At 41.1% G+C, this 53,449-nt stretch carries 48 protein-coding genes and 1 pseudogene; 20 read left to right on the top strand and 29 right to left on the bottom strand.

Annotated features, from left to right (window positions below):
- Nucleotides 1-493: 493 nt before the first annotated feature.
- From RMZ95_RS27085 to RMZ95_RS27060, 6 genes and pseudogenes are all read right to left on the bottom strand, one after another.
- Nucleotides 494-1,249: an FHA domain-containing protein gene (locus RMZ95_RS27085; protein WP_322685898.1), complete on the bottom strand. Its 756-nt coding sequence runs from the start codon at nucleotides 1,247-1,249 to the stop codon at nucleotides 494-496.
- A 696-nt stretch (nucleotides 1,250-1,945) separates the two neighbouring features.
- Nucleotides 1,946-3,541, bottom strand: coding sequence for a serine/threonine-protein kinase (locus tag RMZ95_RS27080; RefSeq protein ID WP_322685897.1), 1,596 nt, complete (start codon nucleotides 3,539-3,541; stop codon nucleotides 1,946-1,948).
- 691 nt (nucleotides 3,542-4,232) lie between these two features.
- Nucleotides 4,233-5,063, bottom strand: coding sequence for a phytoene/squalene synthase family protein (locus RMZ95_RS27075; protein WP_322670866.1), 831 nt, complete (start codon nucleotides 5,061-5,063; stop codon nucleotides 4,233-4,235).
- Nucleotides 5,064-5,901: 838 nt separating this feature from the next.
- Complete coding sequence (locus tag RMZ95_RS27070; protein ID WP_322685896.1) at nucleotides 5,902-6,345, bottom strand: thioesterase family protein; 444 nt, start codon at nucleotides 6,343-6,345, stop codon at nucleotides 5,902-5,904.
- Nucleotides 6,346-6,386: 41 nt separating this feature from the next.
- Nucleotides 6,387-6,974 carry a TetR/AcrR family transcriptional regulator gene (locus RMZ95_RS27065; RefSeq protein WP_322670864.1) on the bottom strand — a complete coding sequence of 196 codons (588 nt, stop codon included), beginning with the start codon at nucleotides 6,972-6,974 and terminating at the stop codon, nucleotides 6,387-6,389.
- Nucleotides 6,975-7,205: 231 nt separating this feature from the next.
- Nucleotides 7,206-7,383 (bottom strand): annotated as a pseudogene (locus RMZ95_RS27060) (NADH-dependent alcohol dehydrogenase); the annotation flags it as partial.
- Between the two features lie 423 nt (nucleotides 7,384-7,806).
- Between RMZ95_RS27060 and RMZ95_RS27055 the strand changes: the two are divergent.
- Nucleotides 7,807-8,604: a sulfite exporter TauE/SafE family protein gene (locus RMZ95_RS27055; RefSeq protein WP_322685895.1), complete on the top strand. Its 798-nt coding sequence runs from the start codon at nucleotides 7,807-7,809 to the stop codon at nucleotides 8,602-8,604.
- Nucleotides 8,605-8,654: 50 nt separating this feature from the next.
- On the opposite strand, the gene RMZ95_RS27050 is transcribed toward RMZ95_RS27055, so the two are convergent.
- Nucleotides 8,655-9,317, bottom strand: a complete 663-nt coding sequence (locus RMZ95_RS27050; protein ID WP_322685894.1) for a cadmium resistance transporter — start codon at nucleotides 9,315-9,317, stop codon at nucleotides 8,655-8,657.
- A 225-nt stretch (nucleotides 9,318-9,542) separates the two neighbouring features.
- Here RMZ95_RS27050 and RMZ95_RS27045 point away from each other — a divergent pair, with 225 nt between their 5' ends.
- Nucleotides 9,543-10,229, top strand: a complete 687-nt coding sequence (locus RMZ95_RS27045) for a cadmium resistance transporter (protein ID WP_322685893.1) — start codon at nucleotides 9,543-9,545, stop codon at nucleotides 10,227-10,229.
- A gap of 249 nt (nucleotides 10,230-10,478) precedes the next feature.
- Here RMZ95_RS27045 and RMZ95_RS27040 read toward each other — a convergent pair whose 3' ends face one another.
- The 3 genes from RMZ95_RS27040 to RMZ95_RS27030 form a co-directional block, all read right to left on the bottom strand.
- Nucleotides 10,479-10,826, bottom strand: a complete 348-nt coding sequence (locus RMZ95_RS27040) for a hypothetical protein (protein ID WP_322685892.1) — start codon at nucleotides 10,824-10,826, stop codon at nucleotides 10,479-10,481.
- A 437-nt stretch (nucleotides 10,827-11,263) separates the two neighbouring features.
- Nucleotides 11,264-12,226, bottom strand: a complete 963-nt coding sequence (cysK, locus tag RMZ95_RS27035; RefSeq protein WP_322670857.1) for a cysteine synthase A — start codon at nucleotides 12,224-12,226, stop codon at nucleotides 11,264-11,266.
- An 18-nt stretch (nucleotides 12,227-12,244) separates the two neighbouring features.
- On the bottom strand, nucleotides 12,245-12,727 hold the full coding sequence (locus RMZ95_RS27030; RefSeq protein WP_322685903.1) for an Rrf2 family transcriptional regulator: 483 nt from the start codon (nucleotides 12,725-12,727) through the stop codon (nucleotides 12,245-12,247).
- A gap of 216 nt (nucleotides 12,728-12,943) precedes the next feature.
- On the opposite strand from RMZ95_RS27030, the gene cysE reads away from it, so the two are divergent.
- Entirely contained in the window at nucleotides 12,944-13,669 is a 726-nt protein-coding gene (gene cysE, locus RMZ95_RS27025; RefSeq protein WP_409883909.1) for a serine O-acetyltransferase, read from the top strand.
- 231 nt (nucleotides 13,670-13,900) lie between these two features.
- Entirely contained in the window at nucleotides 13,901-14,491 is a 591-nt protein-coding gene (locus tag RMZ95_RS27020) for a Crp/Fnr family transcriptional regulator (RefSeq protein WP_322685891.1), read from the top strand.
- A gap of 6 nt (nucleotides 14,492-14,497) precedes the next feature.
- Here the strand turns inward: RMZ95_RS27020 and RMZ95_RS27015 are convergent, their stop codons facing one another.
- Nucleotides 14,498-14,830 carry an NIL domain-containing protein gene (locus RMZ95_RS27015; protein ID WP_322685890.1) on the bottom strand — a complete coding sequence of 111 codons (333 nt, stop codon included), beginning with the start codon at nucleotides 14,828-14,830 and terminating at the stop codon, nucleotides 14,498-14,500.
- Nucleotides 14,831-14,852: 22 nt separating this feature from the next.
- Complete coding sequence (locus tag RMZ95_RS27010; protein WP_322685889.1) at nucleotides 14,853-15,518, bottom strand: NIL domain-containing protein; 666 nt, start codon at nucleotides 15,516-15,518, stop codon at nucleotides 14,853-14,855.
- A gap of 692 nt (nucleotides 15,519-16,210) precedes the next feature.
- Here RMZ95_RS27010 and RMZ95_RS27005 point away from each other — a divergent pair.
- Nucleotides 16,211-17,722, top strand: coding sequence for a hypothetical protein (locus RMZ95_RS27005; RefSeq protein WP_322685888.1), 1,512 nt, complete (start codon nucleotides 16,211-16,213; stop codon nucleotides 17,720-17,722).
- Between the two features lie 130 nt (nucleotides 17,723-17,852).
- Here the strand turns inward: RMZ95_RS27005 and RMZ95_RS27000 are convergent, their stop codons facing one another.
- From RMZ95_RS27000 to purE, 8 genes are all read right to left on the bottom strand, one after another.
- Complete coding sequence (locus RMZ95_RS27000) at nucleotides 17,853-18,119, bottom strand: NIL domain-containing protein (RefSeq protein ID WP_289797696.1); 267 nt, start codon at nucleotides 18,117-18,119, stop codon at nucleotides 17,853-17,855.
- A gap of 149 nt (nucleotides 18,120-18,268) precedes the next feature.
- A complete protein-coding gene (gene cysW / locus RMZ95_RS26995; RefSeq protein ID WP_322685887.1) occupies nucleotides 18,269-19,144 on the bottom strand; it encodes a sulfate ABC transporter permease subunit CysW in 876 nt (291 codons plus the stop codon).
- A complete protein-coding gene (gene cysT, locus RMZ95_RS26990; RefSeq protein WP_322670850.1) occupies nucleotides 19,131-19,991 on the bottom strand; it encodes a sulfate ABC transporter permease subunit CysT in 861 nt (286 codons plus the stop codon). Before cysT ends, cysW begins: the two co-directional genes overlap by 14 nt.
- Before the next feature lie 248 nt (nucleotides 19,992-20,239).
- Nucleotides 20,240-21,409: a sulfate ABC transporter substrate-binding protein gene (locus RMZ95_RS26985; RefSeq protein WP_322670849.1), complete on the bottom strand. Its 1,170-nt coding sequence runs from the start codon at nucleotides 21,407-21,409 to the stop codon at nucleotides 20,240-20,242.
- Between the two features lie 323 nt (nucleotides 21,410-21,732).
- Entirely contained in the window at nucleotides 21,733-22,497 is a 765-nt protein-coding gene (locus tag RMZ95_RS26980; RefSeq protein ID WP_322670848.1) for a sulfite exporter TauE/SafE family protein, read from the bottom strand.
- Between the two features lie 422 nt (nucleotides 22,498-22,919).
- A complete protein-coding gene (locus tag RMZ95_RS26975) occupies nucleotides 22,920-23,699 on the bottom strand; it encodes a class II glutamine amidotransferase (RefSeq protein ID WP_322685886.1) in 780 nt (259 codons plus the stop codon).
- Nucleotides 23,700-23,852: 153 nt separating this feature from the next.
- Entirely contained in the window at nucleotides 23,853-24,152 is a 300-nt protein-coding gene (locus RMZ95_RS26970) for a putative quinol monooxygenase (protein ID WP_322670846.1), read from the bottom strand.
- A gap of 168 nt (nucleotides 24,153-24,320) precedes the next feature.
- Complete coding sequence (gene purE, locus RMZ95_RS26965) at nucleotides 24,321-24,839, bottom strand: 5-(carboxyamino)imidazole ribonucleotide mutase (RefSeq protein ID WP_322685885.1); 519 nt, start codon at nucleotides 24,837-24,839, stop codon at nucleotides 24,321-24,323.
- Nucleotides 24,840-24,930: 91 nt separating this feature from the next.
- Between purE and nagA the strand changes: the two genes are divergently transcribed.
- From nagA to RMZ95_RS26940, 5 genes are all read left to right on the top strand, one after another.
- Entirely contained in the window at nucleotides 24,931-26,094 is a 1,164-nt protein-coding gene (gene nagA / locus RMZ95_RS26960; protein WP_322685901.1) for an N-acetylglucosamine-6-phosphate deacetylase, read from the top strand.
- A gap of 81 nt (nucleotides 26,095-26,175) precedes the next feature.
- Entirely contained in the window at nucleotides 26,176-26,583 is a 408-nt protein-coding gene (locus RMZ95_RS26955) for a hypothetical protein (protein ID WP_322685884.1), read from the top strand.
- Between the two features lie 327 nt (nucleotides 26,584-26,910).
- Complete coding sequence (locus RMZ95_RS26950) at nucleotides 26,911-30,036, top strand: tetratricopeptide repeat protein (RefSeq protein ID WP_322685883.1); 3,126 nt, start codon at nucleotides 26,911-26,913, stop codon at nucleotides 30,034-30,036.
- Entirely contained in the window at nucleotides 29,975-30,424 is a 450-nt protein-coding gene (locus tag RMZ95_RS26945) for a hypothetical protein (protein ID WP_322685905.1), read from the top strand. The genes RMZ95_RS26950 and RMZ95_RS26945 overlap by 62 nt, the downstream gene beginning before the upstream one ends.
- Before the next feature lie 16 nt (nucleotides 30,425-30,440).
- Nucleotides 30,441-30,797 carry a DUF4288 domain-containing protein gene (locus tag RMZ95_RS26940; protein ID WP_322675246.1) on the top strand — a complete coding sequence of 119 codons (357 nt, stop codon included), beginning with the start codon at nucleotides 30,441-30,443 and terminating at the stop codon, nucleotides 30,795-30,797.
- 228 nt (nucleotides 30,798-31,025) lie between these two features.
- Here the strand turns inward: RMZ95_RS26940 and typA are convergent, their stop codons facing one another.
- A complete protein-coding gene (gene typA / locus RMZ95_RS26935) occupies nucleotides 31,026-32,816 on the bottom strand; it encodes a translational GTPase TypA (RefSeq protein WP_322675245.1) in 1,791 nt (596 codons plus the stop codon).
- 612 nt (nucleotides 32,817-33,428) lie between these two features.
- Here typA and RMZ95_RS26930 point away from each other — a divergent pair.
- The 3 genes from RMZ95_RS26930 to RMZ95_RS26920 all read left to right on the top strand — a co-directional run bounded on the left by RMZ95_RS26930 (nucleotide 33,429) and on the right by RMZ95_RS26920 (nucleotide 37,649).
- Nucleotides 33,429-34,799 carry a serine/threonine-protein kinase gene (locus RMZ95_RS26930; protein WP_322685882.1) on the top strand — a complete coding sequence of 457 codons (1,371 nt, stop codon included), beginning with the start codon at nucleotides 33,429-33,431 and terminating at the stop codon, nucleotides 34,797-34,799.
- Nucleotides 34,800-34,869: 70 nt separating this feature from the next.
- Nucleotides 34,870-36,333 (top strand): ABC transporter substrate-binding protein, encoded by a 1,464-nt coding sequence (locus RMZ95_RS26925; RefSeq protein WP_322685881.1) that lies wholly within the window; start codon nucleotides 34,870-34,872, stop codon nucleotides 36,331-36,333.
- Nucleotides 36,334-36,596: 263 nt separating this feature from the next.
- Entirely contained in the window at nucleotides 36,597-37,649 is a 1,053-nt protein-coding gene (locus tag RMZ95_RS26920) for a hemerythrin domain-containing protein (protein ID WP_322675242.1), read from the top strand.
- An 80-nt stretch (nucleotides 37,650-37,729) separates the two neighbouring features.
- Here RMZ95_RS26920 and RMZ95_RS26915 read toward each other — a convergent pair whose 3' ends face one another.
- The 7 genes from RMZ95_RS26915 to RMZ95_RS26885 all read right to left on the bottom strand — a co-directional run bounded on the left by RMZ95_RS26915 (nucleotide 37,730) and on the right by RMZ95_RS26885 (nucleotide 45,199).
- A complete protein-coding gene (locus tag RMZ95_RS26915; protein ID WP_322675241.1) occupies nucleotides 37,730-38,914 on the bottom strand; it encodes a M20 family metallopeptidase in 1,185 nt (394 codons plus the stop codon).
- Between the two features lie 291 nt (nucleotides 38,915-39,205).
- Nucleotides 39,206-39,769: a pentapeptide repeat-containing protein gene (locus RMZ95_RS26910; protein ID WP_322675240.1), complete on the bottom strand. Its 564-nt coding sequence runs from the start codon at nucleotides 39,767-39,769 to the stop codon at nucleotides 39,206-39,208.
- Nucleotides 39,770-40,111: 342 nt separating this feature from the next.
- Nucleotides 40,112-41,875, bottom strand: a complete 1,764-nt coding sequence (locus RMZ95_RS26905) for a serine/threonine-protein kinase (protein WP_322675239.1) — start codon at nucleotides 41,873-41,875, stop codon at nucleotides 40,112-40,114.
- Between the two features lie 229 nt (nucleotides 41,876-42,104).
- Nucleotides 42,105-42,293: a 30S ribosomal protein S21 gene (gene rpsU / locus RMZ95_RS26900; RefSeq protein ID WP_012407716.1), complete on the bottom strand. Its 189-nt coding sequence runs from the start codon at nucleotides 42,291-42,293 to the stop codon at nucleotides 42,105-42,107.
- A gap of 116 nt (nucleotides 42,294-42,409) precedes the next feature.
- Nucleotides 42,410-42,742 carry an RNA recognition motif domain-containing protein gene (locus tag RMZ95_RS26895; protein WP_094351322.1) on the bottom strand — a complete coding sequence of 111 codons (333 nt, stop codon included), beginning with the start codon at nucleotides 42,740-42,742 and terminating at the stop codon, nucleotides 42,410-42,412.
- Between the two features lie 541 nt (nucleotides 42,743-43,283).
- Nucleotides 43,284-44,963, bottom strand: a complete 1,680-nt coding sequence (locus RMZ95_RS26890; protein ID WP_322685880.1) for a hypothetical protein — start codon at nucleotides 44,961-44,963, stop codon at nucleotides 43,284-43,286.
- Nucleotides 44,964-44,965: 2 nt separating this feature from the next.
- On the bottom strand, nucleotides 44,966-45,199 hold the full coding sequence (locus RMZ95_RS26885) for a hypothetical protein (protein ID WP_322685879.1): 234 nt from the start codon (nucleotides 45,197-45,199) through the stop codon (nucleotides 44,966-44,968).
- Nucleotides 45,200-46,266: 1,067 nt separating this feature from the next.
- Here RMZ95_RS26885 and RMZ95_RS26880 point away from each other — a divergent pair.
- On the top strand, nucleotides 46,267-46,449 hold the full coding sequence (locus RMZ95_RS26880; RefSeq protein ID WP_322675236.1) for a CsbD family protein: 183 nt from the start codon (nucleotides 46,267-46,269) through the stop codon (nucleotides 46,447-46,449).
- Between the two features lie 350 nt (nucleotides 46,450-46,799).
- Here RMZ95_RS26880 and RMZ95_RS26875 read toward each other — a convergent pair whose 3' ends face one another.
- A complete protein-coding gene (locus RMZ95_RS26875; RefSeq protein ID WP_322685878.1) occupies nucleotides 46,800-47,894 on the bottom strand; it encodes a hybrid sensor histidine kinase/response regulator in 1,095 nt (364 codons plus the stop codon).
- 588 nt (nucleotides 47,895-48,482) lie between these two features.
- On the opposite strand from RMZ95_RS26875, the gene RMZ95_RS26870 reads away from it, so the two are divergent.
- The 6 genes from RMZ95_RS26870 (at nucleotide 48,483) to RMZ95_RS26845 (ending at nucleotide 53,305) form a co-directional block, all read left to right on the top strand.
- Nucleotides 48,483-49,202: a response regulator transcription factor gene (locus tag RMZ95_RS26870; RefSeq protein WP_322675234.1), complete on the top strand. Its 720-nt coding sequence runs from the start codon at nucleotides 48,483-48,485 to the stop codon at nucleotides 49,200-49,202.
- A gap of 184 nt (nucleotides 49,203-49,386) precedes the next feature.
- Nucleotides 49,387-51,075 (top strand): NAD(P)H-quinone oxidoreductase subunit 4, encoded by a 1,689-nt coding sequence (locus RMZ95_RS26865; RefSeq protein WP_322685877.1) that lies wholly within the window; start codon nucleotides 49,387-49,389, stop codon nucleotides 51,073-51,075.
- Nucleotides 51,076-51,261: 186 nt separating this feature from the next.
- Nucleotides 51,262-51,450, top strand: a complete 189-nt coding sequence (locus tag RMZ95_RS26860) for a hypothetical protein (protein WP_322685876.1) — start codon at nucleotides 51,262-51,264, stop codon at nucleotides 51,448-51,450.
- Nucleotides 51,435-51,740 (top strand): type II toxin-antitoxin system RelE/ParE family toxin, encoded by a 306-nt coding sequence (locus tag RMZ95_RS26855; RefSeq protein ID WP_322685875.1) that lies wholly within the window; start codon nucleotides 51,435-51,437, stop codon nucleotides 51,738-51,740. The genes RMZ95_RS26860 and RMZ95_RS26855 overlap by 16 nt, the downstream gene beginning before the upstream one ends.
- 108 nt (nucleotides 51,741-51,848) lie before the next feature.
- Nucleotides 51,849-52,763 (top strand): homoserine kinase, encoded by a 915-nt coding sequence (gene thrB / locus RMZ95_RS26850; RefSeq protein ID WP_322685874.1) that lies wholly within the window; start codon nucleotides 51,849-51,851, stop codon nucleotides 52,761-52,763.
- A 29-nt stretch (nucleotides 52,764-52,792) separates the two neighbouring features.
- Nucleotides 52,793-53,305, top strand: a complete 513-nt coding sequence (locus tag RMZ95_RS26845) for a hypothetical protein (protein WP_322675229.1) — start codon at nucleotides 52,793-52,795, stop codon at nucleotides 53,303-53,305.
- Nucleotides 53,306-53,449: the final 144 nt, after the last annotated feature.

The raw sequence follows: 53,449 nt of genomic DNA, 5'->3' as shown, positions 1-53,449 counted from the left end.
AACACCCACTGGGGGTTTTTTTATTTAAAAAATAACTGACCTTTGTCCAAATTTATCCGGAGTATGGTCTTCAACCTGAGAACACTTAATTGGTAGATGCACCCTGATAACTAACTCCCCTAGTAGGTTAACACCCACTGGGGGTTTTTTTGCCCTAGACGCATAGCGGTGAGCTACATAACCGGAGTAAATCACTATCACTACTCTTGTTGTTACTCCTGGTAGACCTTGAGTATCTTCCTGTTCCCAGGATAGAGCATAACTTACTCACTCAATTCCTGAATCGCTTTCTTTTTATTGTGAGCTAGAGACGCCACTCCAAAATGATTGCTATGATATTTAATCACATTCTTAATTTTTTTTATATATTTTGACGAGTTTCCTTTTAACTTTCACTATTTGTCTGCCTTAGCAAACCTTACCTTCTCAGCACAGACTAACAGACTAAATATCAGGCTACCGCTAACAGCACTCCCGAAGCAATTGAAAACAGTTAGAAGTTCCAATTTTTTAGCTGGTTGGGATTAGACGGTAATTGTGTGGTAAACAGGCGGTCTAAAATTTCTGATTTCTGTTCTGAACTGAAGTTGTCATAAAAATTTTCAAGCTTCTCAACTATTCCGAAATTTCTGAAAGCCTCTAAATTAGCATCTGGTTTTTCAATTAGAGGTTTTTGTCTATTTTGGGAATAAGTAAGTATATCTACTGTATGATTATTCCTTCGATGCACAAGCTGCATCAATAAATCGATTGCAACAGTTGGCAGAACGCGGTAGGTAGAAGTCACAAAAAAATCAAAAGTCATATTTCCTAGACGGATGCGATCGCCGTCTTTGAGCTTAATCGGCCTAACAACGCGATTACTATTCACAAACGAGCCATTGGTACTGTTGAAATCAATTAAGTAAAAGCCTTGCTCGTCAATATGCTGAATAGCAGCGTGGCGACGAGACAGATGATTGTCAGCAATGCAAATACCACTGGTGCGATTACGACCTATCGTCCAGATTTGTTGTGGCTGTCGTAAACTCTGAGTCTGATTGTCGCCCAAGTTAGTCATCAAATAAACAGCAGCACTATCCACTACGCCATGTACGTAACCCGCCTTGACTCTCCTCAACGACGGTTGAGATAGGTTTTCTAGCTGAAGAATTTCATCTAGAAGGCTGCTGTGGTGTTCATACACCTTGAGGAATACTTGATATAAAGTTAATCGCCGTTCTATTTCCGTTTGTGCAAAGTCAGTCATTATACGTAAACCTTATACTACCTGATTTCAGTTGTAATATACATCTCCAGCCGACAATCAGGGATAATTGATTTTTTGCTTTTTACTACCATCTGAAAAATTTAGTGGTTTAGGATCGTGCTATTTTATTTACAAATTTTAGGTTTGGGATTCTCTGTTATTTATAGCCAGAAAAAGCATATAAATACCTTTAGAAAATTATCATGATGCTTTATTGTTTATTGTAAATAATCATTTGTTATTTGTAACAGATAAAAATCATAAAGATTTCATAAAGAAATAACAAATATCTACGTATTTTTGCTAGATATTTGGATCTTTCTTAATATTCGTGAGAGTGATAGTCATCAATCAACCTAAACATTATACATATTTGTTCGATTTTGAATAAATCTAAGTTTTATCGAGAATAATCAGGGCTAATTTTCCCATATATAAGAAAATTTCAGCATTATGATGCTGATAAAATAAGTGTTTTAAAATTGTTAATAAAAACGGAGAGCTTAAAAGCAGGGGGTTGAGGCTATTCTGCTAATCTCAAATAATTGATTTTAAGAAAAAGGATTCATCCGTCAGGATAATCTAAAACCTAATATAGGAGAATATTCGCATAGAAATAGGGCGACAAAAGAGGCTATTCCCGATGAATTAGGAAATTCTATCCGTCTATAAATTGGGGTAGTTGACATTTTAAAATCACAACAGGCCTCGTTTTCCATTGGGACGCACAGTCATCCAATTAGTTTTTGCTAGTGCTAGCTGCTCATCAGAAATTTTGGCACTGGTGAGATTAGCACCACACAGATTTGCTCCTCGGAGGTTAGCATTGCTGAGATAAGCATTACTAAGGTCTGCGCCTCGCAGGTCTGCTCCTTCTAAATCAGCATGGTTAAAGTATGCTTTGCTTAAATTAGCATCCTTAAGATTTGCTCGAGTTAGACTGGCTCTGCCAAAGTCACTATTGTGAAGATTTGCTCCCTGAAGATTGGTTTTTTGTAATTGAGCAGAATGGAAATTTGTTTGAGATAAATCAGCACCTTGCAGATTTAGCAAATTTAAATTGTGTAAGGCAAAATCTCGTCTTCCCTTCAGATAAGCTGTTAATAAACCTTGGGTATCTAACTTCCGCCCAACTTTAGAATTTTGGCTTTGTGAACCATTGCTGTTGCTACTGAAAGTCGTTGATTTGGCCATCCCAGAACCCTGGTGTAATCCCGCAGCTTCCGCTGCCTTGGCTCGTCTAGCACGAATCGCTGCCGCTACCTGTGCCACTCCAGTGTTGGTAGCAGCAGGGTTGTTACATAAAACAGCAGAATTTTCCAGGTGGTTATATGTTCGCTCTTTAGATCGATTATCAGATTTAGTCAGCAAACCCTTTGCTAAACTATCTAAGTATGGTTCTATTTCCAATGCTCTGAGAACTTCTGCCGCTGACTGATAGCGATTACGTACAGACACCTCTAACATTCTTCGCAACACATTGCCTAAGTGATCGCTCACTTGCACAAGCTGCTCCCACATCATCTCGCCAGTGTTGGGATTGTAATCTAAATCTTTAGGAGTTTTGCTAGTCAGTAAATAAATGCATGTCACACCTAGTGCATAAATATCACTGGCGTAGACTGGACGCATAGCCATTTGCTCTGGAGGTGCAAAACCAGGAGTACCAATAGCATACGCAGTTAATGCTGTCTGTCCTGATGGGCCTGTCGCACTTTGGCTAATTTGGTTCTTGACGGCACCAAAGTCGATGAGTACCATTCTGGCATCTTGAGTGCGGCGGATTAAGTTGGCTGGCTTAATATCACGGTGAATCACCTTTTGATCGTGGATGTATTGCAACAGTGGCAAAATCTCGCTCAAAAATTGCTTGACTCCGGTTTCGCTCAAGATGCCGTTAAGTTTGACCTCCTCTTGCAAGGTGTCACCACTGATATATTCTTGAACTAAGTAAAATTGCTCGCGATCTTCAAAATAGTCTAACAATCTTGGCACTTGGGGATGATTGCCAATCTTACCTAGAGTTTTGGCTTCTCGTTCAAAGAGTTCTCTGGCCATCTGTAAAACGTGTGGGGCGCTTCCTGATGGGCGTAATTGTTTGATTACGCAACTCGGTTCTCCTGGTAAGCCTCGATCGTTGGCTAGGAAGGTCGCTCCAAAGCCACCCTGACCTAATGGTTGGATTGCCTGATAACGATCGCGCAACAGTAGTTGCGAGCCACAAGACTGACACCTTTGGCTATATACCAAATTTTCTGGATTGGAACAGGTAGGATTTAAGCAGTAGCTCATGCACTCTCAACTCGCTGCACGAATAATCACGGGGAGTGTTATACTCCCTTCCAATTATTTAGACATTAATCAACTCTTGCCAGGTAATTTTTGCTGGAAATCCTTTGAAGAGTTCCTAAAGTTTAACTGAGATTACCTAAAGCGATCGCTAAACAAGATTATTTATTATACTTACATTGGCAAATACTGTTTATGCTATTTTCTAGCAATTCGTAATTCCTAATAACGCTCTATCAAGGCTTGTGGCGTTCATCGCGCTGTTATCCCATTCAGAAAATCAGCTTTAATCTGGTTTTTGTATGGAAAATTGGTATTAAAAGGTATTGAAGGGCAGTGCCTAACACCAGTTACTAATTTGGGGAAACCCCAGACGCTCGCGGACTCGCTCTAAGCATTGGCGCAGCCTCTCTAAGAGTTGCTATGCCGTTGGCTAACGCGAGTGCGGGTCGCAGACAAGCCTCTCGTACCACTTTGTGGAAGCAAGCTACGTGTAGCGTCTCCCTTTGGGAGAAGAGAAGGCTTTACGCTGCGCTATTGCTTTTAGCGTCTCCCCTTCCTCCTAAAGGGAGAGGCTAACCTAACGCCAAGGGAGAAAACCGCACTGGCTACCCTACAGAAAGTCGCTGTAGAATTTTGGATGCCCAAATTTGGAGGCAATTTAGAATCATCTTCATTAGTCCTTAAGAGATTATTAGCTAGCTTTCATGTTCACACTAATCAGCTGTTCGATAAGTGCAAAAACATCACTGCGGCTGAGTTTCTCTTTACCATTAGCAAGGGCGTCAAGAGTGCCGTTTGCCAAAGTGAAGGGGATTTGACAAAAATCTAAGGCTGGCCCGGTAGGAAGGTCTTTGATATAAGCTTCTGCCAGGGCTAGATTGCGTCGGGCATAGTCTTGCATATTTTCTGCACTCCAACCTTCTGGGAAGAATTCTACCCCACGCCCCAAATCTTCAGTATGGTTACGCAGGATATTAACTGCTTGTAAACCGCGACCAAACCCAATCGCCTGGGTACGGTTCGTTTGTGTTCCATCATACCAAGTCCATAAGTCAGAAAGTAACAGTCCCACTGCACCTGCAACTCCAAAGGTATAACGATCTAAATCAGATTCTGTATAAATTTTCCAGTTTTTTTCTGCCCAATAAGCCATCCGGTCTGCCATTGCAGCAGTGGCATCCCAAATTCGAGGTGCAATGGTGTCTGGTGCTAGCAGTGACCATTCTCTAATCCTCAAAGTGACTTCTTCTAATGAATTCTCATACCCACTAAATCCTGCAAAGAAAGCATCTACCGCAAAGCCATCAACTCCTGCCTGTAATGTCAAGCTAATCGTTCTTAACAGCTTTGCTTTAGTAGCGTTATCTAGTTCGGGATGATCTTCAATTTCATCAATAGCACGCATACACAAATATGCTGATGCTACTGCTTCTTGCAATCCTGGCGGTAAAACACTAATTGGAATATAAAAAGTTCGGCTAGTTTCTTTGAGGATTTGCAATGCATCTCTACGTAAATTCATGTTTTCACTCCCCACTTGATTTTTGCACCACATGAAGTTTCCAGTTTTTTGATGATACTGGATATAGTTTTGACTAAACTTTAAAAACTATAGACTATAAGATACGCTAGTATTTCATCTAAAAATTGATAGTTTTTGGTGTTGCAATTAACAAAACTCTCAAATTTATCAAAGTCTAGTCTAGTATAGAGGTTTTTGGGTGCAAAAGTGTTTAAAGTGTCGTTTGATATAGCTTTCATAAACTTTTAGCATACATATAAAGAATTATGGTAATATTTGGTTGGATATGACGAAATTGTTCTATAAGCAAACATCTATTTTAGCGATTTGAAAGTGCTTTAAGTCTGCGTTAATCTGACTAAGAAAGTGGAATGATTGTATATATAAAGACAATTCAGGAAAAGCTGACAATGGATAACAGCATTGGTATATACCTTTGGATGAGTACAGTGGTTTAGCGAAGAGTTAGGGTCAGTTAAATTGGACGACATATAAGGCTGTAATGCCTGAGTTGTGACTATAGACTATACCTAATCTATTGGAGTCAGAACCGCTTTGCTGTTCAAAGTGACATAAAGTGACCAAAATTCAAAACAAGAAGTTCCCGTATATTTACGAGATTGACAATAAAAGGGAAAATTCCATACCTTTTCCCGACTTTTGCAAGAAGTGGGAATGAGAGGACACCTCCCCATCTGCTCTTAGCAAGGGGAGATGCCATAGGCATTGGGGTTATTTCGCGTATTCATCAAGAATCGGTGTTATAGTCCAGATTATGTTTACAAACAAACCGAATAGTCTGTAAAAACTCAAAAAAATATCGAAGTATTCCTAATTATTAAATTTTCTGAATCCCTTGTTGATATTGTAAATATTTTTTCTGTAATTCCTCTGGAATGGGAATAAGACGATTATTTTGCAGACTGACAAAACCACCCTTCTGACTAGCTACTGCTGCTAACTCATTGTTAGATAAAATTTCAGCTTGCACAGTCCACTTTAAGCGTCCTAAACCACTCAGCCATAAACGTCCAATCACTCGATCGATAATCTTTATTGGACGTTTATATTCAATTTCAGTCCCAGCTAGAATTGGTGTATATCCTAGCTCAATTTGTTGATTGAGTTGCCAATGTTCATCTAAAAACTTTAGACGTAAATCCTCTAGCCATCTGATATACACGATATTACTCACAATTCCCATAAAATCAATGTCGTATGTTTTGACAGGAATTGCTAATACTATTTCTAATGGTCTGTGTAAGTTGTTATTTACTAGCATTATTGATCTTGATATTTTTTAATACTGCTTGGTCTGTTCAATTAAAGAGAAGTTTTCAAGTATTGATTCAGGTGATTCATTACTCTATGGATATGAATTGAATCTCCATAAAGCTTGCTGATCATTATGCCTCCTTCCAGCGTTGCAATTATGATGGTAGCGATTTCATCAGCACTCACTTCCGGGCGAATTTCACCTTTTTCAATTCCTTTTTCAATAATTCGACAAATTAGATGTAGCCAAGAGTTCATCGCTTGTTGAGCACGTTCTCGCAACGCCGGATGAGCATCATCACTTTCCACAGCAGTATTCAGCAGTGGACACCCGCCCTTAATCGGTGGATTTTCTGCAAAGCTACTAAACACCCCAATAATTGCTTGCAGACGTTCTACTGCGTGGTGTTTGCTTCGTAATGCAAATCTAGTATGCTGTTTAATGCGAGCGATCGCAAAATCAAAAGCCTGTAGTGCGAGATCGTCTTTGCTTTGGAAATGATTGTAAATTCCTCCTTTCTGCAATCCAGTTACACGCATAATGTCTGACATCGATGAGCCTGCATATCCCTGTTGGTTAAACAGTTCGGCTGCTTGGTGGAGAATTCTACTTTTTGTTTCTTCGCCTTTGGACATTACAGCGATTTATTAGAGTAGGGAGTTGTGAGTTTATTGAACTAAAAATTACTGTAAATTCAAAATTACCGACCGAACAGTCTTTTTGTTTCTACCATAATATATGTTTGCAGGTCAAGTATTTTTCAACGCTGAGTTCTGAACAAAAATTTATTTGATGAAGTCAAGCCATACATAGATTTGCACGATGGCATTTGAAGTGAAGACAATATAGTTAAATAAGTTGGCACAACGTCCAGACAACGCAGATTTCACCCGGTCATAAATACTATTAGTTTTGATGCTACCTCCACTGTCGGTAATGATAAATTTCGGCATCAACAGAAATTTCAGCAGCAATATTGGCGATTTGAGCTTTGCTAAACAGGATTTTGACTGGGTTGTAAAAACAAAATTTTCCATGAGTTATTAGACTTGCGGTCTATTATCCAGAGAATATAGCGATATACAAAGCGAATACGCTGGACGTTTGATGGCGTTTACAAGTAAAATACGGTAAGTACATCGCTTTACGGGCTTTTGTATGTAAAACCCCAGAAAAACCAGTAAGAAGTTAATTTTAGTCAAACAACTGACCTATAAGCAGTTATCAAAGTCTGTTTCAGCTAAATGTTAGTTGTCATACTTCCAAAAACTTCCAGACAGGTTTTAAGTTGTCCAGTAATCCTCTGCCCTAACTTTTAGCTGGATAACCTTTCCTTGTGTCACTCATCTTTTGAGAAACACAATAACTTGCCATGACTAGCTCTATCTACCACTGGGCTGTGATTCGGCTGAGTTATTGCTCTCTAGTAGTGAAGTTCTAGCTGACTTTCTCAAACCCCCAAAGAGTATGCACTATTTATTACTACCATTCTTAAGCTTCTTCGTTGGCATCATAGTTGGTTTGACGGGAATTGGCGGAGCCTCTCTCATCACTCCAATGTTGATTTTTGTTTTTCAGGTTCCACCTTCCATCGCCGTGAGTTCTGATGTTGTAGCTGCCACATTGATGAAGGTTGTTGGTAGCGTCAAGCATTGGGAACAAAAAACCCTGGATACAAAAGTTGTCAAATGGTTGGCCTTTGGAAGTGTTCCAGGCTCATTATTCGGAGTGGGGATTTTGCATCTCATTAAACATACAGGTAAGTATAACCTGGATAATATCTTGCTCCGTTTGCTGGGTGGGATGATTTTGCTAGTCACAGTGTTAGCACTAGTGCAATTGTTGTTATTGACTTTTTTCCCCAAATTTAATTTACCCGAACTGCCAAAGTTAGACTTAGAAACTAACTTCGGTCGATTTATAACAATTACTTTGGGAGCAATCTTAGGCTGTTTTGTCGGTCTAACTAGCGTCTCTTCAGGTTCAATGTTTGCCCTAGTGCTGATTGGGTTTTTCCGTCTTGATGCCCGGAAGTTAGTGGGTACAGATATTTCACATGCAGCGATTTTACTGCTGTTTACAGCCCTTGGTCATCTCAGCCTGGGAACAGTTGATTGGAGTTTGGTACTTCCTATATGGTTAGGCTCTGTGCCTGGGGTGTTACTAGGTGCTAAAATCTGCCAAGTAGCTCCCCAGCGCCCACTACGGTTTATTATTTACGCCATTTTGATGATGGTAAGTTGGAAATTAGTTCATCAAGTGTAACCAAATTGAGATTTTAGCTCCCAAATCCAGCATTCAAAATCCAATCTTGATTAACTTCTTACCCAAGATAGTAGAGTGAATGTACCTCGCTCATACATAATGAACAGACCCAAGCCAATTAACACAAAAGGTACGGCAGCTTTACCGTAGCGACTTAAAATATTAGCAATGGTAGGTTGACGGCTTAAAAAATAAGCGATCGCACACCAAACCCCTACCATGATAAAAAATATACCTAAAATTACTCCCAAACTGGTAAGGTTATGACCAGCGAACAAAGGGATATATATACTAATATTGTCACCACCATTAGCGATCGTTACTGCTGCTACTTTATAGGTTTGAGGATGCAAAACACTCAGAATAAAAGACAATACCGGGTTAGTAGGTGTAGACTTTATAAAATCACTACTGACTGTCTGAACTGTTATAGTTTCTTCTTTTCTAAATACTAATTGCTGAATACCAATAGCAATTGGTAGTAGTCCTAGCAATCCTATCCATTCTCGCTGTACAACCAATCCACCAAAAAATCCTGGTAAGCTAGCGATGATAATGGCTGTAAAACCCAGATATTGACCGAGTAAGATATGCCGCCGCCGAAAATTAGCATCTACTTGTGAAAAAAATATTAACAAGATAATGATGTCATCTATGTTAGTGGCGATGAAGGCAATTATCCCTTCACTGAAGGCTGTCCCTAGCTGACTCATGCTGGATTTTTAGAATCTACGATTTACCACCATACCAAATTCACTAATTCGTAATTCGTAATGACGCTCGTTTCTCGCTACCGCTACTTAACGTAATTCGTAATTATTGGCGAAATCCTCGCGCGTCATTCTCAATCACGAATCATTTTAACCTTCTGGCACAACTTACATTTAAGATGACACAGTAATTATTACTGACTCCTAAATTTTTCTTTATCTTAAAATATGAACGAGTTAGTTACTGCAATGACTACAGGGGCAATTGCGTTCATTGCCACTAATATTGATGATATTGTCATTTTATTGTTGTTTTTTTCTCAAATAAATGCTAATTTTCGCCCCCGGCATATAGTTGCTGGTCAGTTTTTAGGTTTTACGGTTCTGTTAATTCTTAGTCTTCCTGGTTTGTTTGGTGGGTTAGTTTTATCAAAAAGCTGGATTGGATTACTTGGTTTACTACCAATGTCCATAGGTATCAGTAGTTTAGTGAATCGGGAAGAAGATTCATCAAAAGAAGTTATAGCTGGAACAGAAGAAGCGGAAGCATCAACAATTACTAGTTTTTTTTCTCCCCAAGCTTATAGTGTGGCAGCCGTTACAATTGCCAATGGTAGCGATAATATTAGTGTCTACGTGCCTTTATTTGCTAGTAGTAACTTAGAGACTTTTTTAGTGATTATCGGATTATTTTTTCTATTGTTAGGAGTTTGGTGCTACGCTGCATCCAAATTAACTAATAACAGAGTCATCGCTAATGTATTGACTCGCTACATTAATAATCTTGTACCTTTTGTTCTTATCGGATTAGGCGCTTTTATTGTATTAAAAAGTGAAGCTTTGAGTCCAATCAAGTTAGCTGCTAGTTGTTGCTGTTTAACAGTTTTGGTAAAAAGTGATATTGCTAACCATTAACAAAAAATAATTTAGAAGCAGAATTGAAGATGCTCTGTTTCCGGTTAGTAGTTAGAGGATGTCTGAAAAGTATCAAATATTGGTTGATCCCCCCTTACCCTGTTAAAAAAGGGTAAAGAATAACCTTGAAGTCCCTCTTTTTAAGGGGAACTTTGAGCGTTCGGTGTATACAAAAAACTTTTTAGACGTTCTCTTAGAATTCAGCTTTTGACAGGATTCAAAACAATACCTATAAAAAAGCCATCACTTTCATTCGCATTTTTTAGGGGAGCGATTTATAACATTAAGAGGCAATGTCTTTTGAAATTCCTTAATTGCTTCAATATGAGTTTTAGTTATATTTATATGTTCCTCTACTGCCTCTGTAAACACTTCTGTTGAGCCATCTTCTGCTAATTTTTTCGTCAAATCTTTGACTTTCTGCGCCTGCTTCTGGATACTTTCTCCGCTATCTTCGATGCGTTTGCCTTGTTGGTGACTAGTATGGTCATCTGTTTGTAAACTCTCACCCAACTCTTTTACTGCTTTGCCTTGCTCAAGTAATTCCTGAGCATGTTTCTGTGCGGTTTGTATAGTCTGCTGGGAAATTTTATGCATAATATGAATCCTTGTATTGCAATTTGATTGCAATAATTTCAATACAAAGTGATTTTGTTTACTAATCTTTATTAAGGAGCGATCGCTACAATAAAGAATTTACCCACTAAAAAATTATATGACTTGTTAAAAACTCACCAACCTATCATTCGACAGATTAAAGTCATATATCAAAAGGTCAAGATTAATAACTGTTGGAAAATTTTCAAAATCAAAGCGATCGCTTATCACCATTGCGTATGCTTAACTTTTATCAAATGATGATTTGCACTGTATATAGCGGTTCTCGTTTACGTGAGGTATAGCTGTAAGGGCACGGCACTGCCATGCCCCTACACCTCGCAATATAATGTTGTACCGCATCTGAATGGGAACCGCTATATATTGTGACTAATCAACTATCCAAATAGGTATAACACACGCTACAAAATCAAATATTAAACTTTACTCAACCACTCATTCTCTTCTGGATCTTTGAACAGTGAGGTGCTGAGGTAGCGTTCGCCGAAGCTAGGCTGGATCGTGACGATGAGGCGACCCGCATTTTCTGGCCGTTGTGCCACTTGAATAGCCGCGTATAAAGCAGCGCCAGTCGAAATCCCTGATAGCAATCCTTCTTCTTTTGCGAGGCGACGGCTGTAAGCGATCGCTTGCTCATCTGCTACCTGAATCACTTCATCTACCAGTTCTGAACGATAAATTGCTGGGACAAATCCCGCGCCGATACCTTGAATTTTGTGAGGGCCTGATTTACCGCCTGCTAATACCGGACTGTTGCTTGGTTCAACTGCGATCGCTTGAAAACTCGGCTTCCGTTTTTTAATAACTTCTGCAACTCCCGTAATCGTCCCACCAGTACCTACTCCCGCCACGAGAATATCTACCTCTCCATCGGTATCATTCCAAATTTCTTCGGCTGTGGTTTCGGCGTGAACTTTCGGGTTAGCAGGGTTGCGGAACTGCTGCAACATATAAGCATTGGGCGTTTTAGCTACAATCTGCTCTGCATGAGCGATCGCTCCTCGCATCCCTTCTACCCCTGGCGTTAACTCTAGTTGAGCGCCATAAGCTTTGAGCATGGATCGTCTTTCGTGGCTCATTGTGTCAGGCATCGTTAGAATGAGATGGTAGCCCTTGGCAGCTGCTACCATCGCTAGCGCAATTCCTGTATTTCCAGAAGTCGGCTCTACTAAAATAGTTTTTCCAGGGTGAATCAAGCCTGCTTCTTCTGCCGTTTCCACCATACTCCCGCCAATCCGGTCTTTCACAGAAGATGCTGGATTCATGCTTTCTAGCTTCACCACAATCCGAGCAACCGCTCCTGACGCTTGGGGAATCTTGTTTAATTGAACTAAAGGAGTTCGGCCGATTAACTCTGTGATATCTTTCGCTATCCGCATGTGGGTACTCCGTCGTGTCTAAATATAATACATTGGACTCTGCTGGGCGCGAGTTTCTCTTTCCTCGCACAAGTCTTGGAGTGTATAACGACCCAAAACTTCTATTGAGGCAGCGTTAGCTTGCTCCCAAACTTCATAAACTAGAGTCTTTTCCAGAGTCGGAGAGTTAGAGGTATCTTTCTCTTTCCGCTCACCTTCAACCAAAGTGACAATTTCAAGTATTGTAATCTGCCAAGGTTCCCGAACTAAAACGAAACCTCCTTTAGAGCCGCGTTGGCTCTGCACCACACCAGCACGCCGGAGGTTGGTCAAAATTTGTTCCAGATAGCGCTCAGGTATGGGTTGTTTGGCAGTAATCTCGCTCATGGTTAAAGGAAGTTTTTTTCCGTGGTGGCTTGCCAGTTCTAATAGTGCCAGCAGCGCGTATTCCACTTTGGAAGACAGATCCAAGAGAGCGTAGTTTTGGCTATTCAACACTGTACTCAATATACTACGGTGAATTGGGGGACTTATCGCAGTTTATGCGAAATTAATTTTTTTCAACTGTGGAATGTGATAACATCCCACTTATTACCCACAAAAACACTATACTCTATCGACTTACCGTAGATTTAGATATTACACAATTCCCAATATAAGGACTCGATCTTTTTTTTGGGAATCATCCTGAGTTTCTGTTTTCAGAGCCTCACCTACCAACAAAAATCTCAACAGAGTATGCTAATAACTGATTTGCGAACCATTTTTGAGCGCGATCCAGCAGCCCGTAACTGGCTAGAAGTATTGTTTTGTTACCCTGGACTGCAAGCTCTAGTGTTTCATCGATTGGCGCACTGGCTGTATAAAATTGGAATTCCCTTTATACCAAGATTCATCTCTCATCTTAGTAGGTTTTTAACCGGAATTGAAATCCATCCTGGGGCATTAATTGGTCAGGGAGTGTTTATTGACCACGGTATGGGAGTTGTGATTGGCGAGACTGCGATCGTAGGTGACTATGCTCTGATTTATCAAGGTGTCACCCTTGGCGGGACTGGGAAAGAAAGCGGCAAACGCCATCCAACTTTAGGTTCTCATGTGGTTGTGGGAGCAGGTGCAAAAGTATTGGGAAATATTCAAATTGGCGATCGCGTCCGTATCGGAGCCGGTTCTGTAGTACTACGAGATGTCCCCAGTAACACTACAGTAGTTGGGATTCCAGGGCGCGTAACTCGTCAGAACAACTTAAATAGCAACGTTTTGGATCATGATAAAGTACGCGACGTAGAAGCTGAAGTCATCCGCGCTTTATTTGAACGCGTCAAGTCTCTAGAGAAACAGTTCGAGCAGTTGGAACAATCAAGTTTGTCCCCAACTGAGCTTGGCGACGAATTAACTGACAACCCTAAGAGCAAAAACTCTGATGGGATGATTGAAGATTTTCTTGATGGTGCGGGAATTTAATTTTGGGAATGGGGCATTGGGCATTGAGAAGAGACAAGGTAGACAAGGAAGAGGGGGGAGACTTGGGAGAGACTTGTTCAATAATTTCCCCTTGTCCGCCTTGTCCCCTTGTCCGCCTTGTCCCCTTGTCTCCCTCCTCCCCTGCTCTCCTCTTTAAAATATCCATAGGTTCTTATAACCTGATATAAATATAATACTACGGTTAATTTATCGGAGAATAGTTTTATATATATGGTGTCTTTGTACACAAGCGTATCTAGTTCAAGCAGTAACAATACTAAGCAACTTTTTGCCCGTAGGTCATTTCTGCCAGAGCATCATAACGACCTTTGGAAGATTGAAACGGGTTTTGTGAGAACTTTTAGCTATCTGGAAGATGGTACAACTGTTGCTCTGGGATTGTGGGGCCCTGGGGATGTCGTTGGTAAAAGGTTGTCAAAATTAGAACCTTATCAGATGGAATGCCTAACTAAAGTGGAGGCAACAGTTTTACCTCTAGAAGAGTGGACTGAACTAACAGAAACTCTACTTGCCCATATCCAACAGGCTCAAGAATTGATGATCATTCGTAGCCATAAAAAAGTGGATACTATGCTTATCAAGCTATTGGCATGGTTATCCAAAAAGTTTGGTTCGGAAGTTGAGAAGGGACGTTTAATAGATATGCGTCTGACTCATGAAGACCTGGCGGAAATGCTCGGTTCAACTCGTGTTACGATCACTCGTGTTCTTGGGCAGTTTGAGCAAGAAGGCTTGATCGATCGCCTCTCCCTACATCGAATTGTGTTGCGAGAAGAAGAAATTTGGTACTATGAAATTTAAATTATTTCAGTAAGACCAGCTATCGCCGTCAGCATTCGGCTTGCCCACAATTCTAAGATTCAAGGATTCTAGGTAAGCTAAACCGCTAGAAATTTGTGGCACTGTTCCCCGTAGTTCAATGTCAAAGCATCCTTCTGTATTTGGTTGTAGCACAGCTTTGGTAATATTAACTACCAGACCGTAGGTAGAAATTAACTGCGAAATCACGGGCGCTTGCAGATAGCATTTGGAAATATGTATCCGCAGACGAATCTGAGTGACTTGGCTTTTTTCAGAAACTGAAGAAAGCAGTGATAATCTATTTTGGGAATTGGTTTTTTGGTTATTTAGTGCTGACATTGAATAGTGATGATTTTATTAATTAGCGTAGGCGTAGCCCGTCGTAGACATCGCTATAAACGCTAGACAAATCTAGCCAAATCGGTAGTCCCAGTTTTTCTAAATAACTCAAGCTAGAGTAGAGTTGCTTTGTTCTTCCCCACAAATCCAAGTCAAACCAGCCGTCATCTTGGGTATTGGGTTGAAGTATAGCACTGGTAATATTGACTGTTAGTCCATAACGAGAAACTAACTCGGAAATTACTGGTTCTTGGTAATAAGATTTTAAGATACACAGTTGCAAGCGCAATCGATTGGTTTGACCCAGAGAAATCCATTGCTGGAATTGTTCTTGCCATTTATTTGTCAGCCATGCAGAGTCTTTGGGACTCAATTTGCTAGCTGAATTTGGGAAAGGTAGAGTGTGCTGGTTGGGTTGAATTTGGTTAGCGATCGCTAGTTGCAGCAAATTCACTCCCAATCCTTGCAAGTAAGATAAGCTATTTGTCAGTTTTTGAGGATTTCCTGAAAGTTCCAAATCAAACCAGCCATCGCTGTCACTGTCGGATGTCAGGGATGCAGCTTTAATATTGACGGTTAAATCATAACGAGACACCAGTCGAGAAATTACAGGTTGCCTGTTATACCGTTGAGGCACGAGAATTCGACTGTGGACTGAAGCGGGTTCTACAGATTTACTCTGAGACATCAGATTAATTTCCCATCGCCATGCCTACGGTGGTAACACGGCTGGTGAGCGGCTCCTGAGCGCAGTCGTTCGCGTAGTGTTCCGCAGGGAAGGGAGTCGAACCATGCCGAAGTGCTACGCAATTTTTGGGTTCGGCAGAGAATCTTGTTAATGCCGTGCCCCTACAATTCAACTGTGTGTGGTTGAATATCAGCCTGATAGAAATTTTCATATTTCTGGCTTTTTATTAAACTACGGTAAATCTACAGGTTTAATGTATTTGGTTGTTATCTACAGGAAGGTATCACAAAAGCCGTAAAAAAGCAATCAGCAAATTAACGTAAGTTAGGAGCAATGTATGTAGAGTACTTGACAATAAACGAATTGGGAATTTATTTCATCTGTCTCTTCACTGATATCGTCATTATCTTGGAATCAAAACTGAACGCTTACCAAATCTCTGAGTACTTAGTTAAATTAAAGCCATCGATAAGGACGAAAACAAACCTCTTGAACGACATGAGCGAGCCACACGCAACTATGTAGGACTTAGTTTGTACTTGAGTTAATTATTAATAAACTGACTGGTCAGTGCTGACGCGATCGCGAAAACTTTAAACTTTAAATTCATATCCTAAAATTACCTTGTTCTTTACCCTGTTAGGATATTAATCAGCATAAGATAGTCGGTTAACTTTTGATTATAAAGTTTGATGATTAATATTACTAAATTAAATAAAATTGACTTTCTCGTTTTGATTGGGATTGTGATTATTGGTCTTATACATTTACCTTTTCCATTTGACGGAGATCAAGCATTTTTTAGGCTTGGTGCTTTGGAGATGCAACAAGGAAAATTACTCTATCGTGATTTTTGGGATGTGAAGCAACCAGGAATTTTTTGCTTTTACTTTTTAGCAGGAACTTTATTTGGTTTTAATGAGATTGGTATCCATCTCTTTGAACTTATTTATATGGTGTTTCTGTCTATAGTATTGTTGCTAAGTCTCAAAAGCTATTTTCAGCATCCGATAATCGCAAGTCTAGTACCTTTGTTAACGGTTGGCGTTTACTATACTGTTTCACAGCCTTGGCATCTGACTCAAGTGGAAGCATTGGTTAGTTTGCCTTTATTTACTTGTGTTTGGTTAACTTCTCAATCTTTTAAATATGAAGGTAGAAAAGCATTTTTTATACTTTTACTATCAGGCTTTATTGGTGGAATCGTTATCACATTTAAATTAATACTTTTACTAATATTACTTTCCTTTTGGCTAACTATTTTGATATATTCTTTACTGATCAAACGGCAGCCAATTCCAAAAGTATTTGTAGAAATCTTTATTCCCATTTTTATGGGGATTATATTTCCTATTTTATGTATTGTTAGCTATTTTGCCTGGTTTAATAGTTTACCAATTTTGTATCAGACATTTTTTTTATATCCACCTCGGATTGTTGCTAATTCCCAATTTAACCCAAGTGGGCTTTTTGCAGGAATCAAATGGTTCTTAAATAATTTTTACCCTCTAATTTTAGCTGCTACTGTTGCAGTAGATGTATCATTGCGTAAGTCTAAGAATATATTGACTTTGCTACTTGTGATTTGGTGTATATTTGCTTGGGGTGTGATTGTTCTACAACGTGGGGCATTTTGGGAATACCATTATTTACTATTGTTTGTACCTTTAGGTGTTTTAGCAACTAAAGGATTAGATGTTTTATGGGAGTCTTTAAGAAAATTGAGTTCCCCATTTACGGCAATCCTGCTGATATTTTTGTTTTTCTTCCCTTTATCGCACACTCTGATAAAAAAGAGCATTGTTCTGGCTAATAATAACTTTGCTTTAACTGAAGATACACGATTAAAATATCAGACTGTTTTTAGAGAAAAATATCCATCTCTTCGTTCAGAGGCTAAATTTATCTCCCAACCAGGAAGTCTTCCTGGTAAGATTTATGTAGCTGGCGATCCATCTATTTACTACTTCTCCAATCGGACTCAGGCAACATCGCTACGTGGTTGGGCACTTGAATATTTCCTGCCTGAGCAATGGACAAAACTTCTAGAAGAGTTAGATTCATCTAAGCCTCCTTATATCTTTATTGATTATATTCAGCAGCCTACTATCAACAAAAATTTTCCCAGAATGCTAGAATTTCTTGAGGGAAGATACCGGATTTTACGTCAAAATGATAACGGTATTTGGTATACCCTTTTGTAAAAAAGCCACTACAGCAATTCTGAATTATTCATGAGAAACAAGATCCCCGACAACTTTTACGAAGTCGGGGATCTGCAGGTTGCAATTCTCTTAAAACCAGATAAATAAACTGTTTGTGTTGCTATAATCCTTACCAATCGCTTGCTTTAGTATCATCCCAGACTTCCAATTCCAAATCGCGGAGATAAGTTAACCCGCTTTGAATTTGTGCATCTGTTCCTTGTAGTTCAAGGTCAAACCAACCATCTCCGACAGCATTGGCTCCCAAAATCGCTGCTGTGATATTCACAATCAGTCCGTAGTCAGACACCAGGCGAGAAATAACAGGTTCCTGGTGATAATCTTTAGGAATTCTAAGTCGAATCCGTTTATTGGTAAGTGTATTGTCAGTAGCCATATCTGAGTTATTTCAATCCCTAATCGGGATTGGTACAGAACTACTTTTAACCCTAACGGTAATTTACTGATAGGTACTAGGTAGATCGTACCATGTCCCATGATTTGCTTGTATCTTATTCAAAAGATAACTATAATTGCTTGATTTTTCTATTCAACATTTTTAATGCGGGTTTTCCGTTCTAGAATCTCCTTCAGCACCAAGGTTACTACTGCTAACAACGCTAACAGTACAGCCGCAGAGAAAGCCGCTTCAGTTTCGTATTGTTTGTAAGCGTCTTCTACAAACAGTGGTAGGCTTTGGGTTTGGTCAGCAATGTTGCCAGATACCACTGAAACCGCTCCGAATTCACCCATTGCTCTGGCATTGGTCAAAATTAAACCGTAGAGTAAACCCCAACGGATACTAGGTAGGGTGACGCGCAAAAATATCTGCCAATCTTTCGCACCTAGAGTTCTAGCAGCTTCTTCTTGATCCTTACCAAACTCTTCTAAAACCGGAATCACTTCCCGTGCCACAAAGGGCATACTCACAAAGGCTGTAGCCAGTACCATACCTGGAAAGGCAAAGATAATCTTGATATCATGAGCCTGGAGCCAAGGGCCAAACCACCCATTCCGGCCGTAAAGTAGCACAATCATTAACCCTGCAACTACGGGCGAAATCGAAAAGGGCAGATCGATAATGCTCAAAACTACGGCGCGTCCAGGAAATTTATTGCGAGCGATCGCCCAAGCTGCACATAAACCAAATACCGTATTTAAAGGTAGAGAAATCACAGCTAATAACAGTGTCAGCCAAGCTGCATGGATAAAAGCTGGTCGCGTCAGGTTGGATAGAAACGGCCCAACACCCTTACTAAAGGCTTGGACAAAAACGTTAATTGCCGGGATATATTGAACTAGGGCTAAATAAGCGATCGCTATCCCAATTAAAACTATTGGCACCCAACTCTTCTGCTCTTTTGGCTTGGCCGTATGTGTCTCAGATGCAGATGAGTGAAAACTTGGCTTATCTACTGTCATATCGCCTTGCCCATGCTTGTAAGAAATTAATTGCCAATAACAGTACCAACGAAATTGATAGTAAAACTATGCCAATTACTGTTGCACCAGAATAGTCATACTGCTCTAGCCGTTGGAAAATCAGTACAGGTGCGATCAAATCTTGATAGGGCGTATTGGAAGAGATAATCACAGTTGACCCATATTCCCCAACTGCACGGGAGAAACCCAAGGCAACACCAGTCAAAATCGTGGGAAATAAAGGTGGCAAAATCACTTTCCAGAAGGTCTGCCATTGAGAAGCACCCAGACACCAGGCGGCTTCTTCAATTTCATGTTCCATTTCCTGAAGCACGGGTTGCACAGTTCTCACGATAAAAGGTAGTGAGATAAATATCATTGCTACCGCTACTCCTGTGCGGGTAAAAGATACCTTTATTCCCAGTGGTGCTAGTAGCGAACCTAGCCAGCCGTTATCACTGTAAACTGTTGCCAAGGTTAGCCCTGCTACGGCAGTTGGTAGTGCAAAGGGTAAATCCACTGTGGCATCAATCAAGCGCTTGAAGGGAAAGTCGTAGCGAACCAGAACCCAAGCAATCAGAGTTCCAAATACGCCATTGAGTAAGGCAGCAAATATTGCCGTCACAAAAGTTACGTTGTATGTTGCTAGTGCGATATCACTGGTTGCGATCGCCCAAAACCTAGATGGAGGTTCTGTAGCTGCTTTCAGAAACATGGCAGCTATGGGGACAAACAACATCACCGTCAGGTATGCAATGGTGATTCGCCAAGTCCAAGGAACTCGTCCCAATCCCTTCCAGAATGGCGTTTTGCGTTCAACTTCCACAGAAGGAGATACAGATGTCATAGTGAAAAATTCAAAATTTAAAATTCACAAGGAGCTTTTTGCCAGTGTTCGTAATTGCTAATGACGCTCTCTACGAGACGCTAAAAGCGTAGCTTGCAACTCTTACAGAGTACGCGGACTCGCTACCGCTACGCTAACGTAATTCAACCACAGACCAACTATTTTTAATTCTGGAGAAAAGAAAGTTGTGGAGTCAGAATTACGAATTACGTAGCTTGCTTCTCGCAGCGAGTATTACGAATTACGAATTATTTTTTGCCTTGAATCTTGTCAAACACGCCCCCATCTGCGAAGAACTTCTGATCGATTGCTTCCCAACCGCCCAAGTCTGCAACTGTACCCAGAGTTTTCAGCTTGGGAAATTTGTCAGTGACTTCCTTGGTTTGAGCTAAAGTCTCATCCACAGGACGGAATCCTAATTTGACAAACTCTTGCTGTGCTTCTGGGCTATAGAGGTATTTCACAAAACCTTCAGCAACTTCGCGGGTTCCGTGCTTATCGACGTTTTTATCTACCACAGCGATCGGATTGTCAATGGATATATTTACATCGGGAACGACATAGTCAACCTTCTCGCCCTTTTGTTGTGCCAAAAGAACTTCGTTTTCGTAGTTGATTAAGACATCTCCCTGCCCTTGCTTGGCGAATGTATCAGTAGCTTCCCGCGCATCTTTAGGCAAGATTGGCACATTTTTGTAAACTTTAGTCACAAATTCAGTAGCTTTCGCCTCATCGCCACCTGTTTTAATTACAGAATCCCATAGTGCTAAGAAATTCCACTTAGCACCACCGGAAGTTTTGGGGTTAGCAGTAATCAATTTCACACCGTCTTTGGCTAAATCTTGCCAGTTTTTGATGCCTTTAGGATTGCCGGAACGAGTGACTATTGCTGCAACAGATTTGGAGACAATACCATTGTTGGGAACTTCTTTCTCCCATCCCGGCTGAATCAATCCAGCCTTCTCAATCTTTGTGGTGTCTCCAGCTAATGCTAAGTGAACAACATCTGCTTCCAAACCATCAATAACAGCGCGAGTTTGGGAACCAGAACCACCATAGCTTTGCTTGAAGACGACAGTTTGATTACGATCTTTTTTCCACTGTTCTACAAACTTAGGAATAATTGCTTCGTGAGCGGCTTTGGTGACAGCAAAGGAAACTAAAGTTAGTTCAACATTATCTTTGCTTGCAGCCACAGGAGTAGCATTAGCAGCAGGGGTTTCAGAGGAAGAAGTACTCCCAGTTTCTCCACCAGAGCAGGCAGCAAGGGCTACACTCAATACAGTACCTACTAAAAAGAGTGATACAAAGCTTTTGAGCGAATTTAGTCTGAACCGATACGTTCTATTGAACGCGTAGGCGTAGCCCGCCTTCGGCATCGCTTGTAACCTTTTCAGTAGGCGTTGCCACAAACTCATTCTATTTCCTCCACTAAATAATCTACAAATAACTGATGGGAATACAGTTATATAGTGTTTATCATACTGGATGATTCCATGTATCTAGTTGCAAACACCAAAAAACCTCATATTCTTTATCAAGAACATGGTGATTTTACCAGTTCTGTAAAAAATTAAAAATGCTTTTACTTTCAACTATCAAATTGCATAGGCGCGGCCCGTTGTAGGCATCGCAATCAACTATCTGGTGCATCAAGCAACTTGCTAGAGAATAGCTAATCTAGCGTAGGCGTAGTCCGCACTTCGACAAGCTCAGTGACCATCGTAGATATCGACTTCGCTCAACGCAGTGCAACAAAATCAAATAACGTCTTGAGTGCAAGAGAAATTACTGTAGTGAGAAATATACGGCGCAACCAGAGGTTACTAAGTCTGAGAGCAACCCGCGATCCAACAACTCCACCAATGAACATAGTAATACTCAGAATAATACCTAGTTGGTAATCAACTATTCCCTGTGTAAAGAAAATAATAGTGGCAATCAGTGAAGAAAAAATGTTGATAAATTTTGTGTTTGCGATCGCCTGCACAAATGTCATCCGAAATAGACTGACATAAGCTGCTGTGAGCATAGTGACATAGCCACCACTAAAAAAACCACCATAAACACCAAGCACAAAAGTTGCCACATATCCAACAATTTCTGCTATTGGTGATGGTTTCCCTATTTTTGAAACGATTCCAGCATTCCGATTGGTGATTGAAAAGACGGTAACTACAATCATCAAAATCGAGATAATCAGAGGCATCGATTTTGAAGGTACAACTAAAACAAGTAATGCACCAATAATTGAGCCTAAAAGTGTTAATAAAATCATTATTGGCAAGCGACTGCGGTCAATTACTTTTTTACCAATAAAAGGCAATGTACCACCAACACTCATAAAAGTTAATGCCAGCATATTAGTGGCAAGAGCAATACGCGGTTCAATGCTCAATTGAAACATTACAGGGACGGTAATTAAAGAAGTGCTTCCTGTAATGACACTTATAACACTTGTGAGAAAGAAAACTGCGATGAGTAAAAGTAATTGGGTAGCATTCATTAGAGATTCGATCTTTATGTTGTTATCAATACATTTTTTTACAGAATGCTTGCAGTAGATAAAAGATATCTAAAGCCTTTAGTATGAAAGGAATACAGCTTTTTGAAATTATATTAATATAAATATAATTCCGTGTAAACTTATAATTTTATACCAACATAAATGGTAGATTTTATATATTGTTAACAACTAAGTTGGGGGACTTTATATAAATTGATAAATTACAACAGTGAGCCACATCCAATACTGTGCGATCGAGGGTTATTGGTATAGATGATTGGTCTTTCAATGCGCGATAAATCGCGTCTCTACATTAGGATTTGATTGCTTGATGAACCGGATATATTGCAATATAAATAGCATCAAAAACAAAACCCATTTAGAAATTATCTAAATGGGAAAAATTGAACAAATATTTATGATTAACTGAATCCATCTTTCAGGGGTAGCCCGTCCTGAAAAACTAGTAATTCCCCTGGTTGAATTTGTGTCCAAACTTCATTGTCAGTCAGGGGTGTGGTAGCAATGACAGCGACGCGATCGCGTTCAGTAGTCACTTCCCGAAAATCTACGGTCATGTCTTGGTCAATTAAATGAGCAGCAGCAAAGGGCGCTTGGCGAATAATGTAGCTGAGATTAGTTGAGCAATAAGCAAAAAAGTGTTCTCCATCTGATAATAAGTAATTAAATATACCTACTGTCGCAATTACAGCAGTAATTTCTTGCAGCACAAAATACAATTCCTTGATATCGGGCTTACCTTTAGGAAAGCGCGATCGCAATGTTTCTAGGATCGTACAGAATGCTTTTTCACTATCGGTATCACCTACGGCTTGATAAAAGCCCAAATTTTCTGGATCGAAATCTGGCAAATTACCGTTGTGGGCAAACACCCAATACTGACCCCACAATTCTCTGCGGAAAGGATGGCAATTGTGTAGGGCAATTTCACCCTGAGTAGCTTTGCGGATATGGGCTATGACGTGGGTTGAGTGGATGGGATAACTCCGCACAAACTCCGCTACCGGAGAAGCAACAGAAGGTTGAGCGTCTAAAAACATTCGACATCCCTTTCCTTCAAAGAAAGCAATGCCCCAACCATCGCGATGGTCATCGGTTTTTCCTCCCCGTGCAGAAAACCCTTCAAAAGAAAAGCAAATATCCGTTGGAACATTGCAATTCATTCCGAGCAATTGGCACATTAGCTCTCAATTTTTGACTAAGGTCTCAGGATCAAGATACTTCAGAATACTGCATTGATTCTGGAGCGATCGCTTCAATCTTAGAATTTAAGGCTGAGATGTTCCAAACGATCTCCAAAAATAAAGAGTCTGCTTTTAGTTAGCATGATGACACTATGCCAAAAGATTGTAGCGGCGGATATCTGGTGCAGCAGTCACTAAACCTTCGAGTTTAGCTGCTGCCGCTTGGAAATGGGGTGAATCTAGATGAGTATTCAAGGCTTCATGAGAAGCCCACTCTTCTACAAAAGTAAAGTCTGTTGGATCGTATTGGTTTTGCAAAAGTTCATACTTAATCGCACCTGCCTCCTGACGGGTTGGCTCAATAAGTTCCAATAGTACAGCTTTTAGTTCTTCTACTTTGTTAGGCAAAGCAATAATACGGGCAACAATCTGAATAGTTTGGTTTGTCATTTGTCATTTGTCATTTGTCATTTGTCATTGGGCATTGGGCATTGAAAAGAGACAAGGTAGACAAGGAAGAGGGGGAAGACAAGGGAGAGATTTGTTCAATAATTCCCTCTTGTCCTCTTGTCCCCCTTGTCTCCCTCATTTTCCCTGCTGCTCTGGTATTAATATTTATTAAAACATCTGCTGTAAATATTGCTCATAGCCTAATTGTTCTAATTTTGCTTGCTTTGCAATTACTGAGTCACATAAGGTTTGGCGATATTGTTGCACTTTTTCTAACAATTCTGGTTGATGAGTTGCGAGGATTTGTATTGCTAAAAGACCAGCATTTTTGGCATTACCGATCGCTACTGTTGCCACAGGAATACCACCAGGCATCTGTAAAATAGAATACAAAGAATCTACACCTTGTAAGTTCCGAGTGGGTACAGGAACACCGATCACAGGAAGGGGAGTTAAAGACGCTACCATTCCAGGTAGATGGGCAGCACCACCGGCGCCAGCAATAATTACCTTAATACCCCGTTGGTGTGCAAGTTGAGCATATTGCACCATACGTTCTGGGGTACGGTGAGCCGAAACGATCGCTACTTCGCTCTCAATGCCAAATTCTTCACAAACTGCGATCGCATCTTTCATAGTGGGCAAATCGGAATCGCTGCCCATGATAATACCAACTAGGGGAGCCATAGAATTTTGGATTTTGGATTTTGGATTTTGGATTAATCGTCGGTTGTTTCATCTAAAATCGGAGAGATTTAGCTATCTTCTCCTCAGTGTGATGACCCAAGCAACACAAAATCCTGTAGATATTATCAATGCTAGAGTGACTGGTTACAAAGATTTGCAGATGCTCTTGGTCGATCAAGAGGGCATAATTGAGCAAATCTTGCCAATGGATACAGTCGGGAAAGACATCTGTGCATCTGCGATCGATGTTGCAGGTGACTGGATTTCATTGGGTGGCGTTGATTTACAAATTAACGGTGCGTTGGGTTTGGCATTTCCTGATTTAACGGCTGAAAATGCTCATGTACTCCAGAAAATAACGCAATTTTTGTGGGATGTCGGGGTAGATGGATTTTTACCGACACTTGTGACAACTTCAGTAGAAAAGATTCAGCGATCGCTTGCTGTGATTGCTGATATTATCCCCTGTCAACAAGCTGGTGCCAAGATTCTCGGAGTCCATTTAGAAGGCCCATGTTTGAATTACCATAAGCGCGGCGCACACCCAGCAGAGTACTTGTTACCTTTAACAATTGACGAGGTAAAGCGGGTTTTGGGAGATTATGCCCACGTCGTAAAAGTCATCACCTTAGCGCCGGAATTAGATCCCACTGGTGAAGTAATTCCATATTTGCGTTCTTTGGGAATTACCGTTAGTTTAGGACATTCTCAGGCGACATCAGCCCAAGCGCAACTTGCTTTTGAACTCGGTGCAACGATGGTAACTCATGCTTTCAATGCCATGCCGCCATTGCATCACCGCGAACCAGGATTATTAGGGGCAGCAATTACCCATTCTGATGTAATGTGTGGTTTTATTGCTGATGGCGAACACGTCTCGCCCACGATGCTGCAAATATTACTTCGCGCTAGCTATGAAGAAAAAGGGCTGTTCCTCGTCAGTGATGCCCTTTCACCTCTGGGGCTACCCGATGGCGTGTATCCTTGGGACAGTCGGGAAATTGAAGTTAAAAACGGTACGGCACGACTAGCCGATGGCACTTTATCGGGGACGACTTTACCCTTATTAGTGGGAGTGCAGAATTTGGTGAAATGGGGAATTTGTGATGTGGAGACTGCCATTTTACTAGCTACGGATGCACCTAGACGAGCGATTGGTTTATCTGGAATTGCCAAGAGTCAACCCGCTAATTTATTACGCTGGCATTGGGATGAAGCGACAAAAGAACTAACGTGGCAGCGATTATTGGGCTAAATTTCGCTTCAAGGTGATAAGGGAAGAAGCGTTAATATACTTAGTAAAAATGTACATTTCTGAGATAGACATCATAAACCAATGGATATAGCTTTACTCGTTAAATTTCTCGCTCCTTGTCTGCCATTTCTGTTGAATGTGGGCAATAAAGCTGTAGAAGGGGCATCTCAAAAAGTAGGTGAGGATGTTTGGAATAAAGCCAAAGCTATTTGGGCTAAGTTACATCCCAAAGTAGAGGCTAAGGAAGCAGCGAAGGAAGCAGCAACGGATGTGGCACAAAAGCCAGAAGATGAAGATTTACAAGCAAGTTTGCGAGTGCAACTTAAGAAGATTTTAGAAGCGGATACAGCACTTGCAGAGGAAATAGCTAAAATTTTACAAGCATCGACTGACCAACCCGGAGACAATATTCAGGTCAGTGCTAATGCTTACGACCAAAGTACGGTGAAGCAAGTTGGAAAGATTGACGCAAACCAAGTAAGTTTTTAATTAAATAGGGTGGATAGAGTACTGCCTACACTAAAAATTTTGATGTTTTGAGTTCCGAACAGAAACAGCCCAGTTCTGAACAGGAACGGCCGAGTTCTAAACAGGAAGGGCCGAGTTCTAAACAGGAACGGCCGAGTTTTAAACAGAAACGGCCGAGTTTTAAACAGAAACGGCCGAGTTCTGAACAGAAACGGCCGAGTTCTGAACAGGAACGGCCGAGTTTTAAACAGAAACGGCCGAGTTCTGAACAGAAACGGCCGAGTTCTGAACAGGAACTTCCGAGTTCACAGCCACAATATCAAGCAAAATTTTTACCTACTGTAAGCAATGGTAGAGGAACCCAGCCCCAGTAACTCGAACAACATTGAAATGAATCTCACTGCCTACGGTGACAGTAAGGTAACTCAAGTAGGACAGATAAATGCCGCCGAAGTCAAAATTATTGTTGACCGAATAGAACCAGTACTAGAGCGATTGCAACAAATCTCTCCACCAGAATCGCCAGGGGTTCTCAAAGCAGGGAATCCCGGTAAAAGTTTGGCTTACTGGCAAGGAAGAACAGCAGAAATCGCCCAAATACAGCAATGGTTAACTGATGAAAATACCTTTTTAATTGGTATAGAAGGCATCGGTGGCACAGGTAAATCGATGCTGGCTACGAAAATTTATGATGAAATTGCCGGTTTCCCCAAGCGATTTTGGGCTGATGTCAGTAATGGGGCAGGTTTTAACGATTTAGCCCGCCAAGTCCTCAGTGAATTTGGCTTTCGGGTTCCAGAACAAGAAGCGCAATTAGTGGACGCGCTGGTTAAGTGTTTGCGATCTGGGGAATATTTACTCATTATTGACAATCTGGAGAGTTTATTACAGCCAGATAGACAGTGGGAAAGTCAATTCTACGGCGACTTTTTCAATGCTTGGGTGGAATATGGCGGTAATAGTAAGGTAATAGTTACCACTAGGGAAAGACCAGAATTACCAAAATTTACATGGCTACCCCTGAAAGGTTTACAAGTCGCAGAAGGAGTAGCACTGTTAACAGAGTTAGGCATTCGCGGGGATTTAGGGGATTTTGTCGAATTGGTAGATGGGCATCCTTTGCTGTTGAGATTAGTAGCAGATTTATTAAAAGAAGAATATCCCCAAGACGCGGATTTAAGACGATTAGCAGATTTAGGTTTAGGGAATTTGCGGCAGTTGTTGACAGATCCCCAAGTGGTAGGTGTGCATCGCCTGGAAAATGTAGGGATGGTGTTGGTATTGGATGCCAGTTTTGAGCGATTGAGTGAATTGCAAAAGACTTTATTGCTGAATATTAGTGTTTATCGTGGTGCGGTTGAAAGTGCCGCAGCAGTGGCGATGTTACCGGTAAGTTCAGCAGCCGAGATTGAGAGAGAATTGAGGAATCTGGTAAAGCGTTCTTTGTTGGTAGAAAAGCTTAATGGGAAGCGGCGATTTGAATTTCAGCCCGTGGTGTTGGAGTATGTGCGGTATAAGGCTGGTAATCAGACAGAGGCGCATCAACGAGCTATTGATTATTATCGCTCATTTGCTAAACAACCCCCCTGGACAACAAAAGATGATGTTAAAGAATACTTGGAAATCTTTCATCACTTTTATCAGTTGCAAGATTATAACTCTGCTTTTGATGAGCTTTGGGTTTGCGATGATTTTTTGACCTTGCGGGGTTATTACACAGATAAAGTGGAATTATATGGGCAGTTGGTAAGTAAATGGGCAGAAAGTGGCGATAGAGAAAACTGGAATTATCGGGCTTCTCTGATTTCATTGGGCAATGCTCACTGCTACTTGGGACAGTACCAACGAGCGATTGAGTTCTACCAGCAGTCTTTGGAAACATCTAGGGAGATTGGCGATCACAACGGCGAAGGTAATTCTTTAGGCAGTTTGGGCAATACTTACTGCTACTTAGGACAGTACCAACAAGCAATTGAGTTCTACCAACAGTCTTTGGAGATATCTAGGGAAATAGGCGATCGTAGTGGTGAAGGTACTTCCTTAAACAATTTGAGCAATGCTTACAACTCTCTGGGACAGTACCAACAGGCGATTGAGTTCTTGCAGCAGTCTTTGGATATCAAAAGGGACATTGGCGATCGTAGTGGTGAAAGTACTTCTTTAATTGGTTTGGGCAATGCTTACAACTCTCTGGGAAAGTACCAACGGGCGATTGAGCTTTTCCAGCAGTCTTTGGATATCAAAAGGGAGATTGGCGATCGCTTTGGCGAAGGTAATTCCTTAATCGGTTTGGGCAATGCTTACCACTCCCTGGGACAGTACCAACGAGCGATTGAGTTCTATCAGCAGTCTTTGGATATCAAAAGGGAAATTGGCGATCGCTTTGGCGAAGGTATTTCCTTAAACAATTTGAGCAATGCTTACAACTCTCTGGGAAAGTACCAACGGGCGATAGAGTTCTTCCAGCAGTCTTTGGATATATCCAGGGAGATAGGCGATCGCAATGGCGAAGGTAGTTCCTTAATCGGTTTGGGCAATGCTTACCACTCCCTGGGACAGTACCAATGGGCGATTGAGTTCTACCAGCAGTCTTTGGAAATATCTAGGGAGATAGGCGATCGCAACAGTGAAGGTAATTCCTTAATGGGTTTGGGCAATGCTTACAACTCTCTGGGACAGCACCAACGGGCGATAGAGTTCTTCCAGCAGTCTTTGAAGATCAAAAGGGAGATAGGCAATCGCAATGGGGAAGGTAATTTATTAAATAATTTGGGCAATGCTTACAACTCCCTGGGACAGTACCAACGGGCGATTGAGTTCTGCCAGCAGTCTTTAGAAATCTCTAGGGAGATAGGCGATCGCAATAGCGAAGGCAATTCCTTAATCTGTTTAGGTAATGCTTACAACTCTCTGGAACAGTACCAAAGGGCGATTGAGTTCTTCGAGCACTCTTTGGAAATCTCTAAGGAGATAGGCGATCGCAACGGCGAAGGTGCTTCTTTAGGCAATTTGGGCAATGCTTACAACTCCCTGGGACAGTACCAACGGGCGATTGAGTTCCACCAGCAGTCTTTGGAAATATCTAGGGAGATAGGCGATCGCAATAGCCAAGGCAAAACCTTAAACAATTTGGGCAATGCTTACTTATGCTTGGGCGAATACCAACGGGCGATTGATTTCTGCCAGCAGTCTTTGGATATATTCAGCCAAATCGGCGATCGCAATGGCGAAGCGATCGCATGGTTTAATTTAGGTGAGGCATTAGAAAACCTTAATCGAGAATCAGACGCGCTGGGTGCTTATCGTAATGCCCGTGAACTTTGTCAGGCGATGGGACTCGATGCTAATCTGCAAGATTGCAACAATGCAATTGAGCGTCTTTCTCAACCACAAACGCCTGTAGTCTTCCGTCGTGATTTATGGCGTTGGTTGCGTCGGTTGTGGCGTTGGGTACGCAATTGGTTTCGGCGGTAATATTAATTTACTATCTTATGAAAAGGGAAATAGTGGGCTATTTTTCAACTATATGCTGCAAAAACCACTGGTCAGTCTGTTAACTATGGGATTGTTTGTACAACCTATTGCTACTCACTCCCAGGCTTTAATCTATAATTACAACAATGCAAATTTATCTGAGCAATCCTTACTAATAAGCCAATTTAGACCAGGGGCTAGTTGTGAAGCCAACGATAACTTAAGTTTGTTTGCTGATACTTTTATTAGTGTGTGCCGAAAAGCATCGATTAGGCGGGAGTTTCCGAGCGAGTTTCTGAACTCTTATTTAGAAGACATCAAGAAAAGCAGATCGGCTAGTGGTAAAAAAGCTTGGAAGTTATTGAATGATAATAGATTCAAAAAATAGCTAGAGATAACATGAAATGGAAACTAAAAGTGCAAATAAAGCAGAATCCTTCTATATTGCTATAATTCTCTACAAATCATCTTCAGATCAACCTGATTATCAACCTTTGTACCAAGAAAGCTTTGTTTTGATTAAAGCCACTTCTTTAGAGGAAGCAAAAGCAAAGGCTTTGAATCATGGTAAAAATGAAAGTGTCAGCTATACAAATGAAAATGAAGAAACTATTACTTGGTCTTTGCAGCAATTAGTAGACGTGAATTCAGTTTTGTATGATGACTTTGATTCATCTGAGGATATTGTTGATTTATATGCTCGACATTTTCGGAACTATGAGGCTTACCAGTCATTTGAGCCATTATTATCTCAAGAGTAACTTGGAGAATAGTTATCAAACCACGCGATCGCACACGTGTAAAAGCACTAAGACAGGATGATTTAAGTGCTGCTTACTTTGGCTCATGTGTAATAAACATCGGGCATTTCGGGCATTATTATACTTCTATTCATTGTTATATTCATTTAAAAAATGATTGTTACACACCTAGCAAACAAAAAAGCCTGCGGATACAGGCTTTCTAAATTAATTAAGTTATTGCTTTACTTACCGTTTTGCCAACTTCTTCGACATCTTCCGCAGACGAATTGATTGGGGTGTAACTTCCACCAATTCATCGGGGCCGATGTATTCCAAAGCACGCTCTAGGCTCATGTCTATTGGTGCTTGCAGTTGCACTAATTCATCGCCACCAGCAGCGCGGTGGTTGGTCAACTGCTTGGTTTTACAGATATTCAGTTCCAAATCTTGCGGACGATTGTGTTCGCCCACAATCATGCCTCTGTAAACCTTTGTACCGGGAGTAATAAAGAATGCTCCTCTATCTTCGGCGTTCCTCATGGCGTAGAAGGTAGAAACGCCTTCTTCAAATGAGATTAAAACGCCTTTGTTACGGGCTTCAATGTCGCCACTCAGTTGACGGTAATCTAAGAAGCTGTGGTTCATGATGCCTTCGCCACGCGTCATCCGCATGAATTCACCCCGGAAACCAATCAAACCACGGGCGGGAATGACAAACTCTAGCTGAGTGCGATCGCCACTACCTGGTTGCATATCTTGCATTTCGCCTTTACGTTGTCCCAGGCGTTCGATACAGCTACCCACGGCATCAACAGGAATGTCTAACACTAAGAGTTCGTAAGGTTCGCAAGGTTGACCGTTGACTTCGCGGTAAATAACCTGTGGCTGAGATACCTGAAACTCGAATCCTTCCCGGCGCATGGTTTCAATTAAGATACCCAAATGGAGTTCTCCACGACCGGAAACAAGGAATTTATCGGGAGAATCGGTTTCTTCAACGCGTAAAGCCACGTTGGTTTCAAGTTCGCGGAAAAGGCGATCGCGCACTTGTCTTGATGTCACCAACTTACCTTCTTGACCCGCAAAGGGCGAATCATTCACCCAGAAGGTCATTTGTAAGGTTGGTTCATCGACTTTAATTAGTGGTAAAGCTTGGGGTTCGTTGGGGTCAGTAATCGTTTCCCCAATGTAAGCATCAGCGAAACCAGCCACCGCCACAATATAACCTGCGGTTGCTTCTTCCATTTCCACCCGTTTCAAACCTTCAAAGCCCATCAATTTGGTAATTTTACCTTTGACGATGGTGCCATTTTCTGTGACTAAAGCCGCTTGCTGTCCTGAACGGATAGTACCATTGTGAATTCTGCCAATGATAATCCGTCCCAGATATTCAGAATAATCTAGGGTTGTGACTTGTAATTGCAGAGGTTTATTGCGATCGCCTACTGGTGATGGAACGTGTTTTAGAATCGCGTTAAATAAAGGTTGCATGTCTACCGATTCTGCTTCCAAGGTTTCCTTAGCAAAACCTCCCATCCCGGAAGCGAACAGATAAGGAAAATCACACTGGTCTTCATCTGCCCCTAATTCCAAGAACAGATCCAAGACTTTATCAACTGCAACGTGGGGGTCAGCTTGTCCGCGATCGATTTTGTTGATCACAACGATGGGACGCAGCCCTTTTTCCAAAGCTTTTTTCAGAACGAAGCGTGTTTGGGGCATGGGGCCTTCATTGGCATCGACAATCAGAAGACATCCGTCAACCATGCCGAGTACCCGTTCAACTTCGCCACCAAAGTCAGCGTGTCCAGGAGTGTCAACAATATTAATTAGTGTTTCTTTGTAGCGAACTGCTGTATTTTTGGACAGGATAGTAATACCCCGTTCCCGTTCTAGGGCGTTGGAGTCCATAACGCAATCCGGAACGTCTTCGCCTTCGCGGAAAATGCCGGATTGTTTGAGGAGTGCGTCAACCAGCGTGGTTTTGCCGTGGTCAACGTGGGCGATAATGGCGACGTTGCGAATTGGGAGCGTCATAGAAGCTTTTGGTGAACTCTAGAGGGTGTTTATAAGATTTACATTTGAATGCTAGGCTGTTTTAACAGAATTGAGAAGGATCGGCAAATTCTGTAAAGAACCTTTAATAATTCTAGCGTAATCGTCACAATTGCGGGGAGTTTTGTAAACCCCACAATCGAGATGTGTGGTAATTACGGCGTTGGTGGGATAAAAAAGCTTCTGTGACAAACAGGTGTTACCTGAAGGGCTGTATTGCTTTTGAGAATTGCGGTTGATTCGCATAGAGAAATTTAGTCATTGAAATACTTTGGTGAAAAGTGCGATCTTTGTCCCAGAGAGATGAAGTTCCTGGCTGCTAAAAGTCAGGTTATTTCGTGTTTGGGATCGATAGAGAAGCGATCGCCAAGCGTGGTTTTTATTGACTAGAATGGGGTGGGTATATCTACAAAAATATTCAGTGTACGCAAAACAATCGCAATGTAGAGCCAGGTCAATTGTTTACGAGAGTAAGAAGCGATGTCTACGACGGGCTACGCCTACGTCATTATCTATGTAGAGACTTTACAATGTAACGCTTCTAGAGAATTTAAGGTATATCCTAAAAACTAATAAAATGACAGCGATAATTATATGGTCTGCTGCCTAAATCCTAATTGCGAGAATCCCCAAAATCCTGACGGGGCAAATTTCTGCCTCAATTGTGGCACAGAGTTGGTATCGCTATTGAGAAATCGTTACCGAATCATCACACCATTAGGCAGAGGAGGGTTTGCACGCACATATATCGCCGAAGATATAGACAAGCTTAATGAACGATGTGTTGTGAAGCAGCTGGTTCTAAGTCAATTTTATGCTAGTCAGGGTAGTCAGGCACATAAAAAAGCGACTGAGTTATTTGAACGAGAGGCCAAACGTCTCAAAGAACTAGGAGAACATGTCCAAATTCCCAATTTGTATGCATATTTTAAGGAAGCTGAATATCTGTATTTAGTGCAGCAGTTTATCGAAGGACAAAATCTGTTACAAGAGTTAAAACAACAAGGGGTTTTTGATGAAGCCAAGATTCGAGATGTTTTAAAGAATTTATTATCTGTACTGATATACATACATCAACAACAAGTAATTCACCGAGATATTAAACCAGAAAATATTATTCGCCGTCAAAATGATGGGAAGTTAGTACTAATTGATTTTGGAGTGGCAAAACAAAAAACGGAACCTACAAACACTACGATCGGGACAATTATTGGTTCATTAGGTTATGCACCAGTTGAGCAAATGCAAACGGGTAAAGTTTTTCTGTCTAGTGATATCTACAGTTTAGGAATAACTTGCTTTCAACTGCTGACCAATATCTCTCCTTCGAGTTTGTGGATGAAACAAGGCTATGGTTGGACTTCTGGTTGGCGGCAGCATTTAACGCAACCCATAAGTCAAGAATTAGAGATAATTCTTAATAAGTGTCTAGAAGAAAATCACGAACAGCGTTATCAATCTGCACAGGCTGTCTTACAAGACTTAAAAAAGTTGCCACCGCTAAGGTATACATCACCTCCTACAGTTATTCCACCTACTTTACCATCAAGGACGCAACCGCAAAATCAACATCAATCAACTCGATATCTACCACAATTATCTAACAGTAGATTATTATCTGGAGCAATAATAGCTGGATCGGGTAGTTCATTTTTAGCGATCGCACTTATAAGTTTTCTCGGAACGACTTGGATTAGCTCTGGATTGTGGTTGCTCATTTTAGGAGGATTAGTCTTTATTCAATCTCGCCCCCTTCTAGAAAAAGCTTATTTAATTGTTATTGCTATCATCGCCAATTTACTCGTTGTCTTTATTTTCAGAAATCTTTTAACTAATAATCTTTTCAAAGCTGGTTTAAATGGGCTGTTACTTGTAGGATTGCTAGTTATTCTAGCAGGTATATTGACAATTATTATTGTGGGTGTATCTGAAATAATCAACAACCTGATTGCTAAATATCTTTAGTTTTTTGTATTGTTCAATTGTCATAAATCTCTTTATTTAAAATAAATTTTGTAAGTATTGGTAGTTATTCATGACAAATAAAAAAGAAAACTTGAGATTGCTTATTTCTCTTGGTCTGGCTGGGGTAATGGTAGCAGCTATTTTATGGTTAATTAACAAAGTATCTTCTACTATCGTAACAACACCATCAAACCCCACACAAACTTCATCTTCATTTACAAATAAGTCGTCATTAATGAATTTGGGTACAAGGATTTTGGTGAAAGTGCAAACATCCCCTGAAAAAACAGATGGAGTTAAAGCTTTTGCTGAAAAAGATTACATTACTGCTGTTAAAAAGTTTACTGATTCTCTGAAAAATAATCGCAACGATCCAGAAACTTTAATTTATTTAAATAATGCCAAAATAGCGCGAGATAATTCATCAGCTATAAAAGTTGCGATCGTCGCACCAATTAACTTCGACCCTAGTTTAGCAGAAGAGATTTTACGCGGTGTAGCTCAAGCTCAAAATGAAGTTAATACCCAAGGAGGAATTAATGGTAAAAAATTGCAAATTGTAATTGCAAGTGCTGATAATAGAGAAGATTCTGCACGCCTAGATAATGAATTAGTTGAAGATAAAAGCCTTGTAGCTGCTGTGGGTGTTAGACGTAACGCAGAAATATATAAAGAGAAAGGTTTGGTTTTAGTCTTGCCCGTCGAGCTACCAAATCAAACAGAAAATTCAGGAAAGTTAGATAATAATACATTAAATAGTCAGCCTAATAGTTCCACAAATAACTACTTATTTCACGTAAATCCGTTATATGATAATTTAGTAGATACTCATTCTCGCTACATTGCTCGACAAGCAAGGAATGTTGCTATTTGTGGCGATGTTCGTAATTCAAGAGATAATCCAACCTCTTCATCAAATCAGATACTTGTAGAAAAGTACACTCAAGCTATCAAAAATTATGGCAGCAACGTTATTAGTACGCCTTGCAATTTAGCAGATAAGAATTTTGACCCTAAAGCTTTTGTAGATAAAGCCATAGAAACAGAAAATGCAAGTGGCTTTTTACTAATGCCTTCAATCAGAAATATCTACTTTGCCACCAAAGTAGCACAAGAAGTTAAAGGTAGAAAGCCACTGTTTGCTTCTGAAACTATGTACAGTGCTACAACTTTGCAAAATGGCAAGGATCTCGAAGGACTGGTATTACCTGTGTATTGGCATCGTGATGCTAATAAAGATAACCCCTTTGCAAAAAATGCCTTTCAGCTTTGGAATGCTCAAGTAAATCAGAGAACAGCAGGAGCTTATGATGCACTCCAAGCAATTATTGCTGGTTTAAAAAAAGATAGTACCCGCGAAGGATTACAAAGGGTATTGTCTAATCCCAATTTTTCAACATCTGGAGCAACCGGAATGATTCAGTTTTCGGCATCCGGGGAGCGTCAAGGAGAAGCAATGCTTGTCAAAATTGAGCGTTGCGAGTCTTGCTCTAGTGGAACTGGTTACGATTTTGCCCTCTTGAATAAGAAGTAGTTTTTTTGAGCTTAATTGTCATTCTCAAGATAGAAATTGCTTTCAAATAGGTAATTTATTCAATTTGAATGTCATACTAAACTGCTTAATTTGATGGCAATCAAAAATTGAAGCGATCGCTTCGATTTTTCTCTAAGGAAAAGTTTTTTTCTCTACCCAGAGTTGTGAGCGCGATCGCTCAAAAGAAAGATGGAATCTCCCTAACCTCTGTGTCAAGGTTATATCAAGTAAGAATTATGAACGCTTTGCCGAGGAGAACACGGATGGTAACTACTTTAGATGATACGAAACGCAATGCTATTGCTGTAAAACTTGCAAGTCTAAAAGCTCTGCAACAGTTGGTCATCGAAAATGAACAATCGCTTTTGACGCAAGGGCTTGATGCTGAAATTGCCGATCGCATCCGAAATTTTATCAATGATGATGAAAAAAACCTTGGTATTTTAGAAACTGTAATTGGTCAGTATGGGATTCAGGCTGAACCCAAAGAAAATGTTACACAATTCATTGAAAAAGCTCGCGAATTGTTCAAAGGTTCTGAGTTAAGCCTGTATGAGAAAGTTTCTCAGCATGAATTGCTGAAACATCAAGTAGTAATGAGTGGCTTGATAGTTCACAAAGCTGCTCAAAAAGTTGGCGCTGATGTGTTGCTAGCGATCGGCCCATTAAATACCATTAACTTTGAAAACCGCGCTCACCAAGAGCAACTTAAAGGCATTCTGGAAATTCTGGGTGTCCGCGAACTCACTGGACAAGATGCAGATCAAGGAATTTGGGCACGTGTTCAAGATGCTATGGCCGCAGTTAGTGGTGTAGTAGGTAGTGCTGTCACCCAAAACAGCGACAAAAAGGATCTAAATATCCAAGATGTCATCCGCCTCGATCACAACAAGGTAAATACCTTATTCACCGAACTACTGCAAAGCGACGATCCGCAGAAGATCCAAGAGTACTTCGGTCAAATTTATAAGGATTTAAATGCCCACGCTGAAGCTGAAGAGGAAGTAGTCTATACAAGAGTACGTCCTTTCTACGGTCAAGATAACACCCAAGAACTGTTTGATGAACAAGCTGAAATGAAGCAGGTGTTAGACCAAATTAAGGGTATTAGCCCTTCGTCACCTGAATTCAAAGATCGAGTTACACAGCTTATGGAAGCTGTTGGCGACCATATTCGTCAAGAAGAAAGCACAATGTTTGCTGCCATTCGTAACAACTTGAGCAGCGATGAAAGCGAGCAACTGGCTACTGAATTCAAAGCCGCTAAGACCAAAATTCAAGAGAAATTAGGTGTTGTTAGCGAATCCAATGTGTAGAAGGCTTTTGAGCTTTCTATAGCTGCTAAAAAGGTTAGTTAAACAAAAACTCCCAGCATTTATCTGCTGGGAGTTTTTGTTTACAAATTTTGCTGACAATATTTATAAGCTGTGTATGCCATAGTTACAACCCCGGTGATAATAGCAGATTCATCGACTTCAAATTGGGGATGGTGTAAAGGGTGGTTAATGATTCTTTCTTTGTAGCCTACACCCAAGCGAAACATAGAACCAGGGACATGTTCTAAATAAATAGAAAAATCTTCAGAGCCAAGGGAGGGTTCGGGTAGTACTTGAACGCGATCGCTACTCCAAGCTTCTTCTGCGGCTGATTGTAACAATTGCGTCAGGGCGTAATCATTTTGGACGCTGGGTACACCTTGGCGATAATTGACTTGATACTTTGCTCCGTAGGTATGGCAAACATTAGATACAATGTTTTCAATCCAGTTTGGGAGATGGGCACGGGTTTCAGGATGGAGCGATCGCACAGTTCCCAATAACTGCACTTTATCGGCAATTACATTCGGCGCTCTGCCACCATTAAATTTCCCTATACTCAATACTACAGGACGTAAAGGATTTTGTGTCCGGCTGATAGCTTGTTGCAGTGCCGTAATCACTTGGCAACCAATCCAAATCGCATCAATCGCCTCATGAGGACGCGCCCCATGTCCAGATTCTCCCATAATCAGAATCTCTAAATCATCAGCGGCGGCTGTTAATGCCCCGTAACGCACCCCAATAGAACCTGCGGGTATAGAAGGGAAAACATGAACCCCTAATAAAGCCGAGACATTTTCCATCGCCCCATCTTTCACCATCCAGCTTGCACCTTGAGCAATTTCCTCGGCTGGCTGAAATAAAAACCGCACTTTTCCACCTAATTCCTCAGCCATTTGGGACAGCACCATCGCCGTTCCTAACCCTACAGTGGTGTGGACATCGTGACCGCAAGCGTGCATAATCCCATCTGCACGAGAGGCATATTCCAAATTAGTGCCCTCTTGAATTGGCAAGGCATCCATATCAGTGCGAATTGCCAATAAACGGTCATTTTGGCCAGTGCCTTGAAGTTCTCCAATGACACCCGTTTTGCCAACTCCTTCTTGTACGTGCAGTCCACTGGAAGACAAAACACCAGCTACAAAAGCTGCTGTTTGGTACTCGTGACCGCTGAGTTCTGGGTGAGAGTGGATGTGGCGGCGAATTTCAATTAAGCGGGGCGCTAGTTTTGCTGCTAAGTCTTTTATATGGGTAAGCATCGATTTAATTAATTTATAGGCTAGGCTTTTTTCCCATGATAAAGAACTGTTAACAAACAAAATGCTTTTGCTATACAAGGAGTGTTAAGAACAAGCAGGGGAGCAGGGGAGCAGGGGAGCAGGGGAGCAGGGGAGCAGGGGAGACAAGGGGACAAGGGGACAAGGGGGAATTATTGAACAAGTCTTTTCTTTTTTCTTGTCTACCTTGTCTCTTCCCCATGCCCCATGCCCAATGCCCAATGCCCCATGCCCCATGCCCAATGCCCCATTCCCAATGCCCAATGCCCCAGTTTATTTTGAATAGCAAGTTGTGCCTAAAGTATTTTCGGGTTTAAACTCGTTACATTCTCTGGGATTTTGACGCTCTAACGACCAGCCATAGGGTTTGTCAGAGGTGACGACACCATTAGCCAGAGTTGTTAGTCGGTAGTTAGCCCCTCGAAAATTAGTAAACTGCAATATTGCATTTTTTAAGTTTGTTGCTTCCAAATTGGCGCTGATAAAACCGGCATAAGATAAATCAGCATTTTCCAGGGATGCTGATTTCAAATTTGCTCCTGTTAAGGAAGCACCACTCAGATTTACCGAATTCAGAATCGCACCTTCTAAATTTGCACCGGTGAGATCGGCATTCGTGAGATTAGCTTGAGATAATGTAGCGCCGCTCAAGTCAGCCCCTCGCAAATTTGCTCCAGTTAGATTCAGCCTAGTTAGGTCAGCGCCACTCAAATTACACCGAGGACAGGCACTTGTTGCCTTCAACTGATCCAAGTCTAGCTGATTTAATGCAAGAGCCTGCTCTGCAAACCCTAAACAAGCTAACAGGGAGACGGTGGCAATAATCTTAAGTTTCATATTTTTTACTGATATTTACAAAAATGACAAGTTACGAACATCACGTACTGTCATCCTTACATATACTGCTTCTCTAAGGAAGTACAGGGATGAAGCATTGATTAAGAAGCTGTAAAAATACTATAAATTCTAATAGTAAGACTACTCAAACGGAAATATAGGCTATAGAATCAAATCGTAAGGAACTATACCGAACCAATTATAGACTACCAAATATGTGATCCCCCTAGCTCGATAAAAATACGACTAGGGGGATCTTGTTTTTAGGCATTGGGCATTGGGCATTGGGCATTGGTTATTAATTCTTCCCCTGCCCCCTACTCCCCTGCCCCCCTGCCTTTTTCATCGCCATCCTAAAAGGCGCAGTCCAGGGACAATTAGGTAATAACTCACTCCTAACCAGAAGCTGATAAAGAAGCCTATAGAGCCAAAAAAAATTAGAGGTAACTGTAACTCTGACCAGGCTGGTTGACTGCTAAATTGGAAAATTGGAGGTGCACCTAACTTCAAAAGAATCAAAAGTGCATAGCCGATCGCACTGCCAAAGGCCGCGAACACAGCGTACACTACATGATGGCTGCGAAGTCCTAAACTCAACGTGAGTAGGCAAACTGCCACTAAAATCACTGCCATTAAGCCCTCGCCGCTATCTTTTGGGGTGATTAATTGCAAAATTAACCACCCGAAGCCATAGCTAATTATGCCCATCAGAGAAGCCACTAAAAACCGCCGCCGTTGACCAAAACAACCAGATACTGTCAATCCCCATGCGGTTCCCCAGCCTGCGGCGACGAACACCAAAATATCTGCCCCAAAGACGGGCTGAGTATTTGGTACTAATTGATTTAGCTGACTCCCAATAAATTCTACAATCTGAGGCCCTAAGCTGGTGTGATAGGCCAAAATAAAACCAGCGATCGCACCAAAACAAGCGCCTATACTACTGAGGAGCATCGCCCAAATCGTCGCCAAACAAGCTCGGAAAATTTTGATGATTGTCTGAGCGATAAAAATAACGGTTTTGGTGAGAGCTAGGCTAAAGTTAGCTAAAACTTGTTCGATAGCTTGTGTTATCAGGGTAAATCTCTGGGAAACTTGCGTTGAGGCTTGCTTAATGTTGTCTTGCAGTTGGGCAAATAACCCTGGTGGCGGTAATGGTTGAGAAATCTTCGCCAAACGTTTTTGAATTATAGCTGCATTCGCTGGACGCGATCGCACATCCTCCTGCACCATCTCATCCAGCAAATCTGCTAGTTGCGGGTTGACATTCACCGCAGTTCGCCATTGCAATTTACCCGTTTGCCGATCTTCCAACTCTAGTGGGTACTTACCTGTTAGTAGTTCAATCATCGTTCGACCAAGAGCATAAAAATCGGCACTTGGCCCAACAATACCTCCAGTAACTTGTTCTGGTGGACTGTAGCCAGAAGAAAATAATCGCGTGGAACTAGACACAGAACGCAGCTTAGAGGCACTAAATTGTTTCGCTCCGCCAAAATCAATTAACACCAGGCGATCGCCCTCTGCTTGCCCTGGAGACGGGGTTAAAGATGACGAAGATGTACCCAGCATTAAATTAGAAGGTTTGATATCTCGGTGAAGAATCTGACGTTTGTGTAATTCTTGTAAAATCTGCACTGCTTGGGCAAACCAGTTTAAAACCAAACTCTCTGGACACCCTTGGGGAAACTTTTTTAATATTTCCTCTAAAGTTTGCCCATTGATTTTTTCCATTACCAGGCAAGGCAGTTGGTGCGGTTTGGGGTTAAACAGTTGTATCTGAAAATACCCTTCGGCATCAACTCTGGGGACACCTGGATGGTGCAAACCGGATAAAACTGCCGCCTCTTGGGTAAATAACTCCAGTGCCTTGGGCGAATCTTCTACCAATACTTTCAACACTTTCTCTGTTTGAGTTTTTTCATCCCAAACTGTGTAGATTTGAGCAAATCCTCCCGATCCCAAGGGCTGAAGTGGAACATAGCGGTTTAACAACTCTAGCGGTGCGCCACAGCTGTTGCAAAATTTGTTTCCCCAAGGCTGAGGATAAGGACGTTGACAATCAGGATTTATGCAGTGAACCGCACTCTGAGTGATGTGGGACACAACCGCTACAATACAAAGGCTGACTTGATTTTAGCGTTTCTTTAGGTTTCGTGATTTTAAAATAGACAAAAGGAAAACCCTCATAGAATCTATGAGGGAATTCATTCATATTTACAGCGAATTTCAAGGAAGGTGAAGTACACAAGCTCGCGTCTCAAAGCAAGGTATAAAGCCTGTTTGACTTCAGAATTCAGAATTCTGAATTCTGAATTCTGCTGTATCTCAGCCCTTAATTACGAAAACTTCTCTTACTTTGTCTGTGCTTGGCAACTTCTTTGCGCTTGCGTTTTTCTAAGGGTGTTTCAAAATGACGATGCTTTCTCATGTCTGGAAAAATTCCCGCCTTGGAAACTTCTCGTTTAAATCGTCGTAAGGCTGACTCAATGTGTTCATTGTCACCTACAATTACTTGGGTCATTATTTCTCCTACTAAGTTGACTTCATCAATGGCTATGCAGGCGGTAACATTACAAAAAAAAGACAGACTCTTGTTTGTCTGACCTTAAGACTCTTGGTAAGTTTTTATTTCCAAGGTTAGTATCGTCCGCCACCGCCACCGCCACCGCCGCGGTTGCCGTATCCTCCTCTGTTACCACCACCAAAGGAACCTCTATCACCTCTGTCTTCCTTGGGTTTAGCTTTATTAACTTTCAGGTCACGACCCATCCACTCAGCACCGTCGAGAGCTTCAATGGCAGCAGTTTCTTCAGCTTCAGTTCCCATTTCCACAAAAGCAAAGCCGCGCGGACGACCTGTTTCACGGTCAGTAGGTACTTGAACGCGCTTTACAGTACCATATTCTGCAAAAATACCACTTAAATCTTCTTGTGTAACGTCATAAGAGAGGTTACCTACATAAATTGACATCGATTCTCTCCAAAATCATCACTGTGTAGAGATTTTAATTTCTCTCAGAAGTCTGTAAATACTAAAAGGAAAAAGCCTTTCAATACTAAAACCAAAGACATCGCTGAATTAACTCTCATAAATCTAGGATGACATATGAGCCAACTCTTTGCATCCACTAGATAGTTAACCAGTGATGCGATCGCACCTAAGCGATCGCCCGCCCCCACATACCCTAAGTACAATCCACCGCAAAAAGGGGTTGGAAATGGAATAAAATAAATTCTGTAGGGTGATATAGAAAATCAGACATGCAGGGGCGCATCTTTAATATCCGAATTGAACGTTTGACTGCATTCACCATGAAGCATTACTTCAAGATTTTAATACGAAAGGCAAAGTCAGGCAACAAATATAAAACTATTGTGACTTGTACTCTTTGGGAAAACCTGCTATAAAAGCAACTGCGATGCTTATAGCAGCAAGCATCGCGAGTCTTTTTCTTTGGCGCTAGCCTCTTTTTTTGAAAAAGGAGAGTAAGTGGCGTAACATTCATGTTCGGCTAATTAACCAAAGTTGCAATCTTAAGTTGCCGAACATCACCTTTCCAAACAGTCTCTAATTCAGCTTTCACAAGTTGAGCGGCCTCATCTTTGCCTAGTGCCCGCAAAGTTGCCTGCAAGCCAAATAGAGAACGTCCATTATGGGGATATTTTTTTAAATCGGCACGAAAGACTTTCTCAGCTTCTCTATAGTCACCCTTAGCCAAAAGCACAGCACCCAAAGATTCCCGCGTCGGAAAGTACCAGTCTGGTGGTTCCACGTAATTGAGGGCATCTTCTGCTACTACTGCTTTTTCTAGTAATTGGATGGCAGATTCATAATCATGATTTTCTCTAGCAATTTTGGCGTCTAGAACTTTTGAGGCAATGTCTAAAATATTACTGGCAGGACTGAATCCAATAGTTGCCTCGGTGGAAATTCCCTGTTTGGCAGCTAGTAATGCCCGACTTTCACTTGCTGCATCTTCAAGTTTACCTGTGGCTGCGATCGCCATACCGCGAGCAAAATGCCAAAGTGCTGAGGTAGTGGGCAATTTAGCTGCGGGAGCAGGAGTTTTTAAGATGGCATCCCAATCACTAAAGCGTGTCTGAATCAGCATTTTGCTGCCGAGGAATCCCTCAAGCATTGGTGCATAGGGGTCAATTGCAGTAGCCTTTGCAACTAATTTATCTGCGGATTTCAGAGCATCTTCATATCTTCCTGCCATGCTGCTAGCCACCATGAGAAAATGTACGTTGTGGTTGTAGTACATCATGGGGTAAGTGCCCTGGACTTGATATTTTTTGATGTAAATATCATCTTGAGCGATCGCCTGCTCATTTGCCTGCATTGCCCCTTGATAATCTCCCACACGAAAATAAATATGACTTGGCATGTGTACCAAGTGTCCTGCTGCTGGCGCTAGAGTTCCGAGTCGGTTAGCACTGACAAGGGCCCGTTCTGGAGAAGGTGAGGCTTCTACTGCATGGATATAGTAATGATTAGCTCCTGCATGATTCGGGTTACGTTTGAGAACTGATTCTAAAACAGCCACAATTTTTTCTGTATCTGGCTGTGGCTTACCATCTTTAGTCCAGTGCTGCCAAGGATGCAGATCCATCAGGCTTTCAGCGTAAAGTGTCGCCGCATCCAAATCATCAGGATAGCGCTTGACTAGGTTTCCCATTGCTTTGGCGTAATCTACCGCTAGTTGATACAAATCAGCATCGGTATCTTGAGAGTAACGTTTTGCTAAGGCGGTAATGTAGTCCCGTTCTTGGGTGGAAGCTTGGGTAGAAAGGGCCAAAGCTTGGTGTATCGCTTGATAAGCAGCTAATTCCCGATTGGGGTCTATTGCCGAGTTAATGTTGGGCCCCAAGGCTAAAGCAACACCCCAATATGCGATCGCTAAATGCGGATCGAGTTTGGCAGCGTATTGAAAAGAACGCACTGCCTCATCATGATTGAAAGCGTAAATTAAATTTAATCCCTGATCGAAAAACTTTTGGGCTTGGGGATTAGAAGTAGAAACTGGATGGTGGATTGTGCCAAGTCCAGATATTAAGTAGTATGGCTGTTTTACTTCAGCGTCAACGTGTTGGTATAAGCTTTCATCAAGAAGCGGCTTGTTATCAGATATCGCCGCGCTAGGAGCGACTAAAGAGAATATAAGCACCCAAACTAGAAATAAGTACTTCATTATTATTTTTCTTCAAGCTCTTTTTTAATATTCAAATGCCACAGTTTCTCTAAAGAAGCAACTTGTCGGCGGAAAACAGCAGCCCGGTGTTTCTTATAGATATTAAACCCTACAAACACAATCATTGGAATCAAGATAGAATATCCGATGAAAATGTTAACAGATGAATCAGTTTGCACACTAGAGTCTATATATTGCGAGTTGGGAGTTGCTTGAGTACTAGAATTTGATTGCATAAATATCTTTATAAATCCTACAATTAAGAAGCTAGAAATAAACGTGGATAATTGTTCCTGCTGTCTTTGAGCAGAAATTATTCACAACTTTTATTAGGTAATTCAAAGTCGCTGCTGAGACTTCTCTATGCCTTTTCGCACTAGCTAAACTATTGTTCAGTTAAAACCTGAACAATTATGTTGATTTCTGCTAAATTTTGTGACAAAATCCTTATTCTGTAAGCTACTGCTCTAAAGTATTTACTGAGATTTCAACTATTTTTAGTGTCAGTTATTTCTAATACAAGCTTTAAGTAGTCAGAGTTGTAAAAGCAATATACAGCGGATTGCAAGTTAATAAGTGACTATTAAGAAAGATGTGACTAATATATAACTCAATACGCTTGCGTTAGCCCCAAAAACCTTAAACTACGTAAGTTGGGGAGTCACTGCGCCCTTGCGGTTTCCCGACTTGTATCCCTACAAAGAAGCAAGCTACGCTTTTAGCTTGGCATATTATTTTCAGTTCGTAGTGTACTCCTCCGGGGAAGCAAGCTACGCGTAGCGTCTCGCAGAGAGGACTTTAGTCCTCAAAATAAGGGCTAGAGCCGCTTACAACTACAAATCCGATTTTTTTATGACACTTGCGTAAGTCCTAAGTGATTAAAGACGAAAGTATTTTGAAGCATCTCCTCTCATTTACCCAGAAGTGAGTACACGGACTCGCTAATACTGCACTATCTACCACCAATTTGAAAGCCTGCGCACTCTGTTGACATATTTACCATATCCAGTGGTAATAAGCCAAGTTGCGGGTTATCAACATCACTATATACCTGAAGTTATAAATGATTTTGTCTAAAGATAGAACAATATAATGATACCTTTCCCTCTTTTGGATATTACCTGAATTTCCAAAGATGATTTTCAAGGTTAAATAACTATGTACAATGGACACAAATATTTGTCATAAAAACATCGTCAGATAGAAGAAGCAAAAGTTATTTAAAAGTAATCTATAGATATTGCAGCGCTTTTCAAGCAAGCAATAAATAATCAACACTTAACCTACTTTAGGAGCAAAAAAGATGAGTATCGAAGATAAAGCAAAAGCTTTTGCTAAAAACGTCGAAGGAAAAGTACAAGAAGCAATTGGCGAAGTAACTGGCGATCCTAAAGATAAAGCTGAAGGTAAAGCTAAACAAGCTGAAGCCCAAGTCCGTCACACCACTGAAAATATCAAAGATGAAGTTAAAAAGACTTTAGACTAGTACAGCGTGATAGAGGTTTTCCTCGTTGTAACAACTTGTTCAAGTAGTTAGATTTTGATGGTAATGTAATAGGTGAAATTTTATTTAGGAAGAAGGTTTAAGTTAAATAATTATTTACTGAACCTTCTGCCTTTATTAGCTCTTTTTTTTACCTTCTTTTTTCAGCCATTTTGAAAATAACGATCGCAAAGCATTTTCTCAATCTATTACTGATTTTCTCAAAGGTGCTAATTCATAATTAATATTCTATTTACCTATCTTTTAACAGACATCCCAACATCACAAGGTAATTCTATTAATTCTATTGTACTAACAGCGTTATTAGGGTAATAATTTTTTGTCGCCTACTTTTAGTTTTCGTCAGCTAAAGGTAGGCGGATAGTAAATGTACTACCCTTGCCTGGTTCAGATGTCACATCGATTGTGCCTTGATGTGCTTCGATAATACAGCGAGAAAGATATAATCCCAAGCCACTACCAGAACGTTGGTGTTTTCCTTGACGAAATCGCTCGAATAATATTGCCTGATCTGGTTTAGAAATTCCTGGCCCTGTATCTTGGATATCAATATTCACAGCGATCGGAGTCAGATAACAGTGAATATTTACAGAGCCTTTGTCTGTAAATTTGATAGCATTGCCGATAATATTTGTCAGAACTCGCCGCAGTTCTAAGCGATCGCCCATAATGGTGCTTGCAGTTTCACTTAGATCGATGTTTACAGCTAATCCTTTTTCTTCAGCTAAGGGAGTTAATTCTTGGCAAACTTCACTAACTAATTCCTGAATATTGCAGGCAGAAATTTTTAAGGTTTTACAGCCCGCTTCATGACGATAAACTTCTAATAAGGTATTTACCATTTCCAGCAGGTCTTGATTGCTGCCAATCATGGTATTAATTATTTCTTGCAATTGTGGCGAAACATCGCAAAACCTGCCTTCCAGCAATAATTTTAATACGCGGTTAGAGGCTACTAGAGGGATGCGTAAGTCGTGAGTAAAACGGGAGACAAAATCCGCCCGGAGGTTCGCCATCTGATCTCGTTCGTCGATACTATGCTTGAGGCGCAGGAGCGATCGCACCCTTGCATGTAGTTCATCAGGATCGAATGGTTTGCGAATGAAGTCATCTGCACCAGCGTCTAATCCTTCAACAACGCTAGACTCATAGTGAGCCGTAAGCAGCAGAATCGGGATAAATGGCAACGCCTGATTCTGTCGGATGCGCCGAGTGAATTCATAGCCATCTAGCTCCGGCATCATCACATCTAAGAGAATTATGTCTGGCGGTGACTCTTCAACCATAGCCAGAGCAATCTTACTATCTTCTACCAAGCTAATTTCATAGTCCTCATCTTCTAGGACTGCTTCTAAGACCAGTAGATTGTCAAAAATATCATCAACAACGAGAATTTTATCTTTTTTGACAGTTTTAGGTAAAGACATGGCTAAATAAAAAAGAAGTGCTTGGCTATCCCTAGCAAATCTAGTAATAGCTTACTTCACCAGCGCTGAGATTATTAAGGATTAACATTTTCTTTTAGAGTTTTCTGAGTTTAATACCTTTTTTCTGCGTAATTACACTGCTTTTTCTTTAAAAATATGTACTATTTGTCTTACAAAAATACTATTTTCATAAGTATATTAGTCGCCTAAATTCTCCAATTAATATGAGTGCCTGAGTGCTAGAGTGAGTTATTTTAGTCGCTTTTATGTGCATAATACCGCTCAAAGCAAGGATAACTACTTAATAATCACCTACTTTTACTTGCTATCAGATTTCTTCTGAAAATTTGTATAGCATAACACATCGGGCATTGGGTTTATGTATAAAAATATTTTTTGATTGAATTATATTGTCATATCGAAACTCTTGCCTTAGAAAAGCTTACGATATAAGGTTATCTATGTCTAATGGTAGATGAAGTTCAGGGAATAATACCAAACGCATTGCTTTTTGTATAAGATCCCGAATAGAAGAACGAGATTATTTTAATCTGTACTTTAGAAAAATAACAGTAAAGTTAAGCAACTATGAGTGAAATCAAGATCCTTGTGATTGAAGATCACAACCTGACAAGAATCGGCTTGCGGTCTGCTTTACAAACCCAGCCAGAGTTTAACATTGTTGGTGAAGCAGCCAATGCAGCTGATGGTATCAAGCTTCTGAAAACTCTCAAGCCGGATGTTGCTACTATTGACATTGGTTTGCCTGACATGGATGGTATTGAGCTAACACGCACATTTAGGCAATATCAGGCAGAAAATGAGGACTATACAACAAAGCTGCTAATTTTAACGATGCAAAATAGCGAACAAGCAGTTTTAGCAGCATTTGCAGCAGGTGCAGATTCTTATTGTATGAAGGATATAGAAACTGAGAAACTAGTAGAAGCTGTGCAAACGACTTATGCAGGTAGCTCATGGATCGATCCAGCGATCGCAGACGTTGTACTACAACAAATACGTCAAGATTTCACCGATGGCAACAAAAACGCATCTGGAAAAAGAGTTTTGATTGAAGGTATTGACCCAGATGTTGAGAAAAGTATAGTCAGCTATCCTTTAACTCATAGAGAGATGGATGTTTTAGAGTTGATTGTCGCTGGCTGTGACAATGCAGAAATTGCCAAAAGGCTCTATTTAACAGTCGGTACTGTCAAAACTCATGTTCGAGGTATTCTCAATAAACTCTGTGTTGCTGACCGGACACAAGCTGCTGTCCGTGCGTTGCGGGCCGGATTAGTACCGTAAGCAAGTAAAACCATTATCAACTGCGTACACAAGAACACTTAACAAATAAAAATATTTCTTTCCCAGTCTCCAGTAAATTGTTTTTTGGTCAAAGCAGTTAACTGGGACAAAGATTTATGAAGAAATCGTTACAAAGTTTAGTAGAATGACATAATTGACTAAATAAGTATTTTTCTATACATACATGATAGCGGATCGATTTCCCTGGCTTACCGCAATTGTCTTACTGCCACTTGTTGCTTCCCTGCTTATCCCTGTGTTGCCTGATAAAGATGGTAAACTCGTGCGGTGGTATGCACTAGGTGTAGGTATTGCAGATTTTGCATTAATGTGCTATGCATTTTGGAAGCATTACGATGCCAGCAGTGCTAGTTTTCAAATGGTGGAAAATTATGCCTGGATACCTCAGTTAGGTTTTAACTGGGCGGTATCAGTCGATGGGCTTTCAGCGCCACTTGTGCTTTTAGCCGGATTTGTCACCACACTCTCGATATTTTCAGCTTGGCAAATCGATCGCCGACCCCGTCTCTTCTATTTTTTGATGCTGGTGCTGTATTCGGCACAAGTAGGGGTGTTTGTTGCTAAAGACTTGCTGCTATTTTTCATCATGTGGGAAGTAGAACTGATTCCCGTCTACCTACTAGTCTGCATTTGGGGTGGGCAAAGGCGTCGTTATGCGGCTACGAAATTTTTGTTGTATACCGCAGCAGCTTCTATATTTATTTTAGTAGCAGCTTTGGCAATGGGGCTATATGGCGGCGGTGATATGACATTTGACATCACCGCCCTCGCCAGCAAGGAATATCCCCTGAGTCTACAACTGTTACTTTATGCAGGATTGTTGATTGCATTTGGTGTCAAGCTTGCTGTTTTCCCGATGCATACTTGGTTGCCTGATGCCCACGGCGAAGCATCATCTCCTGTATCGATGATATTAGCTGGTGTGTTGCTGAAGATGGGCGGATATGGACTGATTCGCCTGAATCTTGAGTTGCTTCCCGATGCACACATTTATTTTGCGCCAGTTCTAGCCATTCTCGGTGTTGTCAACATTATCTATGGTGCATTGAACTCCTTTGCTCAAACCAATATGAAGCGGCGTTTGGCTTATTCGTCGATTTCTCACATGGGGTTTGTACTGCTTGGGATTGCCTCCTTCACTGATTTGGGAATCAACGGCGCGATGTTGCAGATGATTTCGCATGGTTTGATTGCATCAGTGCTGTTCTTCTTAGCAGGTGTTACTTACGATCGCACCCACACAATGGTAATGAAAGATATGGGCGGTATTGGTCAAGCCATGCCCAAAGTCTTTGCCCTGTTTACAATCGGAGCGATGGCATCTCTGGCACTTCCCGGTATGAGCGGTTTTGCTGGCGAACTCTCGGTATTTGTTGGAATGACAAGCAGTGACGTTTACAGTTCAACTTTCTGCACCGTCACAGTTTTTCTCGCCGCAGTTGGAGTTATCCTCACACCGATTTATCTACTTTCCATGCTGCGAGAAGTGTTTTATGGTAAAGATGCAGCGCTGCTATGCGACATTAATAATGCAGGCTTGGAAAATCGAGAAGATGAGGGAACAGTTTGTTTTGGTACAGACTGTCTCGTACCAGAAGATGCAGTCTACGAAGATGCTAGACCTCGTGAAGTATTTATCGCCGCCTGTTTTCTGCTGATGATTATTGGTATTGGTTTCTATCCTAAAATGGCGATGCAGATGTACGATGTGAAGACTGTCGCAGTCAATGCTAATCTTCGCCAGTCTTATGCCATAGTCTCGCAAACAAATCCTCAGATTTATGCCAATGGTTTCTTGGTTCCGCAAATTTCCGAGGTTGAAGTAGCGCCCGTTTTAGGAACTTTGAAGTAACCTTGTTGACTAATAGACTTGTCGAAAAGAGCGAACTCTAGCTATCTTTCTGAGGAATAATAGAGCATTGATAGCCGCTCACTATGGGTAGGCTATCAATTTCATATTGGAGTTATATTAATGATGGCGGACTCTACACCCAACCATAGCGTTCAGTTGCTTTATTAATAAACTAAAAATCAAGCTATGAATACCACAAAAGAAAAAGTTCAATCTCTACTGAATCAATTGCCAGACGATTGCTCAATCGAAGATATCCAATACCATCTATACGTAATTGAGAAAGTTAGTCGTGGATTAGAAGCAGCCGATATAGAAGGAGTAATTACACAAGAAGAAGCTGAAGAACGTTTGAGCAAATGGCTTATCAAGTAGTTTGGTCTTCCAAAGCACTAGAAGATGTAGAAGCGATTGCCACATATATATCTCGTGATTCGACTGCTTATGCTGCGGCAGTGGTTCAGAGCATAATCGATGTAACTCGTCACTTGAGTAACTTTCCTTTATCAGGTCGAATAGTACCAGAGTTTGGCGATGATACTATTAGGGAAAAGTTTGTATACAGTTATCGAGTTATCTATCGAATTCAGGATGACACTTTAACTATTGCAGCAGTGATTCATGGAAAAAGACTATTGGATAAATTGGATGCAGATTCAGGGTAAGTCAAAGTAATTTGTAATTATTTTGATTACTTACAGACAATTAATATAATTCATGAGCAAGTCAACCCTTTACATGGGATGCTAGTTGATGATTAGTGAGTTTTGCCAATGTCTGTTGTTTCTGCCATTACTGTTACCGTTCCCGCCACAACTGCTAATTTGGGGCCTGGTTTTGATTGCATCGGTGCAGCTTTAAAGCTGTACAACGAGTTCAAGTTCACTCGGCTGGAAGAAGGTGGGTTAACTATTCATGTCACTGGTATAGAAGCTGAACGAGTCCAAACTGATGAGAGTAATCTTCTCTACCAAGCGTTTGTCAAGTTCTATCAACATATAGAGCAGACACCGCCGACTGTGAAAATAGAGATTAAGTTAGATGTCCCTTTGGCGCGGGGTTTGGGTAGTTCTGCGACAGCAATTGTTGGTGGATTAGTTGCGGCTAATCAACTTGAAGGTGCTACTCTTTCTCAGTCGCAGGTGATGGAGTTAGCGATCGCAATGGAAGGACATCCTGATAATGTAGTTCCAGCCTTGTTGGGAGGATGTCGTCTGGCTGCTACTAGTGGTGCAGGTTGGGAAATTTGTGATGTTCCCTGGCATAAAGATGTTGTGCCAATTGTGGCTATTCCTAATTTTGAACTTTCCACTTCAAAAGCGCGAGGCGTTCTGCCAACAGAAGTAAGTCGTGCGGATGCGATTTTCAATACCGCCCATTTGGGCTTATTGTTGCGCGGCTTGGAAACTGGTAACGGACAATGGTTAAAGACAGCTTTGCAAGATAAGTTGCATCAGCCCTATCGTAAAGCTTTGATTCCTGGTTATGATGCTCTCAACATTGCAGCTGTTAGTGCTGGTGCTTATGGTATGGTGATTAGTGGTGCGGGGCCGACACTGTTAGCTTTGGCGGATAAGTTACACTCAAAGGAAGTGGAGGCGGCGATGTTAGCTGCTTGGCAAGAAGAAGGAATTACAGCCGAGGTGCGATCGCTTTCTCTGGATACCCAAGGCGCAAAAAGCTTTTAATATTTTACTCAGCACTTAAAACTCGATTTATGGAGCAAACTCAGGCTGAAATAGCAGCGCTTAATTCTCAAATTCAGGCTCTTTTAGAAGAACGCGCTGCACTCACTATAAAAAATAATGTCATCTCTGGCGAGAATGATTCACCCCAGGCGATGGTGGAAGCTTACCGCCGTCAAGCCAGGGAAAATGCCCAATTATCAGTTGAACTCCAAGGCATAGATGCAGCGATCGCCGCTTTAGAAGGCAAGATAAAACAAAAACAAGGTAAGTTAGTGCGTTGGCAAGGTGAATCCAAACAACTTATCCAACAGCAGCAGCTAGAGGAAGCGAAAGAAGTAGCTCAGGCTCATGCTGAACGCATTAATCAACTAGCAAGTGAACTGGCCGCAGAAGTCCGTTTTCTTAAGGCTTGTGCCAATCAACTGAGTCCAATGTATTGGCAGATTTATTACAAGCCCTTCATCACTGGCTTTAAGACAATCTCCGTTCCCTATGTCCGCTCTGATGGAGAAGTGTGGACAATTGTCAACCGGATTGTTTAATACTTTAGTTTTTTCGGTTGTATGCAATATATTGACTTCTCTCTTTTTAGGCTATCCATAACCCAAATCTTTCTCAACAAAAATATAACTTATATCATGTCCGGATGATCGCTTACGATAAAGCTAGGAAGTAAAAATATGACT

The sequence above is a fragment of the Nostoc sp. DedQUE07 genome (genome assembly GCF_034530975.2).
GTDB lineage: Bacteria > Cyanobacteriota > Cyanobacteriia > Cyanobacteriales > Nostocaceae > Nostoc.
The sequence above is the reverse complement of the archived record's forward strand: the minus strand, read 5'-3'. Positions and strand labels throughout refer to the sequence as shown.

Coding starts and splice junctions, on each gene's coding strand:
- RMZ95_RS27085 (WP_322685898.1), bottom strand. CDS start 1,249: ATGACTGACTTTGCACAAACGGAAATAGAACGGCGATTAACTTTATAT.
- RMZ95_RS27080 (WP_322685897.1), bottom strand. CDS start 3,541: ATGAGCTACTGCTTAAATCCTACCTGTTCCAATCCAGAAAATTTGGTA.
- RMZ95_RS27075 (WP_322670866.1), bottom strand. CDS start 5,063: ATGAATTTACGTAGAGATGCATTGCAAATCCTCAAAGAAACTAGCCGA.
- RMZ95_RS27070 (WP_322685896.1), bottom strand. CDS start 6,345: ATGCTAGTAAATAACAACTTACACAGACCATTAGAAATAGTATTAGCA.
- RMZ95_RS27065 (WP_322670864.1), bottom strand. CDS start 6,974: ATGTCCAAAGGCGAAGAAACAAAAAGTAGAATTCTCCACCAAGCAGCC.
- RMZ95_RS27055 (WP_322685895.1), top strand. CDS start 7,807: ATGCACTATTTATTACTACCATTCTTAAGCTTCTTCGTTGGCATCATA.
- RMZ95_RS27050 (WP_322685894.1), bottom strand. CDS start 9,317: ATGAGTCAGCTAGGGACAGCCTTCAGTGAAGGGATAATTGCCTTCATC.
- RMZ95_RS27045 (WP_322685893.1), top strand. CDS start 9,543: ATGAACGAGTTAGTTACTGCAATGACTACAGGGGCAATTGCGTTCATT.
- RMZ95_RS27040 (WP_322685892.1), bottom strand. CDS start 10,826: ATGCATAAAATTTCCCAGCAGACTATACAAACCGCACAGAAACATGCT.
- cysK (WP_322670857.1), bottom strand. CDS start 12,226: ATGCGGATAGCGAAAGATATCACAGAGTTAATCGGCCGAACTCCTTTA.
- cysE (WP_409883909.1), top strand. CDS start 12,944: ATGCTAATAACTGATTTGCGAACCATTTTTGAGCGCGATCCAGCAGCC.
- RMZ95_RS27020 (WP_322685891.1), top strand. CDS start 13,901: ATGGTGTCTTTGTACACAAGCGTATCTAGTTCAAGCAGTAACAATACT.
- RMZ95_RS27015 (WP_322685890.1), bottom strand. CDS start 14,830: ATGTCAGCACTAAATAACCAAAAAACCAATTCCCAAAATAGATTATCA.
- RMZ95_RS27010 (WP_322685889.1), bottom strand. CDS start 15,518: ATGTCTCAGAGTAAATCTGTAGAACCCGCTTCAGTCCACAGTCGAATT.
- RMZ95_RS27005 (WP_322685888.1), top strand. CDS start 16,211: ATGATTAATATTACTAAATTAAATAAAATTGACTTTCTCGTTTTGATT.
- RMZ95_RS27000 (WP_289797696.1), bottom strand. CDS start 18,119: ATGGCTACTGACAATACACTTACCAATAAACGGATTCGACTTAGAATT.
- cysW (WP_322685887.1), bottom strand. CDS start 19,144: ATGACAGTAGATAAGCCAAGTTTTCACTCATCTGCATCTGAGACACAT.
- cysT (WP_322670850.1), bottom strand. CDS start 19,991: ATGACATCTGTATCTCCTTCTGTGGAAGTTGAACGCAAAACGCCATTC.
- RMZ95_RS26985 (WP_322670849.1), bottom strand. CDS start 21,409: ATGAGTTTGTGGCAACGCCTACTGAAAAGGTTACAAGCGATGCCGAAG.
- RMZ95_RS26980 (WP_322670848.1), bottom strand. CDS start 22,497: ATGAATGCTACCCAATTACTTTTACTCATCGCAGTTTTCTTTCTCACA.
- RMZ95_RS26975 (WP_322685886.1), bottom strand. CDS start 23,699: ATGTGCCAATTGCTCGGAATGAATTGCAATGTTCCAACGGATATTTGC.
- RMZ95_RS26970 (WP_322670846.1), bottom strand. CDS start 24,152: ATGACAAACCAAACTATTCAGATTGTTGCCCGTATTATTGCTTTGCCT.
- purE (WP_322685885.1), bottom strand. CDS start 24,839: ATGGCTCCCCTAGTTGGTATTATCATGGGCAGCGATTCCGATTTGCCC.
- nagA (WP_322685901.1), top strand. CDS start 24,931: ATGACCCAAGCAACACAAAATCCTGTAGATATTATCAATGCTAGAGTG.
- RMZ95_RS26955 (WP_322685884.1), top strand. CDS start 26,176: ATGGATATAGCTTTACTCGTTAAATTTCTCGCTCCTTGTCTGCCATTT.
- RMZ95_RS26950 (WP_322685883.1), top strand. CDS start 26,911: ATGGTAGAGGAACCCAGCCCCAGTAACTCGAACAACATTGAAATGAAT.
- RMZ95_RS26940 (WP_322675246.1), top strand. CDS start 30,441: ATGGAAACTAAAAGTGCAAATAAAGCAGAATCCTTCTATATTGCTATA.
- typA (WP_322675245.1), bottom strand. CDS start 32,816: ATGACGCTCCCAATTCGCAACGTCGCCATTATCGCCCACGTTGACCAC.
- RMZ95_RS26930 (WP_322685882.1), top strand. CDS start 33,429: ATGGTCTGCTGCCTAAATCCTAATTGCGAGAATCCCCAAAATCCTGAC.
- RMZ95_RS26925 (WP_322685881.1), top strand. CDS start 34,870: ATGACAAATAAAAAAGAAAACTTGAGATTGCTTATTTCTCTTGGTCTG.
- RMZ95_RS26920 (WP_322675242.1), top strand. CDS start 36,597: ATGGTAACTACTTTAGATGATACGAAACGCAATGCTATTGCTGTAAAA.
- RMZ95_RS26915 (WP_322675241.1), bottom strand. CDS start 38,914: ATGCTTACCCATATAAAAGACTTAGCAGCAAAACTAGCGCCCCGCTTA.
- RMZ95_RS26910 (WP_322675240.1), bottom strand. CDS start 39,769: ATGAAACTTAAGATTATTGCCACCGTCTCCCTGTTAGCTTGTTTAGGG.
- rpsU (WP_012407716.1), bottom strand. CDS start 42,293: ATGACCCAAGTAATTGTAGGTGACAATGAACACATTGAGTCAGCCTTA.
- RMZ95_RS26895 (WP_094351322.1), bottom strand. CDS start 42,742: ATGTCAATTTATGTAGGTAACCTCTCTTATGACGTTACACAAGAAGAT.
- RMZ95_RS26890 (WP_322685880.1), bottom strand. CDS start 44,963: ATGAAGTACTTATTTCTAGTTTGGGTGCTTATATTCTCTTTAGTCGCT.
- RMZ95_RS26885 (WP_322685879.1), bottom strand. CDS start 45,199: ATGCAATCAAATTCTAGTACTCAAGCAACTCCCAACTCGCAATATATA.
- RMZ95_RS26880 (WP_322675236.1), top strand. CDS start 46,267: ATGAGTATCGAAGATAAAGCAAAAGCTTTTGCTAAAAACGTCGAAGGA.
- RMZ95_RS26875 (WP_322685878.1), bottom strand. CDS start 47,894: ATGTCTTTACCTAAAACTGTCAAAAAAGATAAAATTCTCGTTGTTGAT.
- RMZ95_RS26870 (WP_322675234.1), top strand. CDS start 48,483: ATGAGTGAAATCAAGATCCTTGTGATTGAAGATCACAACCTGACAAGA.
- RMZ95_RS26865 (WP_322685877.1), top strand. CDS start 49,387: ATGATAGCGGATCGATTTCCCTGGCTTACCGCAATTGTCTTACTGCCA.
- RMZ95_RS26860 (WP_322685876.1), top strand. CDS start 51,262: ATGAATACCACAAAAGAAAAAGTTCAATCTCTACTGAATCAATTGCCA.
- RMZ95_RS26855 (WP_322685875.1), top strand. CDS start 51,435: ATGGCTTATCAAGTAGTTTGGTCTTCCAAAGCACTAGAAGATGTAGAA.
- thrB (WP_322685874.1), top strand. CDS start 51,849: ATGTCTGTTGTTTCTGCCATTACTGTTACCGTTCCCGCCACAACTGCT.
- RMZ95_RS26845 (WP_322675229.1), top strand. CDS start 52,793: ATGGAGCAAACTCAGGCTGAAATAGCAGCGCTTAATTCTCAAATTCAG.